This window comes from [Erwinia] mediterraneensis (assembly GCF_900604315.1).
In the GTDB taxonomy this organism is placed as follows: domain Bacteria; phylum Pseudomonadota; class Gammaproteobacteria; order Enterobacterales; family Enterobacteriaceae; genus Pantoea; species Pantoea mediterraneensis_A.
Genome location: NZ_LR026978.1, coordinates 2,427,020 through 2,482,672, shown reverse-complemented (window position 1 = coordinate 2,482,672; position 55,653 = coordinate 2,427,020). Strand labels below are relative to the sequence as shown.

General features: G+C 55.0%; 59 protein-coding genes and 1 tRNA gene (2 of these 60 only partly in view). 21 read left to right on the top strand and 39 right to left on the bottom strand.

Features of this window, described 5'->3' with window-relative positions:
• The 4 genes from E0E17_RS11480 to phoB form a co-directional block, all read right to left on the bottom strand.
• A protein-coding gene (locus E0E17_RS11480; RefSeq protein ID WP_130834199.1) for a cobalamin-independent methionine synthase II family protein crosses the window boundary here: on the bottom strand, positions 1 to 320 show its 5' portion. The gene continues 793 nt to the left of window position 1, outside the view; the window shows 320 of its 1,113 coding nt (coding positions 1-320); its start codon is at positions 318 to 320; its stop codon lies off the left edge, out of view.
• 176 nt (positions 321 to 496) lie between these two features.
• Positions 497 to 1,420: a PstS family phosphate ABC transporter substrate-binding protein gene (locus tag E0E17_RS11475; RefSeq protein WP_130834198.1), complete on the bottom strand. Its 924-nt coding sequence runs from the start codon at positions 1,418 to 1,420 to the stop codon at positions 497 to 499.
• 1 nt (position 1,421) lies between these two features.
• Positions 1,422 to 2,753 (bottom strand): phosphate regulon sensor histidine kinase PhoR, encoded by a 1,332-nt coding sequence (phoR, locus tag E0E17_RS11470; RefSeq protein ID WP_130834197.1) that lies wholly within the window; start codon positions 2,751 to 2,753, stop codon positions 1,422 to 1,424.
• Between the two features lie 14 nt (positions 2,754 to 2,767).
• Positions 2,768 to 3,457, bottom strand: coding sequence for a phosphate response regulator transcription factor PhoB (gene phoB, locus E0E17_RS11465; RefSeq protein WP_130834196.1), 690 nt, complete (start codon positions 3,455 to 3,457; stop codon positions 2,768 to 2,770).
• 192 nt (positions 3,458 to 3,649) lie between these two features.
• On the opposite strand from phoB, the gene sbcD reads away from it, so the two are divergent.
• Genes sbcD through E0E17_RS11450 form a run of 3 tightly spaced genes read left to right on the top strand, consistent with a single transcriptional unit; the run spans position 3,650 to position 8,929 of the window.
• Positions 3,650 to 4,870 (top strand): exonuclease subunit SbcD, encoded by a 1,221-nt coding sequence (sbcD, locus tag E0E17_RS11460; protein WP_130834195.1) that lies wholly within the window; start codon positions 3,650 to 3,652, stop codon positions 4,868 to 4,870.
• A complete protein-coding gene (locus tag E0E17_RS11455; RefSeq protein WP_130834194.1) occupies positions 4,867 to 8,541 on the top strand; it encodes an SbcC/MukB-like Walker B domain-containing protein in 3,675 nt (1,224 codons plus the stop codon). Before sbcD ends, E0E17_RS11455 begins: the two co-directional genes overlap by 4 nt.
• Positions 8,542 to 8,554: 13 nt before the next feature.
• A complete protein-coding gene (locus E0E17_RS11450; RefSeq protein WP_237680776.1) occupies positions 8,555 to 8,929 on the top strand; it encodes a cell envelope integrity TolA family protein in 375 nt (124 codons plus the stop codon).
• Between the two features lie 93 nt (positions 8,930 to 9,022).
• Here E0E17_RS11450 and mak read toward each other — a convergent pair whose 3' ends face one another.
• Positions 9,023 to 9,937, bottom strand: coding sequence for a fructokinase (gene mak / locus E0E17_RS11445; protein WP_130834193.1), 915 nt, complete (start codon positions 9,935 to 9,937; stop codon positions 9,023 to 9,025).
• Between the two features lie 144 nt (positions 9,938 to 10,081).
• Here mak and rdgC point away from each other — a divergent pair, with 144 nt between their 5' ends.
• Positions 10,082 to 10,993, top strand: a complete 912-nt coding sequence (gene rdgC / locus E0E17_RS11440) for a recombination-associated protein RdgC (protein ID WP_130834192.1) — start codon at positions 10,082 to 10,084, stop codon at positions 10,991 to 10,993.
• Between the two features lie 33 nt (positions 10,994 to 11,026).
• Here the strand turns inward: rdgC and ppnP are convergent, their stop codons facing one another.
• The 4 genes from ppnP to aroL all read right to left on the bottom strand — a co-directional run bounded on the left by ppnP (position 11,027) and on the right by aroL (position 13,105).
• The gene (gene ppnP, locus E0E17_RS11435) at positions 11,027 to 11,311 is read right to left on the bottom strand and encodes a pyrimidine/purine nucleoside phosphorylase (RefSeq protein WP_130834191.1); all 285 of its coding nucleotides are present in this window, start codon (positions 11,309 to 11,311) and stop codon (positions 11,027 to 11,029) included.
• 106 nt (positions 11,312 to 11,417) lie between these two features.
• Positions 11,418 to 12,092 carry an AroM family protein gene (locus E0E17_RS11430; RefSeq protein ID WP_130834190.1) on the bottom strand — a complete coding sequence of 225 codons (675 nt, stop codon included), beginning with the start codon at positions 12,090 to 12,092 and terminating at the stop codon, positions 11,418 to 11,420.
• A 171-nt stretch (positions 12,093 to 12,263) separates the two neighbouring features.
• On the bottom strand, positions 12,264 to 12,455 hold the full coding sequence (locus E0E17_RS11425; protein ID WP_130834189.1) for a YaiA family protein: 192 nt from the start codon (positions 12,453 to 12,455) through the stop codon (positions 12,264 to 12,266).
• Positions 12,456 to 12,580: 125 nt separating this feature from the next.
• Positions 12,581 to 13,105, bottom strand: a complete 525-nt coding sequence (aroL, locus tag E0E17_RS11420; protein ID WP_130834188.1) for a shikimate kinase AroL — start codon at positions 13,103 to 13,105, stop codon at positions 12,581 to 12,583.
• A gap of 286 nt (positions 13,106 to 13,391) precedes the next feature.
• Between aroL and E0E17_RS11415 the strand changes: the two genes are divergently transcribed.
• The gene (locus E0E17_RS11415; RefSeq protein WP_130834187.1) at positions 13,392 to 14,066 is read left to right on the top strand and encodes a DUF2076 domain-containing protein; all 675 of its coding nucleotides are present in this window, start codon (positions 13,392 to 13,394) and stop codon (positions 14,064 to 14,066) included.
• A 39-nt stretch (positions 14,067 to 14,105) separates the two neighbouring features.
• Here E0E17_RS11415 and E0E17_RS11410 read toward each other — a convergent pair whose 3' ends face one another.
• From E0E17_RS11410 to E0E17_RS11400, 3 genes are read right to left on the bottom strand one after another with little or no spacing between them, the layout of a single operon-like run.
• Positions 14,106 to 14,549, bottom strand: coding sequence for a YaiI/YqxD family protein (locus E0E17_RS11410; RefSeq protein WP_130834186.1), 444 nt, complete (start codon positions 14,547 to 14,549; stop codon positions 14,106 to 14,108).
• A 9-nt stretch (positions 14,550 to 14,558) separates the two neighbouring features.
• The gene (locus E0E17_RS11405) at positions 14,559 to 15,002 is read right to left on the bottom strand and encodes a DUF421 domain-containing protein (protein ID WP_130834185.1); all 444 of its coding nucleotides are present in this window, start codon (positions 15,000 to 15,002) and stop codon (positions 14,559 to 14,561) included.
• Between the two features lie 10 nt (positions 15,003 to 15,012).
• Positions 15,013 to 15,474 (bottom strand): hypothetical protein, encoded by a 462-nt coding sequence (locus tag E0E17_RS11400; protein ID WP_130834184.1) that lies wholly within the window; start codon positions 15,472 to 15,474, stop codon positions 15,013 to 15,015.
• Between the two features lie 139 nt (positions 15,475 to 15,613).
• On the opposite strand from E0E17_RS11400, the gene proC reads away from it, so the two are divergent.
• Positions 15,614 to 16,426, top strand: a complete 813-nt coding sequence (gene proC, locus E0E17_RS11395; protein ID WP_130834183.1) for a pyrroline-5-carboxylate reductase — start codon at positions 15,614 to 15,616, stop codon at positions 16,424 to 16,426.
• Between the two features lie 133 nt (positions 16,427 to 16,559).
• Here proC and iraP read toward each other — a convergent pair whose 3' ends face one another.
• The gene (gene iraP, locus E0E17_RS11390) at positions 16,560 to 16,817 is read right to left on the bottom strand and encodes an anti-adapter protein IraP (RefSeq protein ID WP_130834182.1); all 258 of its coding nucleotides are present in this window, start codon (positions 16,815 to 16,817) and stop codon (positions 16,560 to 16,562) included.
• Between the two features lie 283 nt (positions 16,818 to 17,100).
• Here iraP and E0E17_RS11385 point away from each other — a divergent pair, with 283 nt between their 5' ends.
• Both E0E17_RS11385 and E0E17_RS11380 read left to right on the top strand, forming a co-directional pair.
• On the top strand, positions 17,101 to 20,181 hold the full coding sequence (locus E0E17_RS11385) for a beta-galactosidase (RefSeq protein WP_130834181.1): 3,081 nt from the start codon (positions 17,101 to 17,103) through the stop codon (positions 20,179 to 20,181).
• A gap of 260 nt (positions 20,182 to 20,441) precedes the next feature.
• Positions 20,442 to 20,699 (top strand): biofilm development regulator YmgB/AriR family protein, encoded by a 258-nt coding sequence (locus E0E17_RS11380; RefSeq protein ID WP_130834180.1) that lies wholly within the window; start codon positions 20,442 to 20,444, stop codon positions 20,697 to 20,699.
• A gap of 159 nt (positions 20,700 to 20,858) precedes the next feature.
• Here E0E17_RS11380 and E0E17_RS11375 read toward each other — a convergent pair whose 3' ends face one another.
• On the bottom strand, positions 20,859 to 21,155 hold the full coding sequence (locus E0E17_RS11375) for an I78 family peptidase inhibitor (RefSeq protein ID WP_130834179.1): 297 nt from the start codon (positions 21,153 to 21,155) through the stop codon (positions 20,859 to 20,861).
• 269 nt (positions 21,156 to 21,424) lie between these two features.
• Positions 21,425 to 24,019: a bifunctional diguanylate cyclase/phosphodiesterase gene (locus E0E17_RS11370; RefSeq protein WP_130834178.1), complete on the bottom strand. Its 2,595-nt coding sequence runs from the start codon at positions 24,017 to 24,019 to the stop codon at positions 21,425 to 21,427.
• Positions 24,020 to 24,236: 217 nt separating this feature from the next.
• Between E0E17_RS11370 and E0E17_RS11365 the strand changes: the two genes are divergently transcribed.
• Positions 24,237 to 24,887 (top strand): CPBP family intramembrane glutamic endopeptidase, encoded by a 651-nt coding sequence (locus E0E17_RS11365; RefSeq protein WP_130834177.1) that lies wholly within the window; start codon positions 24,237 to 24,239, stop codon positions 24,885 to 24,887.
• 60 nt (positions 24,888 to 24,947) lie between these two features.
• Here the strand turns inward: E0E17_RS11365 and E0E17_RS11360 are convergent, their stop codons facing one another.
• Positions 24,948 to 25,142 (bottom strand): hypothetical protein, encoded by a 195-nt coding sequence (locus E0E17_RS11360; RefSeq protein WP_130834176.1) that lies wholly within the window; start codon positions 25,140 to 25,142, stop codon positions 24,948 to 24,950.
• 238 nt (positions 25,143 to 25,380) lie between these two features.
• Between E0E17_RS11360 and E0E17_RS20205 the strand changes: the two genes are divergently transcribed.
• The gene (locus E0E17_RS20205) at positions 25,381 to 25,551 is read left to right on the top strand and encodes a hypothetical protein (RefSeq protein ID WP_165446222.1); all 171 of its coding nucleotides are present in this window, start codon (positions 25,381 to 25,383) and stop codon (positions 25,549 to 25,551) included.
• Positions 25,552 to 25,659: 108 nt separating this feature from the next.
• Positions 25,660 to 25,890 carry a hypothetical protein gene (locus E0E17_RS11355; RefSeq protein ID WP_130834175.1) on the top strand — a complete coding sequence of 77 codons (231 nt, stop codon included), beginning with the start codon at positions 25,660 to 25,662 and terminating at the stop codon, positions 25,888 to 25,890.
• 104 nt (positions 25,891 to 25,994) lie between these two features.
• Here E0E17_RS11355 and E0E17_RS11350 read toward each other — a convergent pair whose 3' ends face one another.
• The 5 genes from E0E17_RS11350 to E0E17_RS11330 form a co-directional block, all read right to left on the bottom strand.
• Positions 25,995 to 26,423, bottom strand: a complete 429-nt coding sequence (locus tag E0E17_RS11350) for an OsmC family protein (protein ID WP_130834174.1) — start codon at positions 26,421 to 26,423, stop codon at positions 25,995 to 25,997.
• 59 nt (positions 26,424 to 26,482) lie between these two features.
• A complete protein-coding gene (lldD, locus tag E0E17_RS11345) occupies positions 26,483 to 27,667 on the bottom strand; it encodes an FMN-dependent L-lactate dehydrogenase LldD (protein WP_130835525.1) in 1,185 nt (394 codons plus the stop codon).
• On the bottom strand, positions 27,667 to 28,452 hold the full coding sequence (gene lldR / locus E0E17_RS11340; protein WP_130834173.1) for a transcriptional regulator LldR: 786 nt from the start codon (positions 28,450 to 28,452) through the stop codon (positions 27,667 to 27,669). The genes lldD and lldR overlap by 1 nt, the downstream gene beginning before the upstream one ends.
• Entirely contained in the window at positions 28,449 to 30,104 is a 1,656-nt protein-coding gene (gene lldP, locus E0E17_RS11335; RefSeq protein WP_130834172.1) for an L-lactate permease, read from the bottom strand. The genes lldR and lldP overlap by 4 nt, the downstream gene beginning before the upstream one ends.
• Positions 30,105 to 30,467: 363 nt before the next feature.
• Positions 30,468 to 30,689, bottom strand: a complete 222-nt coding sequence (locus E0E17_RS11330) for a hypothetical protein (protein WP_130834171.1) — start codon at positions 30,687 to 30,689, stop codon at positions 30,468 to 30,470.
• Between the two features lie 411 nt (positions 30,690 to 31,100).
• Here E0E17_RS11330 and E0E17_RS11325 point away from each other — a divergent pair, with 411 nt between their 5' ends.
• Positions 31,101 to 31,958, top strand: coding sequence for a glucose 1-dehydrogenase (locus tag E0E17_RS11325; protein ID WP_130834170.1), 858 nt, complete (start codon positions 31,101 to 31,103; stop codon positions 31,956 to 31,958).
• Positions 31,959 to 31,994: 36 nt separating this feature from the next.
• Here E0E17_RS11325 and E0E17_RS11320 read toward each other — a convergent pair whose 3' ends face one another.
• Both E0E17_RS11320 and E0E17_RS20200 read right to left on the bottom strand, forming a co-directional pair.
• Entirely contained in the window at positions 31,995 to 32,342 is a 348-nt protein-coding gene (locus E0E17_RS11320) for a hypothetical protein (RefSeq protein ID WP_130834169.1), read from the bottom strand.
• Between the two features lie 52 nt (positions 32,343 to 32,394).
• Positions 32,395 to 32,562 carry a hypothetical protein gene (locus tag E0E17_RS20200; protein ID WP_165446221.1) on the bottom strand — a complete coding sequence of 56 codons (168 nt, stop codon included), beginning with the start codon at positions 32,560 to 32,562 and terminating at the stop codon, positions 32,395 to 32,397.
• A gap of 197 nt (positions 32,563 to 32,759) precedes the next feature.
• Between E0E17_RS20200 and dbpA the strand changes: the two genes are divergently transcribed.
• Entirely contained in the window at positions 32,760 to 34,139 is a 1,380-nt protein-coding gene (gene dbpA / locus E0E17_RS11315) for an ATP-dependent RNA helicase DbpA (protein WP_130834168.1), read from the top strand.
• A 44-nt stretch (positions 34,140 to 34,183) separates the two neighbouring features.
• On the opposite strand, the gene E0E17_RS11310 is transcribed toward dbpA, so the two are convergent.
• Positions 34,184 to 34,576, bottom strand: coding sequence for a YgiW/YdeI family stress tolerance OB fold protein (locus E0E17_RS11310; protein ID WP_130834167.1), 393 nt, complete (start codon positions 34,574 to 34,576; stop codon positions 34,184 to 34,186).
• 189 nt (positions 34,577 to 34,765) lie between these two features.
• Between E0E17_RS11310 and E0E17_RS11305 the strand changes: the two genes are divergently transcribed.
• Together E0E17_RS11305 and E0E17_RS11300 are read left to right on the top strand one after the other, a co-directional pair.
• Positions 34,766 to 34,966, top strand: a complete 201-nt coding sequence (locus tag E0E17_RS11305; RefSeq protein WP_130834166.1) for a hypothetical protein — start codon at positions 34,766 to 34,768, stop codon at positions 34,964 to 34,966.
• Between the two features lie 263 nt (positions 34,967 to 35,229).
• Positions 35,230 to 36,195, top strand: a complete 966-nt coding sequence (locus E0E17_RS11300) for a chemotaxis protein (protein ID WP_130834165.1) — start codon at positions 35,230 to 35,232, stop codon at positions 36,193 to 36,195.
• A gap of 137 nt (positions 36,196 to 36,332) precedes the next feature.
• Here E0E17_RS11300 and E0E17_RS20195 read toward each other — a convergent pair whose 3' ends face one another.
• The 3 genes from E0E17_RS20195 to E0E17_RS11290 form a co-directional block, all read right to left on the bottom strand.
• Entirely contained in the window at positions 36,333 to 36,488 is a 156-nt protein-coding gene (locus tag E0E17_RS20195; protein WP_165446220.1) for a hypothetical protein, read from the bottom strand.
• Between the two features lie 160 nt (positions 36,489 to 36,648).
• A complete protein-coding gene (locus E0E17_RS11295; protein ID WP_130834164.1) occupies positions 36,649 to 37,116 on the bottom strand; it encodes an Hsp20 family protein in 468 nt (155 codons plus the stop codon).
• A 185-nt stretch (positions 37,117 to 37,301) separates the two neighbouring features.
• Positions 37,302 to 37,559, bottom strand: a complete 258-nt coding sequence (locus E0E17_RS11290; RefSeq protein ID WP_130834163.1) for a hypothetical protein — start codon at positions 37,557 to 37,559, stop codon at positions 37,302 to 37,304.
• Positions 37,560 to 38,119: 560 nt separating this feature from the next.
• On the opposite strand from E0E17_RS11290, the gene E0E17_RS11285 reads away from it, so the two are divergent.
• Entirely contained in the window at positions 38,120 to 38,359 is a 240-nt protein-coding gene (locus E0E17_RS11285; protein WP_130834162.1) for a hypothetical protein, read from the top strand.
• Positions 38,360 to 38,502: 143 nt separating this feature from the next.
• Here the strand turns inward: E0E17_RS11285 and E0E17_RS11280 are convergent, their stop codons facing one another.
• A complete protein-coding gene (locus E0E17_RS11280) occupies positions 38,503 to 38,688 on the bottom strand; it encodes a hypothetical protein (protein ID WP_130834161.1) in 186 nt (61 codons plus the stop codon).
• A gap of 84 nt (positions 38,689 to 38,772) precedes the next feature.
• The gene (locus tag E0E17_RS11275; RefSeq protein ID WP_130834160.1) at positions 38,773 to 39,699 is read right to left on the bottom strand and encodes a FitA-like ribbon-helix-helix domain-containing protein; all 927 of its coding nucleotides are present in this window, start codon (positions 39,697 to 39,699) and stop codon (positions 38,773 to 38,775) included.
• Between the two features lie 242 nt (positions 39,700 to 39,941).
• On the opposite strand from E0E17_RS11275, the gene E0E17_RS11270 reads away from it, so the two are divergent.
• From E0E17_RS11270 to E0E17_RS11255, 4 genes are all read left to right on the top strand, one after another.
• Positions 39,942 to 41,165 (top strand): diguanylate phosphodiesterase, encoded by a 1,224-nt coding sequence (locus tag E0E17_RS11270; RefSeq protein ID WP_130834159.1) that lies wholly within the window; start codon positions 39,942 to 39,944, stop codon positions 41,163 to 41,165.
• A gap of 340 nt (positions 41,166 to 41,505) precedes the next feature.
• Entirely contained in the window at positions 41,506 to 43,089 is a 1,584-nt protein-coding gene (locus E0E17_RS11265) for a methyl-accepting chemotaxis protein (RefSeq protein WP_130834158.1), read from the top strand.
• Between the two features lie 514 nt (positions 43,090 to 43,603).
• Positions 43,604 to 43,861: a biofilm/acid-resistance regulator YmgB/AriR gene (locus tag E0E17_RS20510; RefSeq protein WP_130834157.1), complete on the top strand. Its 258-nt coding sequence runs from the start codon at positions 43,604 to 43,606 to the stop codon at positions 43,859 to 43,861.
• Positions 43,862 to 44,088: 227 nt separating this feature from the next.
• Complete coding sequence (locus E0E17_RS11255; protein ID WP_130834156.1) at positions 44,089 to 45,201, top strand: AI-2E family transporter; 1,113 nt, start codon at positions 44,089 to 44,091, stop codon at positions 45,199 to 45,201.
• Between the two features lie 601 nt (positions 45,202 to 45,802).
• Here E0E17_RS11255 and E0E17_RS11250 read toward each other — a convergent pair.
• The 10 genes from E0E17_RS11250 to proB form a co-directional block, all read right to left on the bottom strand.
• Positions 45,803 to 46,051: a hypothetical protein gene (locus E0E17_RS11250; protein WP_130834155.1), complete on the bottom strand. Its 249-nt coding sequence runs from the start codon at positions 46,049 to 46,051 to the stop codon at positions 45,803 to 45,805.
• Positions 46,052 to 46,928: 877 nt separating this feature from the next.
• A tRNA-Thr gene (locus E0E17_RS11245) sits at positions 46,929 to 47,004 on the bottom strand.
• A gap of 168 nt (positions 47,005 to 47,172) precedes the next feature.
• Positions 47,173 to 48,921, bottom strand: a complete 1,749-nt coding sequence (locus E0E17_RS11240) for a putative phage tail protein (protein ID WP_130834154.1) — start codon at positions 48,919 to 48,921, stop codon at positions 47,173 to 47,175.
• A gap of 224 nt (positions 48,922 to 49,145) precedes the next feature.
• A complete protein-coding gene (locus E0E17_RS11235) occupies positions 49,146 to 49,439 on the bottom strand; it encodes a hypothetical protein (protein WP_130834153.1) in 294 nt (97 codons plus the stop codon).
• Positions 49,436 to 49,783, bottom strand: coding sequence for a DUF7940 domain-containing protein (locus tag E0E17_RS11230; RefSeq protein WP_130834152.1), 348 nt, complete (start codon positions 49,781 to 49,783; stop codon positions 49,436 to 49,438). The genes E0E17_RS11235 and E0E17_RS11230 overlap by 4 nt, the downstream gene beginning before the upstream one ends.
• Complete coding sequence (locus E0E17_RS11225) at positions 49,780 to 50,247, bottom strand: glycoside hydrolase family protein (protein WP_130834151.1); 468 nt, start codon at positions 50,245 to 50,247, stop codon at positions 49,780 to 49,782. Before E0E17_RS11225 ends, E0E17_RS11230 begins: the two co-directional genes overlap by 4 nt.
• A gap of 225 nt (positions 50,248 to 50,472) precedes the next feature.
• A complete protein-coding gene (locus E0E17_RS11220; RefSeq protein WP_130834150.1) occupies positions 50,473 to 50,751 on the bottom strand; it encodes a transcriptional antitermination N peptide in 279 nt (92 codons plus the stop codon).
• Positions 50,752 to 51,169: 418 nt separating this feature from the next.
• Entirely contained in the window at positions 51,170 to 51,901 is a 732-nt protein-coding gene (locus E0E17_RS11215) for a S24 family peptidase (protein ID WP_130834149.1), read from the bottom strand.
• A 350-nt stretch (positions 51,902 to 52,251) separates the two neighbouring features.
• Complete coding sequence (gene proA / locus E0E17_RS11210) at positions 52,252 to 53,505, bottom strand: glutamate-5-semialdehyde dehydrogenase (protein ID WP_130834148.1); 1,254 nt, start codon at positions 53,503 to 53,505, stop codon at positions 52,252 to 52,254.
• A 10-nt stretch (positions 53,506 to 53,515) separates the two neighbouring features.
• Positions 53,516 to 54,619, bottom strand: a complete 1,104-nt coding sequence (gene proB, locus E0E17_RS11205) for a glutamate 5-kinase (RefSeq protein WP_130834147.1) — start codon at positions 54,617 to 54,619, stop codon at positions 53,516 to 53,518.
• Between the two features lie 242 nt (positions 54,620 to 54,861).
• Here proB and E0E17_RS11200 point away from each other — a divergent pair, with 242 nt between their 5' ends.
• On the top strand, positions 54,862 to 55,653 hold the 5' portion of the coding sequence (locus E0E17_RS11200) for a porin (protein WP_130834146.1). 318 nt of this gene lie beyond the right edge of the window; 792 of the gene's 1,110 nt are visible here — the first part of the coding sequence; its start codon is at positions 54,862 to 54,864; its stop codon lies off the right edge, out of view.

The following is a 55,653-nucleotide window of genomic DNA, read 5'->3' as shown; positions in this document are numbered from 1 at the left end:
GTGACGCGCACGCCACGCGCTTTGGTCTCGATACCGTTGAACTGGATCCCCCGATCGGCTTCATAGCGTTCTACGCCCTCCAGCCCGTCAAAGAAATCAAAATGCCACCAGGCGCGACGAAACTCGCCGTCGGTGACCACCTGCAGACCGCAGGCGCGCTGTTGACTGACCAGCTCACGAATCGCTTTATCTTCCACAAGGCGCAGCGCGGCCGCATCGATCTCGCCGGCGGCAAACTGTTGCCGGGCCTGTTTAATTGCGTCGGGACGCAGAAAGCTGCCGACGATATCGGCGCGGAACGGGGCGCTATCTCTTTGCATGATCACTCCTGGCTGAGGCTGTTAATGCATGGTTGCATAAGAACATCGTTTCGCTATGTGCAAAACAGCCATCTGGATGGCTAAAAAACAGCATGCAGAGTGACATGTCCGCTGTGTTTCTGCAAACGAAGAAAATTCAGCAGTGATGAAGAAAATTCAGGTTGCCCGGGCAAATCTTAGTCGGCACTCAGGGCGGCGCGCGTCTGAGACATCTGGGTATCCGATAAAGGCAGATAGCCCGCTTCAATGACGCGCTGCTGCCCCTGTGGGGAAAGGGCCAGGCGCAAAAAGGCGGCCACCAGCGGCGGCAAGGGCTGGCCCGGGGCTTTGTTCACATAGAGCCAGAGCGGACGTGCCCAGGGATAGCGACCGGTACGGATGGTTTCGGCACTGGGCGGCACGGCTTCGCCGCTGGCATTCTCCAGCGCCAGCATTTTTACCCCGCTAAAATGGAAGCCAAAACTGGCGTAGCCTATGCTGCCCGGGGCACTGGCGACGGCCTGGACTACCGCAGCAGAGCCCGGAAATTCCGCCACGTCAGCACGAAAGTCGCCTTTGCACAGCGCCTGCTGACGAAAGTACCCCCAGGTGCCGGAAGCGGAGTTGCGGCCGTAGCGCTGAATGGTGCGCGCAGACCAGCGCGGCTGCGTCAGACCGAGATCGCCCCAGCGCTGCGGCACCGCGCTGGCACCACAAAGACGGGTCACGGAAAAAAGCGCATCCAGCTGCTGAGGCGCGATGCGCTCAAGCGGATTTGCCTGATTCACTACCACCACCAGCGCATCCATCGCCACCGGCACCGCCAGCGGCGGATAACCATATTTACGCTCGAACAGCTGGCGCTCCTCCGCCTGCATGGGACGGCTCATCGCGCCGATCTGGGCGGCGCCGGCAGCCAGCGCCGTGGGTGCCGTTGAGGAGCCAGCGGCCTGCACCTGCACGTTGACGCCCGGTGCCTGACGGCTGAAATCCTCACCCCAGAGCGTCATCAGGTGCCCCAGCGTATCTGATCCCACGCTACTGAGGTTGCCGGTCAGTACCGGCTGTTGCGCGTAAGCGAGAGGCGCAACCAGGGCAGCGAATAGCAGCAGACATTTCATCTCATAAGTCCATTGACGAGGGATGCGGAGCATTCTGCGGCACTTCTGCGCTGACAATCAATGCCGGAGCCAGAGTAAAGGCAAAACGGGTGGCTTTATGGGGTTCGCTGCTAATTTTCAGCCGCGCATGATGATGGCCGAGCGCATGCTTCACAATCGCCAGCCCGAGGCCACTGCCGCCCGTGGCGCGTGAGCGCGCCTTATCGACGCGGTAAAAACGCTCCGTCAGATGCGGCAGGTGCTCCGGCGCAATCCCCGGCCCGTTATCGCAGACGGCAAAATGCGCGCCCTGCTTATCGCGCTGCCAGCAGACATCAATTCGCGTGCCTTCCGGCGTATGGTTGATCGCGTTATAGACCAGGTTGGAGAGCGCGCTGCGCAGCTGCTCTTCGTTGCCCAGCACTTTCAGAGAATTATCGATATGAAAATGGATGGTGTGACGCCCCTTGCTCAGCGCTTCTGCCTCACGCTGCAGCAGATGCAGCAGCACCGGGACATCCACCGTCTCACGCAGATCGAGAACCGGCGCGGCCTCGATGCGCGACAACGTCAGCAGCTGTTTCACCAGGCTGTCCATCCGTCGCGTCTGCTCCTGCATGGTGTGCAGCGCCTTGTCGCGCGCGCGTTCATTCATCTCTGCATCCGTCATCATCTCCAGATAGCCCTGCAACACCGTCAGCGGCGTACGCAATTCATGGCTGACATTGGCGAAGAAGTTACGGCGCGCGCCCTCCAGCTGATGCATCTGGGTGACATCACGCGCCACCATCAGCCACTGCCCTTCGCTGTAGGGCATCACGCGAAATTCCATATGCAGATGATTGTTGAGCACCAGGGTGAGCGGCCGCTGGAAATCACGGCGGCGAATGTAGCGGGAAAACTCCGGATAGCGTAGCAGGTTCAGGATATTCTGGCCGTTATCTTCCGGCCAGCGCAGACCGAGATGCTGCTGTGCCAGACCATTACACCAGAAGATGATGCCCTCTTCGGTGGTCAGCACCACCGCATCCGGCAGCGATTCGGCACCGCTGCGAAAGCGCTTAATCAGGTTGCCCAGCTCGCGTCGCCGACGGCGATTGCGCAGCTGCATCTGATAGAGCCCGTAAAACAGCGGCTCCCAGCTGCCACGCCCGGTAGGAGGCGTCATGGTGCGGTCAACCCAGAGCCAGTGTGACAACCGCATCAGGTGATAAAAATGCCAGCACAGCAGCCCCAGCACCGCCGCCAGCAACAGCCAGGGCAATCCCCCCACCAGCATCCCTGTAATCAGTGCCGGTACGCAGGCCAGACAAAGTTCTGCCAGTAATCTCTTCCAGGAGAGTCGTTCCAGCACAGTTAAGGCTCCGTTCAGTAGCGGGCAGAGAAACGATATCCTGTACCGCGGACAGTTTGCACCATGCGATCGTGGCCGCTGATTTCCAGCGCTTTACGTAAGCGGCGGATATGGACATCAACGGTGCGATCCTCAACATAAACATTGGTGCCCCAGACGTGGTTCAGCAGCTGTTCACGGCTGTAGACGCGTTCCGGATGGGTCATAAAGAAGTGCAGCAGCTTATATTCTGTTGGCCCCATCTCCAGCGCATTTCTCTCTGAAGTGACACGATGTGAAGAGGGATCGAGGCTCAGCCCCTGAATCTCAATCACCTCTTCCACTGCCATTGGCGAGATACGGCGCAGTACCGCCTTGATACGCGCCATCAGCTCCTTTGGCGAAAAAGGTTTGGTAATATAGTCATCCGCGCCAACGTCCAGCCCGCGCACCCGGTCCTCCTCCTCGCCGCGCGCGGTGAGCATCATCACCGGAATCTCGCGCGTCAGCGTTTCACGCTTCAGGTGTTTGATAAACTGTATACCGCTGCCGCCGGGCAGCATCCAGTCGAGCAGGATGAGATCGGGCCAGGGTTCAATCAGCTTGCCGATGGCGCTGTCATAATCTTCCGCTTCTATCGCCTGATAGTCGTTCTGTTCCAGAACAAAACACAACATTTCACGGATCGGGGCTTCATCTTCCACTACCAGAATGCGCTTAGCCATGAGGACTCCTGCAGATGTGTCCCGTGTCGCCGGGGTTTGCGCGCCATTATGCGTCAGATTTATGACACTTTTATGAAAAAGCTACCACCCCGGCGTCGCGAAAAAAAAGCATAATGCCGCATAACGGCGTTTTTTTCTTTCAGCACGGAGCCGGTATAATCCCCTCGCGATTTGCCCCGGCCAGGAAACTTTATGCGTATTATTCACACTTCGGACTGGCACCTTGGCCAGTTCTTCTATAACAAAAGCCGTGCAGCGGAACATCAGGCATTTCTCGACTGGTTATTGCAGCAGGTACACACGCATGAAGTGGATGCGGTCATTGTGGCCGGTGACATTTTTGATACCGGCACACCGCCCAGCTATGCGCGTGAGTTGTATAACCGTTTTGTGGTGGCGCTACAGCCCAGCGGCTGCCAGCTGGTGGTGCTGGCGGGCAACCACGATTCGGTGGCGACCCTCAATGAGTCGCGCGAGCTGCTGGCCTGCCTGAATACCCGGGTGATCGCCGCCGCCAGCAGCGACATTGACGATCAGGTGCTGCTGCTCAACCGCCGCAACGGCGAGCCAGGCGCCCTGCTTTGCGCCATCCCCTATCTGCGTCCACGCGACATTTTACGCAGCAAAGCGGGCCAGTCGGGCCGGGAAAAGCAGCTGAGCCTGCTGGAGGCGATCAGCCACCATTATCAGCGCTGCTTCAGCGAGGCGCAGGCCCGGCGCAGTACGCTGGGTCTGACGCTGCCGATTATCGCCACCGGCCATCTCACCACGGTCGGCGTCAGCAAAAGCGACTCGGTACGGGATATCTATATCGGTACCCTCGACGCCTTTCCCGCGCAGGCGTTTCCGCCCGCAGACTATATTGCGCTGGGCCATATTCATCGCCCGCAGCGCATTGCCGACCAGGATCATATTCGCTATAGCGGCTCGCCCATTCCCCTCAGCTTCGATGAAGTGGGACGGGAAAAAAGCGTCTGTCTGCTTGAATTCAGCGCTGGTGCGCTGCAGAGCATAACACCACTGACTATCCCGCAGTTTCAGCCGATGCAGATGCTGAAAGGCTCCCTGGCGGAGATTGAACAGCAGCTCACCCGCTTTGCACACCAGACGGAAGATAAGCCGGTCTGGCTCGATATTGAGGTCACCACCCAGGAGTATCTCAGCGATCTGCAACGCCGCATCGAACTGCTGACCGGGGAGCTGCCGGTTGAGGTGTTACTGGTACGCCGCAGCCGCGAGCAGCGCAATCGGGCGATTGAACGCATGAGTAACGAGACGCTGGACGAGTTAAAAGTGGAAGAAGTCTTTGAGCGGCGGCTGCTGCAGGAGAGCGATCTCGATGCCCCGACGCAACAGCAGCTGACCCAACTCTTTCGCGTCACGCTGGCGACGATGCAGGAGGAGCAGGCATGAAAATACTGACCCTGCGCTTTAAAAACCTGAACGCCCTGAAAGGGGAATGGTTTATCGATTTCCGCAGCGAGCCCTTTGCCAGCAACGGACTGTTTGCCATTACCGGGGCCACCGGCGCCGGTAAAACCACCCTGCTGGATGCCATCTGCCTGGCGCTATATCACCAGACGCCGCGTCTCGGCGTGATCTCCCAGACGCAGAACGCCCTGATTACCCGTGATACGGCGGAATGTCTGGCGGAAGTGGAATTTGAGATTAAGGGGGAAGCCTGGCGCGCCTTCTGGAGCCAGAACCGGGCCCGCGGCCTGCCCGATGGCAAGCTGCAGGCGCCGCGCGTTGAGCTGGCGCGCTGCCGCGATAATCAGATTGTGGCGGACAAAGTGGCCGACAAACTGAAGGCGATTGAGACCCTTTCCGGACTGGATTTTGCGCGTTTTACCCGCTCCATGATGCTGTCGCAGGGTCAGTTTGCCGCCTTTCTGAATGCCAGACCGGGCGAGCGCGCCGAACTGCTGGAGGAGCTTACCGGTACCGAGATCTACGGCGCCATTTCCATACTGATTTACGAGAAATATAAGCAGGCGAAAAGCGCGCTGGACGCCTTACAGGCACGCGCAGCCGGGCTGACATTGCTGGATCCGGCACGGCGTGAGGCGCTGCAGCAGCAGTTACAGGCGCTGACGGAAGAGGAGCAGGCACTCAACCAGCAGCTGGAGCGTCGCCAGCAGCAGCAGCAGTGGCTGACGCGCGCGCAGAATCTACAGCGTGAATTGCAGCAGGCTGCAGCCGCCTGCGACGAGGCGGAACAGACCTGGCAGGCGGCGGAGCCCGCCCGTCAACGACTGGCGCGGGGAGAACCGGCGGAAAAGCTGCGCCCCCAGTGGCAGCAGCGCGACCGGCTGCAGACGGAGCAGCAGCAGCTGACGCAGCAACGGCAGCAGCTGGAGGCCCGCCAACAGCAGGCGCAGCAGACGCAGGAAAGTGAACAGCAGCGTTATGACGCCCTGCAGGCGCAGCGTCAGCAGCTGTTACAGGCACAACAGCAGCAGGAAACTCTGCTGAGCGAAACCATCATTCCTCTCGACCAGCAAATCGCCAGCCTGCAACAGCAGCAGGCGCAGCTGCAGCAGAACAGCTACCAACAACAACAGAAACTCAGTCAGAGCGAACAGGCGCTGGCGCAGCTGGCGCAGACGCGTAGTCAGTTGCAGACGCAAATCGCGCAACAGCAGGCGTGGCGTCAGGCGCACGCTGACGTGGCGCACTGGGGAGAATCGCTGCGTTTGTGGCAGGATCGCTTCACCCAGATAACGCAACGTGAGCAGGCACTTACTGCGCTGACGCAGCAGCTGATGTCCGGGCAGCAGCGCAGCACGCAGCTGGCGCAGCAGCAGGCGGATCTGGAGCAGCAAACGCAGCCGCTGCAACAGACGGAGCAGCAGGCCGGACAGACGCTGCGTCAGGCGGAACAGCAGCTGGCCGCGCTGGAGTCGCAACATCCGGGTTCGCAGCTACGTCAGCAATTGGCCGCCCTGAACGCTGCCCGTCCGGCCCGGCAGCAGCTGGCCCAACTCGCTTCCCGCTGGCAGCCGCTGCAGCAACAGCTGACCCGACAACAGCAACGTCATGCCGCCGGGGAACAGGCCTGCCAGCAGACAGAAGCGCAACTGGTCGCGCTGCGTCAACACTATAAAGCCCGGCAGCAGCAGTTGATAGATGTGGAGAAGATCTGCACCCTGGAGCAGCAGATTGCCAGCCTGGCGGATTACCGTACCCGGCTGGAGCCGCAGCAGCCCTGCCCGCTCTGCGGTTCCTGCAGCCATCCGGCCATTGAGCAATACAGTCAGCTGGAGCTGAGTGAAAATCAGTTGCGCCTGGCGACCCTGAAGCAGCAGGTGACTGAACTGCATGAACAGGGAACGGCGAAACGCGAGCAACTGCGCCAGGCTACGCTGATGCAGCAGACGCTGGCGCAGGAGATGGCGGAGCTCAGTCAGCAGCTGGAGATGCTGGCGCAGCAGTGGCAGGGAGTGTGCAGTGAGCTGGCACTCACTTTCACTCCTGACGATCAGCCGGCGCTGGCGGCATGGCTACAGCAGCAGGAGCAGCAGGAGACACAAATCCAGCAGCAGCTGCAGCAGCATGAGGAGCACACCGCTGCGTTGCAGCAGGCGAAAGATCGCTGGCAGCAGCATCAGCAAATATTACAGCAGCATCAGCAGAAAGTGGCGCTGGTTCAGCAGCAGTTACAGAATCAGCAGCAGGCCTTTACGGATCTGCAGCAGCGTCAGCAGGCGGAACAGAACCAACTGGCAAGCCTGACCCGCTCGTTGCAGCAGGAGCTGGAACAGCAACACCTGACGCTGCCAGAGGTTGCAGAACGGGAGAGCTGGCTGGCGGCTCGTCAGGCCAGCTGGCAACGCTGGCAGGAGAGCGAGGCGTTACTGGCGACTCTGCAGCCGGAGCTGGCGCGCAGCGAAAGCCAGTGGCAGAACCTGCAGCAGAGCCTGACGCAGCAGCAACAGCAGCTGAGCGAGTTACAACAGACCGAGGCGCAGCTTGAGCAGCAAATCGCGCAGTTACTGCAGCAGCGTCATGCGCTGTTTGGCGAGCAGAAGGTCGCGGCGGCGCGTCAGCAGATGCAGCAGCAGCTGACGCAACAGGAAGCGCAGCTGAGCGAGCAGCTGGCACGCTGGCAGCAGGCGCAAAACAGCGCCACGCTGCTGCATGGTCAGCATGATGCGCTGCTGGCGCAGCAGCACGCCCTCACCCACGCGCTGACGGCGGCGCAGCACGCCTTTGCCCAGGCCCTGACACAAAGCGATTTTGCCGACGAAGCCGCCTTCCGCGCAGCGCTGCTGGCGGAACAGGAGGCAGAGCAGTTGCGCACGCTCATCCAACAGCGTGAACAGCAGCGGCAGCAGCAACAGGCGTTCTGCCAGCAAGTTCAGCAGCGCCTGGCTGAGCATCAGCAGAGCAAACCGCAGGAGACGCCGGATGAGCTCAGCGGGCTGACGCAACAGCTGGAGCAGCTACGCCTGCAACTGCGCGATAATGCCCGCCAGCAGGGGGAAGCGCAGCAGCAGCTGCACAGCGATGCCGGGCAGCGTCAGCAGCAGCAGGCATTGCTGCAACAGATCGCCGATGAGACGCAGGCGCTGCAGCAGTGGAGTCAGCTGAACGATCTGGTGGGCTCCGCCAGCGGCGATAAGTTCCGTCGCTTCGCGCAGGGGCTGACGCTCGATCATCTGGTCTGGCTGGCGAACAAACAGCTCGATCGGCTGCATGGTCGCTATCTGCTGCAGCGTAAAAACGTCGATACGCTGGAACTGGATGTGATGGATACCTGGCAGGGAGATGCCACGCGCGATACGCGCACGCTGTCCGGTGGCGAAAGCTTCCTGGTCAGCCTGGCGCTGGCGCTGGCGCTTTCCGATCTGGTCAGCCACAAAACGCGTATCGAATCCTTGTTCCTTGATGAAGGTTTTGGCACGCTGGATGCCGAAACTCTCGACGCCGCGCTGGATGCGCTGGATGCGCTGAACGCCAGCGGCAAAACCATCGGCGTGATCAGTCACGTTGAGGCAATGAAAGAGCGAATTCCGGTACAGATCAAGGTACGCAAAATGAACGGGCTGGGTTACAGCAAGCTGGAGCTGCCCCAGGCATAAACAGGAGAAGTGAATGACCGGAATAATCAAACGTATGGCGGGTATGCTACTGACCATGGCATGGCTGGCAGGCTGCAGCCACGCAACGCCGGAAACGGCACCGCGCGCCGCCGCGCAGGATGCCGCGGCGACAGAGCATTATTTTGCGCAGGTGATGCAGAGAATTCAGGCTAACTTTACGGATTACCAGCCTTATATCGGCCAGCAGTGTGAAGTGACCATCGAACGACGCGCCGATGGCGGCTATAACGTCATTCGCACCGAGGGCGATGAGCCGCTCTGCCTGAAGGCCTGGCAGAGTGTCAGCAGCACGCGCAATTTTCCCCTGCCCCCTAAAGACGCAGCGAAAACCCTGGTGATGAAATTTTTCCCTGATAAGCCCGCCTGACGTCGCTGCGGCAGACTGACATCAGCGGCACGGCGCAACGCCGGGTAACGGGGCGATGACCGGCAGCGCACGGTCGCCGCCCCTGCTGTGCCGTTACTCGCGATTCAGCGGCCAGAGCCAGGCGGCGCCGCGCACCCCGCTGGAGTCGCCATGTTGCGCCTTCAGCACTGGCGTTTCGCACTCGCCGCCGAACACCCACTGTTTCATTAAGATCGGCACCGTCTGATAGAGACGATCCACATTGCTCATGCCGCCGCCCAGCACAATCACATCGGGGTCGAGCAGATTCACCACCTGCGCCAGCGACTTCGCCAGCCGGGTTTCGTAGCGGCTCATCGCCAGCTCGGCCACGGCATCCTGCTGCTCCAGCAGGTTAACAATCTCCGCCCCTTTGCGCATCACGCCGCTCAGGCGCTGATAATCGGTGGCAAAGCCGGTGCCAGAGACAAAAGTCTCAATGCATCCCTGCTGTCCGCAGTAACAGGGCACCTCTTCACGATAGCGCAGCTCATCGGCATCCATCCAGGGCAGCGGATTATGCCCCCACTCACCGGCGTTACCGTTGCCGCCGATACGCGACTCGCCGTTAATGGCAATGCCCGCGCCGGAGCCGGTGCCGATAATCACCGCAAACACCAGCGACTTGCCCGCCCCTGCGCCGTCCACCGCTTCGGAAACTGCCAGACAATTCGCATCGTTGGCGATACGGACGTCACGATTCAGCGCCCGGGCGAGATCCTTATCCAGCGGCTGGCCGTTCAGCCAGGTGGAGTTGGCGTTTTTTACCCGCTGCGTATAGGGCGACAGGGTACCAGGGATCCCCAGCCCCACCGTGCCGCGCTGACCGGTTTTCTCTTCCGCCAGCTGCACCAGTTGCGCGATGGTTGCCACCGTCGCCTGATAATCATTACGTGGGGTATTGACGCGATGACGAAACAGCTCGCTTCCCTCGTCCGACAGCGCAATTACCTCGGTTTTTGTACCACCTAAATCGATGCCAATTCGCACGGTGTATTCCTTATTATTCCTGACAGTGATCGATACAGTAGAAGCGCCGCGCCGGAAAGGCAATGAAACCGTCGCGATGTTTCGCTATCATGCGCACGGACATGTAGACTTGTGCGCCCGATCGCGCCCCGCATAGGAATTCTGATGTTGTGGTTTAAAAATATGATGGTATATCGTCTGAATCGTGACATCCCTTTGTCCGCAGACGAGATGGAAAAACAACTGGCCGCTTTTACCTTCTCCCCGTGCGGCAGCCAGGACATGGCGAAAACCGGCTGGGTTGCGCCAATGGGCAACCGCAGCGATGCGCTCACCCATCTCAATAATGGACAGATCCTGATTTGCGCCCGCAAAGAGGAAAAAATTCTGCCAACGCCGGTGGTGAAGCAGGCGCTGGAAGCCAAAATCGAGAAGCTGGAGGCGGAACAGAGCCGCAAGCTGAAAAAAACGGAAAAAGATGCGCTGAAAGATGAAATATTGCACAGTTTGCTGCCGCGCGCCTTTAGCCGTTTCAGCCAGACTAACCTCTGGATCGACAGTAACAACGGCCTGATTATGGTGGACTGCGCCAGCGCGAAAAAAGCGGAAGATACGCTGGCATTGCTGCGCAAAAGCCTGGGCTCGCTGCCGGTGGTGCCGCTGACGCTGGAAAAACCGATTGAGCTGACGCTCACCGAATGGGTGCGCTCTGGCGATCTACCGGCTGGCTTTGCCCTGATGGATGAAGCGGAGCTGAAGGCAATTCTGGAAGATGGCGGCGTGGTCCGCTGTAAAAAGCAGGATCTGGTCTGTGACGAAATCGCCACGCATATCGAAGCGGGTAAACAGGTGACTAAACTGGCGCTCGACTGGCAGGAACGCATTCAGTTTATCCTCAGTGATGACGGCTCGGTTAAACGGCTGAAATTCAGTGATACGTTGCGTGAACAGAATGATGATATCGATCGGGAAGATTTTGCCCAGCGTTTCGACGCCGATTTCATTTTAATGACCAGCGAACTCGCTGCGCTCACCAGTGAGCTGGTGGAAGCCCTGGGCGGCGAGGCGCAGCGTTAAGCTTTTCCCTCCCGGCAACAGGAGGGAAAGCGCTTACAGATAGCGGCAAAGATAAGCGCTGGGCTCAGCCACCTGCAGATGAAATTCGCTGTGGCCCGGCACATTAAATACCGCACCCGCTTCAAAAAGTTGCCACTCGGTTTCGCCTGGCAGCAGCACGTTCAGCGCACCACTCACTACCGTCATCTCTTCCGGCTGGCCGGTGCCAAAGGTGTATTCCCCTTCCGCCATGACGCCGACGCTGGCACGACCGGTGCTCGCGCTGTCAAATCCGATGGATTTTACTTTCCCGTCAAAGTACTCACTTACATTGAGCATAGCTTTTCCTCACTGCACATTAAGGTGTGCTGGCAGTGTAGAAGGGAAATCTCTGATTTGTCACCTGAAATTATCAGCCACTCAGCCACGCCGGATCGGCTGGCAATCAGAGCATCAGCTCGGCTGCCAGCTGCGCAACCAGTCCACTGGAGAGTAACACCGGAATGCCCAGCAGCTTTTGCAGAAAATCCTGCTGACGCGGATGGTAGCCAACGCAGTCCAGCACGACCACATCAGCCCCCTGCTCCTGCAAGGCGAGCGCCGCATCCACCAGTTTTTCATCGTCAGGCAGCCAGGGGCTGACAACGGCAAAACAGGGGGGCTTACTCAGCCGTTCCCATTTGTATCTCTGCTGGCGCAACGGCTCTTCCGCTGCCACTACAATACCAACCTGATGATCATCGGCAATCGCGGCGATCAACGGCGGCACCAGACGATCCGCCTCCAGCACCATCGCCTGACGGGTTTGCAGACGTCCTATACCCGCGCTACAGAGCAGCAGAATGCACTCATAACCCTCATCCTCCAGCGCCAGCAGCTTCTGTTGCAGAGCCATCTCAACCCGGGCGGCCGAAAGTTGCACCTGCGCTCCGTCCCGCAGCCCTGCCGTCAGCATCTTTTCGCCTGCGACGGGTGCATACAGCTGATGGATCTCGTCCGCATTCAGGGCGTCCAGGAGTCCCATGTGCACCACCTGCTCTTCCGGCAGATACTCCAGCAGCGGCAGAGTGGCGCCGGGGTGAGACTGACCTGGCGTTAAGGTAATAAGCATTTTTTTCATGGATGGTTCCGGAGCGGCAAATGCATAAGCTACCCCACAAAGATAGCAGAGGACCAGACGCCGCTTGTCCCAAAAATGGCCGTTGACAGGCTCGGATTTTTCTGTTTAATCAAACCTGAAGAGGGGGGAATGCGCGTAAAAGCGTCAGGCTGGCTTCCCTGCCAGGTCGCCTTACTCTTTTGATTCGTTCTCGTAGCGCTCTTTGGCATCAAGCGCTTCCTGCTCGCTCTCGTGTTCGCTGATCAGCGCATTTTCATGCGGGTGGTCAGCGCGCAGCTCATACCGGGTAATCGGATTTTCCGCTGTGCCTTTTTGTACAGCAACAACGCGGGCTTCACGTGGATAGGGTGGTCTGGTTGGCATACTAATCCCTCTTGTCTGAAATCATTTTCCACTACGGCAGGAAAATGTCCTGTCAAAAGGTAAGTATAGCCAGGCCGCCTGCTTCGGTGGTCCTGGCGGAAAAATTGAGAAAAAGCCGGGCGTTATCAGCTGGCGCGAGCCAGCGACAGCGACTGCAGAATCTGCTCGACCACGCGCTCGGGGGGCTGCATGGCATCCACATCATGGTGCGCCGCCTGACGATAAAGATGAGCGCGCTCACGCAGCACATCATGCATCTCTTCGACAATCGGACGCCCGGTTAAGGTGGGGCGCTGCTCCGCCTCCGGCTGGATTGCCAGGCGGGCGGCCAGCACATCAGGCGCGGCGTTAAGCCAGATAACCTGGCCATTTTCACGCATAAAGCGACGATTCGCTTCCGCCAGCACAATGCCGCCCCCGGTAGCAATAACGCTGGCGGGCGCAGTGACCGCCTGCAGGGATTGACTTTCACGGGCGCGGAAACCGTCCCACCCCTCATCCGCCACGATACGGGCTACGCTGCGCTGCGCTTCCAGTTGCAGATGATGATCGGTATCGACAAAGGTATAACCCAACGCCCGGGCCAGAGCCTGGCCGACGGTCGTTTTACCGCAGCCGCGTGCGCCGATCAGATAGATGGGTAAAGACATAGTGGCACATCCTCCGCCGTCTCTGCCGTTTGGGCAAAGCTTTGAATCAAGAATGTCACGCATAATACCGATAATTTTTTTCATCAGCCACCGGGGAAGCTCGCTTTACGCACCGATCAGGCACTTTCCCCGATATTTCATTGAATTTATTGTGTAAAGTGATGCACATTTCGTGCATGGTTCCGCCCGGGGCGATCTCTGCAACATTTGCTTACCGTGCCACAGTCAGCTTGTCCTCGCCGCACCCCGTATAATTTGCCTGTACAGAAGTAAAAGGAGGCTCAGCATGCAGAGCGAAGAAAGAGAATTGATTGATGGTCTGTTCAGCCGTCTGAAACAGGCTGAAAGCCAGACCGGTCCACGCGATACCGCCGCAGAGCAGCTGATTAAGCTGCGTCTGCAGGAGCAGCCGGGGGCACCCTATTACATGGCGCAGGCGATCCTGATTCAGGAAGCGGCCATGAAAAAACTCAATGAGCGCGTCAGCCAGCTGGAGAGCCAGCTGACTCAGCTGCAGCGTCAGCCGCAGCAGAGCAGCGGCGGTTTTCTCTCCAGCCTGTTCGGCGGCGGCTCACGGCAGCAGGCACCGCAGCAGCCCGCCTGGAATAATACCCCCGCACAACCTCAGCAGCCTGCCTATAACCCGGCCGCGGCACCTGCGCGCGGCGGCAGCGGCTTCCTCGGCGGTGCCTTACAAACCGCAGTGGGTGTTGCCGGCGGTGTAATGATGGCGAATATGCTCACCAGCATGTTCAACCATTCTCAGCCGGAAGAGATTGTTAACATCATCAATGACACGCCATTACCTGAGGTGGATAACAGCCTCGACACCTTTAATCAGGGTGATAATCAGTCGTTCCTGAACCATGATGCTGGCTGGGATAACAACAGCTTTGCCAGTAACAACGATCTGAACGACTTTGGCAGTGACGACGACTTTGATGACAATAATTTTGTCTGACGGGCGGGCGGCACGTGGCGTTTGCCACGGTAACTAACGTTAGCGCTGCTGTAACCACTTATCGAGTTCGTTAGCAAATTGCTGGCGGTCGCGGGGGCTGAGTGCCGCCGGGCCGCCGCTCTGGATACCGCTGGCACGCAACGTATCCATAAAATCACGCATCGTCAGCCGCTCACGGATAGTGGCGGGCGAATAGCGTTCGCCTCGCGGATTCAGCGCCGCCGCCCCTTTCTCCAGCACTTCTGCCGCCAGCGGAATGTCGGCGGTAATCACCAGATCCCCTGCCTCTGCCCGCTTCACAATCTCATTGTCCGCAACATCAAACCCCGCAGCAACGCGCAAGGTACGTAAAAATGGCGATGGCGGCACGCGCAACGGCTGGTTGGCGACAAAGGTGATAAGGGTTTGGGTTCTGTCCGCCGCGCGGTACAGTACTTCTTTGATCACAACCGGACAGGCGTCGGCATCGACCCAGATAGACATGAGGGCTCCTTATTTTTGCGGAATGATGGAGATCTTGCCGTTCTTCTCCAGAATGGCAAACTTAATTTGCTCCATGCGCTCCAGCCCCTGCGTGCTGCGCGCCGATACCAGAATATCATCTTCATTAACCCCGGCTTTTTTTGCTCGCATTTTCAGTAGCTTACCATTTTCCACCAGAATCAGCGGCGCTCCGTCGATCCACTGCTCAATACGCGGCGACCAGCTTTTCAGCGTGCCAAAAAGGATATCCAGCACAATCAGCGTCACTATGGTAAGTGCCGCCCCGGTAACGGAGAAATCATCCCCCAGCAGCGCCTGCTGCGTCGCTTCACTGATAATTAACAGCAGAATCAGATCGAATGAGGTCATCTCCAGCAGGGTTCGCCGTCCGGCAATTTTGATAACCACCATCAGCAGCAAATACATACTGGCGGCACGTAATACGGTTTCCATGGTCTCTCTCCTAGGGATAAATAAAAGAAGTAAAAGTAACCTGCGATCGCGCATCCAGCGTGACCCGGAGCGGAAGACGGCCAAAGGTTTTCGGCTGTACCGCAAGCCATACCGTGGCGCTCTCCTGCTGCGGTCGTCGCTGCCAGCGTAAAATCAATTGATCCCCACGGCTCCAGCTTTCGTCAGGTTGAGGCTGCAGGGTTTGAACCTGGAAGTCATTCATCTTTTCGCTACTGATGACGACCTGATATTCAGCGCCGTTCAGCTGTTGCAGATGCAACGTCATATTCATCGTGCTCTGGCGCCGGCCAAAACCTTCGTACTCTACCGTCAGACGTTGATCGGCGGCGCTGATCTGCCGGTTACTGACCCAGCCTTTGGAAAAAAGTCCGCACGCACCGGCAATTACCACCAGAAACAGCAGTCCATAGCCTGCCCGCTGAATGCGCCATTCCGTTTGCTGCCATCGCATATCTTCCCGGACAGGAAATTTCCGGTTTTGCTCGTCGTTTTTTATCATCTCAGGTTATCTCCGGTGCTGACTTGTTATTAATCCTGGCTGACGTAAGCTAGGTCCGTTAACTAAATCGGAAATTTCAAAGGAAACGAGGATGCTGGAGAAAAAAATCGGTTTTATTGGCTGCGGCAATATGGCGCAGGCGATTATCAGCGGCCTGATCAAAAGCGGACAAATCGCTCCAGCCAATATCTGGATTTTTGATCATAAAGCGCCAACAAACCAGGCGATGGCGCAGCAATGGGGCGTGACACCCGCAGACAGCGCAGAAGCGCTGGCGCGTGAGGTCGATATTCTGTTTGGCGCGGTAAAACCCAATGTGATTCTCAAAGCACTGAAAGATATCGCCAGTCAGCTGAAAAAAGAGGCGCTGGTGGTGTCCATTGCTGCAGGCGTCACCCTTGATTCGCTGGCCACGGTGCTGGGGCACGACCGCAAGATTATTCGCGCCATGCCAAATACGCCGTCGCTGGTGAATGAAGGGATGACCTCGCTTACGCCCAACGTGCTGGTGGAGCCCGCAGAAATTGAGGAAGTTGTGGCGATTTTTGCCAGCTTTGGCAAAGCGGCGGTGGTGAATGAATATCTGATTCATTCGGTGGTTGGCGTCAGCGGCTCTGCCCCCGCTTATGTCTTTATGTTTATTGAAGCGATGGCGGATGCGGCTGTGCTCGGCGGCATGCCGCGCGCCCAGGCGTATCAGTTCGCCGCGCAGGCGGTAAAAGGTTCAGCCCAGATGGTGCTGGAAACCGGTAAACATCCCGGCGAACTCAAAGATATGGTCTGCTCACCTGGCGGCACCACTATTGAAGCGGTAAAAGTGCTGGAAGAGAAAGGTTTCCGTGCCGCAGTAATCGAAGCGATGCAGCGCTGCATGGAGAAATCGGAAGCGTTAAGTAAAAAATAAGCGGATTGCCACGGCGGGAAGGCGCAGACAACGCAGCAGATCCCGCCCGGTGTCTGATAAAGCTGGTTAGTGCGCGGTAAGCAGTAAAAGGAAGCGTTTTAACGGGGGCCGGTCAACGGTCAGCCCCCTGCGGTTAACTGCGGGGATGTTTCAGCAGCTTATCAATGTAGTTGCGCAGCAGCAGGGAATCATTGCTGTTAATAGCATCCTCCGGCACTGTTTGCAGTGCGTTTTCAATGCTATTCGCCACCGATTGTTGATAATCTGGATCCAGCTTACGCAGCATCGCCGTCACAACAATCTCCAGCGCCTCAACCTGAGCAACTAATTCCTTTGACTCTTCTTCTTTTTCAGCCAGCTTTAGCAGTAATTCAGCGATCAGATTTTTCATGCCGATGTCTCAGCGGGAAGTAAAAGCAGACGTTATCACTGGTTTAAGTAAAAAAACAGTGCTTTTTGAAGTTACTTTTTACTCAGGTAGCAGAAAGCCGGCAAAGCGCAAGGCGTAAGACGTAAGACGTAAGACGTAAGCAGAGTTTTACAAAAGGTCAGCTGCTGACGGAAAAAGCTGGCGGCGGAAAAAGAGGCAATTTGTTGATTTTGCGTTCACCCCCTCTTTACAGCTGACCGGATTTACCGCATTGTGAGCGCAAAACATTTTACAGGTTGCCAGCATGCATCATTCTCAGCATACGTTAAGTGAAATTGTGGCGCGTCGGGACTGGGAAAATCCGGTTATCACTTCGCTTTACCGCCTGGATGCGCATCCCCCTTTTGCCAGCTGGCGCGATGAAGCGGCGGCATATGCCGATCAGCCCTCGCCACAGCAGCTAAGTCTGAATGGGCAGTGGGCCTTCAGCGGCTTCAGTCAGCCAGAGGCGGTACCGCAAAGCTGGCTGCTTCAGGATCTGCCGGATGCGGTCTCGCTGCCGGTGCCTGCCAACTGGCAGCTGCATGGCTTTGACACCCCGATCTACACCAATGTGCAATACCCGATACCGGTTAATCCTCCCCTGGTGCCCGCAGAAAACCCCACCGGATGTTACTCGCTCACATTCAATCTGCCCGCCGGCTGGCACGGTGAGGGACAGACGCGAATCATTTTTGATGGCGTCAACTCCGCCTTTCATCTCTGGTGCAATGGCAAATGGATCGGCTACTCGCAGGACAGCCGCTTGCCTGCCGAATTTGACCTTAGCGCCAGCCTGCGCCCCGGTCAGAACCGGCTGGCGGTAATGGTGCTGCGCTGGAGCGACGGCAGCTATCTGGAAGATCAGGATATGTGGCGTATGAGCGGCATTTTCCGCGACGTAACGCTGCTGCATAAACCGCAGGTGCATCTGGCCGATTTTCACATCGAAACCCATCTCAGCCCGGAATACCGCAGCGCCGAACTGCAGGTGAAGGTGCGCGTGGCCCCTGGTGCCGCACAGCCAGAACATTACCGGCTACGTCTGACGCTCTGGCAGGCAGACCAGCAGATTGGCAGCTGCGAGCAGCCGCCTGGTACCGCCATCATCGATGAGCGTGGCCACTATAGGGATCGTGCCCTGCTACGGCTCACGGTGGAGGCACCGCAGCTGTGGAGCGCCGAAACGCCGCATCTTTATCGCGCTGTGGTGACGCTGCTGGACAGCCAGCAGCAGGTTATCGAGGCGGAAGCCACCGATGTCGGCTTTCGTCGCGTGGAGATCCTGCAGGGGCAACTCTGTCTCAACGGCAAGCCGCTGCTGATCCGGGGCGTAAACCGCCATGAACACCATCCGGAGCGGGGTCAGGTAATGGATGAAGCGACCATGCGTCGTGACATCGAACTAATGAAACAGCATAACTTTAACGCTGTGCGCTGCTCCCACTATCCTGCGCATCCGCTCTGGTATCGGTTATGTGATCGCTACGGCCTGTACGTGGTTGATGAAGCTAATATCGAAACCCACGGCATGCAGCCGATGAACCGTCTCTCTGACGATCCGCGCTGGTTTGCCGCTTACAGTGAGCGCGTCACGCGTATGGTGCAGCGCGACCGCAACCATCCCTGCATTATTATCTGGTCGCTGGGCAATGAGTCGGGGCACGGCAGCCTGCACGATGCCCTTTATCGCTGGGTAAAAAGCGCCGATCCCACCCGCCCGGTGCAGTATGAAGGTGGCGGCGGCGACACCACGGCGACCGATATTATTTGCCCGATGTACGCGCGTGTCGATCAGGATCAGCCCTTCCCCGCCGTGCCGAAATGGTCGATTAAAAAGTGGATTGGGATGCCGGGAGAGACGCGCCCGCTGATTCTGTGTGAATATGCGCATGCCATGGGCAACAGCCTCGGCGGCTTCAACAAATACTGGCAGGCGTTTCGCCAGTTCCCGCGTCTGCAGGGCGGTTTTGTCTGGGACTGGGTCGATCAAAGCCTGACGCGCTATGATGAGCAGGACCAGCCCTGGCAGGCTTATGGCGGCGATTATGGTGATAAGCCGAACGATCGCCAGTTTTGTATGAACGGGCTGCTCTTTGCCGACCGTACCCCCCATCCCGCGCTGTATGAAGCACAGCGCGCGCAGCAGTTTTTCCAGTTCGTGGCCGATGCGGATAATCCTTTTGCCTTTACCCTGCACAGCGAATATCTGTTTCGCCCCAGCGATAATGAAGTGCTGCGCTGGTGTATTGAGCAGGATGGAGAACCGGTCGCCTCAGGCGAAATGCCTCTGACGCTCGCCCCGCAGGGGACGCAATACATCACCCTCGAGGCGCCGGAAAATTTAACCGGCCACTGCTGGCTTAATCTGGCCATATATCAGCCGCGCGCCACCGCCTGGTCTCCGGCAGACTGGCGTGTGGCCTGGGATCAGTGGCCGCTGCCGTCAGCGCTGCGGCTGCCCGCGTCCATTGCGGGCGGCGTTGCTCCCCGGGTCAGCGAACAGCAGGAGCGGATTCTGGTTGAACATCAGCATCAGTGCTGGCATTTTTCACGCCACAGCGGTGAGCTGACGCACTGGCGGGTGAATCAGCAGGAAACGCTGCTGACGCCGCTGCAGGATTGCTTTATTCGCGCGCCGATCGATAACGATATCGGCACCAGCGAGGCGGAGCGTGTGGATCCCAATGCCTGGGTGGAACGCTGGAAACGGGCGGGATATAACCAGCTGGAAGCGCAGATGCTGGCGCTACAGGTGGATGAGCGACCACATGAGGTGCAGATCGAAACGCTGCATGCCTGGCAAGCGGGCGGAATTACCGCCTTTCTCAGCCGCAAGCGTTACTGCTTTACGCAGCAGGGCGAGTTGCACATCACGGTGGATATTGAACAGGCGCCCGGCCTGCCGCCGCCGGCGCGCATCGGCCTGCGCTGTCAGCTGGCACCGCAAAGCGGGGATGTCAGCTGGCTTGGGCTGGGACCGCATGAGAACTATCCTGATCGCCAGCTGGCCGCGCAGTTTTCGCGCTGGCGCAGCCCGCCTGAGGCTCTCTGGACCCCTTATGTTTTTCCGGGAGAAAACGGGCTGCGCGGCGGAACGCGCCAGCTGACCTATGGCAACTGGCAGATTCGCGGCGATTTCCATTTTTCGCTGAGCCGTTTCGGCCTTGAACAGCTGAGGGAGACTTCCCATCGCCATCTGCTGCGCGAAGAGGCGGGCTACTGGCTGCATCTCGACGCCTGTCATATGGGCGTAGGCGGCGATGACTCCTGGAGTCCGAGCGTGAGCCCGGAGTTTTTACTGACCCGGCAACGCTGGCATTACGCGCTGACGCTGCGTCAGTAGCTGGTTAGCGGGACGCGCTGACGTCCCGCTGTTTCCGCCCTCTTCTCTTCCCGCGAAGGACGTTAAAATCCGTCAGCGATCACAAAAAAAGATTTCATTCTGTTACTGACTTTTTTTCATCACGGTTCTATGTTTAAAAAATCAGCATCGTGACTGGTGATTTTATGACCACTACGGTCACATTCCTTGTTGTCTGACCCGGATTATCATGCTGCACAGCGTTCGTGATACGAGCGCAGACGTCTTTGCGGAGAGAGATTATGAGAGCGCAAACTAACAGTGCCAGCCGTGCCATTACCGAATATTTCAACAGTCCGGCCTGGAATGCACCGCAGGAATCCGATCTGCTTGTGGCGATCATGCGTGAACTGATGGCATCCGGCCAGCCTGCCACCAATAAAGCGATCGTCGCCCGCGTGATCGAGCAGCTTGAACTTGAAGGCGATGAGAAACGTTTACAGAGCTATCGCAACCTGCTGGCGCAGCTGATTGAAACGCGCCCGCACGGCGAGAGTTAAGCTATCCGCAGCCAGGCCGCAGAAAACAGTTCCCGCCGTAGCGGGAACAAACGAGACGCATAACGCTATCTGAACGTGACAAGGAGATCACCGCACTGCAGGCTGATTCTCCCGCTGTGCGATGACAGCGGTATGACAGCCAGATGCGATTTTTGTGATCTACCCGCAGTAAACTTTGCTGATGTTGCCACTTTTATCGGCGAGGAAATTCAACCGGTGCAGATTAAAATCCATGGTCACGGCAGCATTCCACGGAATCGCACGCACCGGTGTCGCAAAGCGCTGGCTGCTCACGACAGAGAGCGGCTTGCCGACATAGCTCTGGTATTGCGATGCCCCGCAATTGTCGTTCTCAACCTCCCCGGCAGTGTTATCACGTTCAGATTTACCCGCAGATTGACAGGCAGCTAATGCCATAACGCCTGCAATCAGCAATAATTTTCCATAAGGTTTCACCTTTATCTCCTTTCCGACGTGTGAACAGACTGGAGTCCGAGCGTAACAAAAAGCGCGCGCAGTCGGGATCTTTTCTGGCCTTTTATTGATCTGTTTCCGGCTAATGGTGTGAAATTCATCACAAGTTTTGCGGGAAACCACACGAATTGCACAATATTCAGCCAGTCGCCGGTTAAAATTATTTAAGATTAATCTTAGGAGGTAATCATGGAACTGCTGATTTTTATCGCGCTGGCGGCGCTGATGACCTGCGTGGCGGTTAAAGTCCGTTAAGGCTGCTCTTCAGGCGTGGCTATCACGTTATGCAGCGTGGCACTGAACTCTGCTGGGGTAAGCGGGCGGCCAAGAAAGTATCCCTGACCTTCATCGCACGCCAAACGCCTCAGCTGGTTCAGCTGTGCCTTTGTTTCTACTCCTTCAGCCGTCACCGTCAGCGAAAAGGCGCGCGCCAGGCCGATAATTCCTGCCACCACCGAGCGCGCCTGCTGAGATTGCGGAAAATCTTTCATCCACGAGCGATCGATTTTCAGCCCATGAAAGGGGAAGCTTTTCAGGTAGCCCAGCGCGGCATAGCCGGTGCCAAAATCATCCACCGTCAGGCGCACGCCCAGTGCGCACAGTCCCTGCATTATCACTAACGCCTGCTGCGGATGTTCAAAGGACACGTTTTCAGTGATCTCCAGTTCAAGCCGAGTGGCGGGTAATCCGGTTTGTTCCAGCGCTGAAGAAACCCGCTGCACCAGATCCAGCGAGCGAAACTCAGCGGGCGAAATGTTGACGGAAACGTAGCGATCATCCCCCCAGGCCAGAGCATCGCGGCAGGCCCGCAGCAGCACCCAGTCGCTGATCGCGCTGATCATGCCGTTCTCTTCCGCCTGCGGGATAAATCGATCGGGCGTGATCCAGCGATCTGCGGCGGGCTGCCAGCGGATCAGCGCTTCCGCGCCCGCCAGCTTGCCGGTTTGCAGCGCATAGCGCGGCTGGTAACAGAGACGAAACTCCTCATTTTCCAGTGCCTGCGCAATGCGCTGCGCCATAGCGCGCTTGTTGCCCGGCAGGGATGACATCTCATCGGAGTAACACATCCACTGGTTACCGCCGGCCTGCTTTGCTCTGTAAAGCGCGATATCCGCCAGACAGAGCAGTTCGTCCGGCTGAGTGCCATCCTGTGGCGCGCAGGCGACGCCCATGCTGGCGGCGGCCAACAAAGCGTGTTCGCCAACCACAATCGGCTGTTGCACTTCACGCAGCAGTTGCGCGCAGCGGCGCTCAATGCCCGGACGATCCGGTTCGCTGAGAATCAGGATAAATTCATCGCCGCCCACGCGCGCCACCAGCTCATGCTGCTGCATGCCGTGCTGCAGGCGCTGTGAAACCAGGTTCAGTACCGCATCGCCCGCCGCATGTCCCCAGGTATCATTGATCGTTTTGAAACGATCAAGATCGAGACTGATCATCACCAGCGGATCCTCAGGACAAATTTGTTCCAGTCGACCAGCCAGAAACTCCTGCAGACGCATACGATTCGGCAAACCGGTCAGGACATCATGTTGCGAAAGAAACTGAATACGCGCCTGGGCTTCCACTTCCTGAGTAATATCTGAGACGGTGCCGCGAAACCCTTCCAGCTGACCGTTTCGCCATACCGCTTTGGCCGCCAGCCGACAGGTACGACGTTCGCCCTGGGCGGAGGTGAACTGACAGCGCAACGGCGCGCGTGCCTCCTTCTCATGATGGATCAGCCACTCCACTACCGAATGGGTCGTATGGCTCAACAGATGATCGAGATGGCGTCCCAGCCAGGCTTTCACTGCATGGCCCGTGACATCGGTAAAGCGTAACGACAGATAGCTGATACGTCCCTGCGCATCGGTTTCCCAAATCCAGTCCGATGCCGCCTCGGCAACGTCGCGAAATCGGTTTTCGCTGTTGTTCAGTTCATTCTGGCTATGCATCAGTAAATCGAAGCGGCGCTCAGAGAGTTGTGCATTATGCATGGCGTGACGCACCACGCGTCGCGTGACCAGCGCAATAATAATCGCCGCGAAAATCAGTAACGGCAGCAGAAAAAAGAGCAGATACTGACCGGGCTGTTTCGCCTGCCAGCGAATCACCAGCGCCTCGCCTGCGTTATTTTCCAGTGTTAAACGCGGTAATGCCTGCGCATCATCCCGGTTCTCCGGCACGCGCGGTGAGCGTACATCCAGTTCTTCTCCCAACTGATTGAGTTTGCCGGGCGTAAACAGGTTAATAAATACCAGCCGGGAAACGGGGCCCGCCTGCTGCAGCGGACGGGGGACGCTATCGGGCATAATCGGCGCCACAACCATAATGGCGGGCACGTTATTTATCTGAATGTTATACGCTGTCGCCTGTTGCGGCAGCGTTCGCGCCGCTGCTATCAGCGACGCGCCCGCTTTGCCAATCCACCCTTCCAGCGTGCGGTCAGTGAGCTTGCCGTTGATCACCGCGTAGCGCGTCTGGTTTTTTCCATCAACCACAAAAATCCCTTCATATTGATATTCACTATAAAGTCCGGGTCCCAGATTCTGCTCTACATACGCCCACTGGAGGTCGACCATCAGGTGCATATGGTTCCACGCCTCTCCCCAGAAGGCATAATCGCGGACATCTGTCAGCATCGCCTGCTGACGTGACTGCCAGGCGTGACGCATCAGCATTTCATCATGGTTCACTGAAGCCTGATTCTGCTGCCGGGCAATAGTGATCACCATGACCATAGAGAGCAGCAGCACCCCAAACAGCAGCATCGAGAGAATACGCAAGCTGCGTCGCGTACTATGCACCGTGTGCGTCGCCGCAGGGAGCGAAAAACGCACGCGTGGGTCAGGGAGAGAATTCATTGGCTTAGCTCCGGCAAATAACACTGTTGCATCGGGTGATTGTCCTCGCTTTTTATGACGGAACTTTAGCCAGATATCGTTTATCAGGTTATCGGCCATTTACCGGGTGGATTTAGCCTGAGAGAGAAAATGAACGTAAAGAAATGTCGTTGCGGCTGACTCGACAGCGTTCATGGCCGTTGCTACTATGCGCTAACCTTTGCTGGCTGGGCCAACTATGAACACCAATTCCGACAGAGTGACGTTGACGCTGTTTTATGTTGGCAGCTTTGTGGTCTATTACCTTGTTACTATGCTGATTACGCTGTTTCCCAACTATAGCGTGCTGCGTAACGACGGTCTGTTGGTCCCGGTACTCTGCCTGTTTGAATTTGCGGTGATCTACCCGCTTTACCGCTTCTACTGCCAGCGCCGCAACGATATACCTCTCAGCGTACTGCGTCCCGGTCAGACTTTGCTGTTTATTGGCGCTCTGTTCATTCTGCTGCTTGCCCAGACGCAGTTTCTGCAGCCAGAAGGCTGGCTGGTAGAACAGGCGCAGCAGGGACGGGCATCAATGTTAATCCTGTTGCTGACGGCAGTGCTGCTGGCACCGGTATTTGAAGAAGTGCTGTTTCGCGGATTTTTGCTGCAGGCGTTTCTGCTGTGGGCGCCTAACAGCCGCTTCGCCTGCATGCTGCTGACGTCGCTGCTCTTTGCGGTGATGCACACGCAATATGTGCACTGGCAAACCCTGGTCGCCCTGACGCTTTTCTCGCTGCTGCTCTGTTACGCGCGGCTGAAAAGCCAGGGTCTGGCACTGCCGGTCTTCCTGCATACGTTGAATAACCTTATCGCCCTGCTTCCCGCCTGGTATTACGCCCGTTGACGGTCTGACCAGGCCGCTGTGGCATGCAGCGGCCCGGCCATCACCTCCCACGTCAAGCCGTCAGGAGATGGCGGAGTCGGTAGATTTTTTCTGCTTTTCCGCTTCGAAGTGATTTTTGAACTGCTCGTAGATGGAGATCATGTTAGCCGCATCACCCTGCAGGGGGCTCAGCTTACCCGCACGTACCAGTTCGATCACCAGCTGAAGCGCTGCCTGTTTAGGGCTGCTGGAAGGATGGGCGATTTCGTTAGACATAGTTTTTTCACTCGGCAAAGAAAATTGAGGTTAACAAGTTTAGCCTGGCGGATGCGAGAAGTTTACTTTTCCCGTCGCGTTATCCGCAGCGGCACATAAAAACGCCAGAATGCGGGTGCAAAACGGTCCGGCGATAGCCAGAAAACAGTTTCCGTTTCGTTTGACTATAATTGGTCTTAAACAGGAGAGCGAAAGCAGGAATTCCCGCCGGCCAGAGCGCGTGGACAGGAGCCAGACAATGCTGATTGGTTTTGTATTATTAGTGAGTGCGTGCGGCTATGACGCCTGCGAGGCTCTGCCAGTATCGGAACGCATTTACCCTGACAAGGCGGCCTGCGAGACCATGGCCGACCGTATTTATAAAGTACGCCCTAACGTGGTGTTGATCTGCGGCGAAGTGCACCGCTGAGCGCGCCTTTTGTTACCGATTCGCCAGGAAAGCATGCGCAAAAGTTGCAACCTGGCACCATAGCGTTCAAAATATAAGCTGTTTTTCACCTTCACTGTTGTGATTCCTATGAAAACATCCAAACCCCGTCGCCCTCACGGTCGCTGGGTCTATTACATTTTGTATGATGGTATTCTCTGGCCTTGTCCGGTGCGCTGGGAGTGGGAGAGCGGCTACGGCGGCTGGTTACCCTTTTACTATTCCCCTACCTTCGAATTTGTCGTGGGCGATCCCCGCAAAGCGTATCGCGTCGCCAAAAGCGATGTGCGCGTACGCCGTCAGGAAAACGCTTACGCCTGAGTGTGCATTGCAGAAGCCATGAAAAGATGCGCCGGACGGCGCATCGTAGCATGAGGTGTGGCCTTGCAGGCTGGCGCGCGGATCAAACCGTACGCGCCGATGAGTCAACTTTCCAGCTTGTAATTCAGGGTAATTTCCGCGTTGAGCACCTGAGAGACCGGACAGCCCGCTTTCGCCTTATTAATAATCTCGTCAAAGGTCATGCTGTCAATACCCGGGACGTTGACCTGACTGGTCAGCGCTATTTTGGTAATAGCAAAACCTTCGTCTTGTTTATCCAGCGAAACATCGGCGGTGGTGTCTATACTGTTGGCTTTAAATCCTTCCTGCCCCAGCATCAGCGACAGCGCCATAGAGAAGCAGGCCGCATGCGCCGCCCCAATCAGCTCCTCCGGGTTAGTGCCCTTTTCCCCTTCGAAACGGGTGTTAAAACCGTACGCCTGCTGATTCAGGACGCCGCTTTCTGTTGATACGGTACCTTTACCCTTGATGTCGCCTTCCCAGTGTGCCGAGCCTTTCTTATGAATGGTCATCTTATCCCTCCAGTCAGTAAAGAGAGCCTAAGTATAGACAACCCTGACGCAGCCAGTGATCAGCCTACTGCACGCGGACGCAGCGGCATCTCTCCCTGCAGCACCGTATTGGCCTGCACCAGCAAATCGGGGGTAATTTCGCTGATGGATTTGGCACCAGTCAGGGTCATCGCCACACGCATCTCTTTTTCAATCAGGTTCAGCAGATTCTCTACCCCATGCTGACCGTGTGTTGCCAGCGCATAGAGGAAAGCGCGTCCCAGCAACACGCAATCGGCACCCAGTGCGATCATGCGCACCACGTCAAGGCCATTACGAATGCCGCTGTCGGCGAGAATGGCGATATCGCCTTTCACCGCATCGGCAATGGCGGGCAGCGCACGCGCCGACGAAAGCACGCCGTCAAGCTGGCGGCCGCCATGGTTAGAGACCACAATGCCGTCAGCGCCAAAGCGCACCGCGTCACGTGCATCTTCGGGATCCAGAATGCCTTTGATCACCATCGGGCCATCCCAGAATTCGCGGATCCACTCCAGGTCTTTCCACGAGATGGACGGGTCGAAGTTATTCGCCAGCCAGCCAATGTAATCTTCCAGCCCGGTCGGTTTGCCAAGATAGGCGGAGATATTGCCGAGATCATGGGGACGACCATTCAGGCCAACATCCCAGGCCCACTGCGGATGGGTAACCGCCTGCAGGTAGCGGCGCATCGCGGCATTGACCCCGCTCATGCCTGAGTGCGCATCGCGATAGCGCGCGCCGGGGGTGGGCATATCCACGGTAAACACCAGCGTAGAGCAGCCCGCCGCTTTGGCGCGCTCCAGCGCATTGCGCATAAAGCCGCGATCGCGCAGCACATAGAGCTGAAACCACATGGGGCGGTTAATGGCGGGCGCCACTTCTTCAATCGGGCAGACCGACACGGTGGAGAGCGTAAAGGGGATCCCCTTCAGCGCGGCTGCACGGGCCGCCTGCACTTCGCCACGGCGGGCATACATGCCGCACAGGCCAACCGGTGCCAGCGCTACCGGCATCGACAGAGTTTCATCAAACAGTTTGGTTTCCAGACTCAGATCGGACATGTTCTTCAGCACACGCTGGCGCAGCGCCACCTGAGAGAGATCCTCAACGTTACGCTTCAGCGTATATTCTGCGTAGGCCCCGCCGTCGATGTAGTGAAACAGAAATGGCGGCAGAATACGTTGTGCCGCGGCGCGGTAATCACTTGCAGCTGAAATAATCATCACTCATTTTCCTTGCTGTTATCCAAATCATTTCCTGGCAGACGGCTGATACGCGCCTGTCGGGCTTCATCTTCATGCTGGCTTTTCATGGTGGCGTGCACAAACCCCAGATGGTTCATGACCGCTTTACGTGCCTGCACGGCATCGCCTGCCAGAATCGCCTGCAGCAGCGCATGATGCTGCTCTGTCAGGAGAACAAAAATGGCGGGCTGGCTGTACATACGCTGACGACTCTGCATCACGGAAGATTGCAGCAGATCGAAAAAGCCGCGCATGGTTTGCAGCAGCACCAGGTTGTGGGAGGCTTCGGCGATGGCGAGGTGAAAACGCACATCGGCCTGCGCCGCGAGGTTGGGGTCATCGCTCTCTTTCAGCTTCAGCGTGGCGTCAAACGCGTACTGCAGCTTCTCTTTGTCCGCCTCAGTCGCCCGCAGCGCCGCATACCAGGCGGTACTCGCCTCAATGGCGTGGCGCGCTTCCAGAATGTCATAGCGATAATCAGGATCTTCCGCCAGCAGCAACCGCATCGGTTGTACGATGCGCTGCTCCGACCAGGGCTCTATCTGCTGACGTACCCAGGTACCGCCACCACGGCGACTGATCAGCACGCCGGCGCTGATCAGCTGCTGGATGGCTTCACGCAGCGAGGAGCGGGAGACGCCCAGCTCTACCGCCAGTTGCCGCTCAGCGGGTAAACGCATACCCGCCTCCAGTTTGCGTTCTGTAATCAGGCTTTTCAGCCGTACTACCAGCTGATCGGCCAGACGGTAACTCGGTTGTGTCATGGGATCATCCAGGTAAGAACATAAGCCTGCAGGGTGGTGATAATACCTACCATACAGGTAAAGATCAGACTATGTTTCACGGTAAAACGGAACAGATCGGACTCTTTACCCACCAGTCCAACCGCCGCACAGGCAATGGCGATCGACTGTGGCGAGATCATTTTGCCGGTAACGCCGCCAGTGGTATTCGCCGCTACCAGCAGGACATCGGAAACCCCAATCTGCTGCGCGGTGGTGGCCTGCAGCGCGGCAAAAAGCGCGTTCGATGAGGTATCGGATCCGGTCAGGAAAACCCCCAACCAGCCAAGGAACGGCGAGAAGAAGGTAAACGCGCTCCCTGTATGCGCCAGCGCCAGCGCCAGGGTGGCAGAGAGCCCGGAGTAGTTAGAGATAAAGGCGAAGGCGAGCACCATACCGATGGAATAGATCGGCATCGCCAGTTCTTTCAGGGTTTCGCTGAAGGTTTCTGCTGCGGCTTTAGGCTTCATGCGCAGGAAGATCACGGACATCACGGCAGCCACGATAATTGCTGTACCGGTCGCCGAGACCAGATCCAGTTTAAACAGCGCCGGATACGACGTAGCCTCGCCAACGACTGGCGGCATACGCGCCACCAGATCGTTCAGCCAGGGCACAGGTACGCTGAATACCCAGTCGCTCAGCGCGCCACCTTTGGCGAACAAAGCTTTAAACGGCGGAATACTCCAGATTGTCACGGTCGCCGTCAGAAACAGGAACGGCATCCAGGCGCGCACAATCTGCCAGAGGCTGTATTGCTTGCGCTCCAGCGTCTGGTCTACCACAGAGGCGGAGAGATCGTTGAAGCGGAAAATACGTACCGGCTTCCAGCGACGCAGGAACAGTGTCAGACAGACTAACGAGGCCAGTGAGGAGATAATGTCCGGCAGTTCCGGGCCGAGGAAGTTAGAACTGAGGTATTGCGCAATAGCAAAAGAGCTACCGGCAACCAGCACTGCGGGCCAGGTCTCTTTAATGCCGCGCCAGCCATCCATGATGGCCATGATCCAGAACAGAACAATCAGCGTCAGGAACGGCAGCTGACGACCCGCCATCTGACCAATCAGGAAACTGTCGATGCCAGTGACTTGCCCGGCAACAATAATTGGAATCCCCATCGCGCCAAAGGCGACCGGCGCGGTATTGACGATCAGACACAATCCGGCGGCATAGAGCGGTTTAAAGCCCAGTCCGACCAGCAGTGCAGCGGTAATCGCCACCGGCGCGCCAAATCCGGCAGCCCCTTCCAGAAAGGCACCAAACGAGAAGCCGACAATCAGCATCTGTAAACGTTGGTCAGGGGTGATGGAAAGAATAGAGGCGCGGATAATTTCAAACTGCCCGGTTTTTACGGAAATTTTATAGACGAAGACGGCCGCAATGATGATCCACGCAATCGGCCACAGCCCGTAAAGAAAGCCGTAGACCACCGAGGCAAGGGCCTGTCCGACAGGCATGCCATACAGCAGCAGCGCCACCAGCAGCGCCAGCACCACGGTGATGGTGCCTGCCTGATACCCTTTCAGCTTGAGCTTAATCAGGGCGAAAAAGAAAAATACAATCGGGATCACCGCTATCAGGCTGGACAGCCAGATGTTGTTCAGCGGATCGTAATTTTGTTGCCAGACCTGCATGGCATGCTCTCCAGAGTATCGATATTTGTGGCAGCAACGACGCAGCAGGCTGAGCGATAAGCTTCTGCAACATCGCGCGTTGCACCCCGCCCTCCGCTAATTGGTCCTACCAAAAAGGGGCTGGCGGGTTTGCTGGTCTGAGATAGTTAACCTCATGTTATGAGCATGCAACATAATTGTCAGGAATTATCACCATTATGTGAGTCAGTGGTAAAATCTGGTCTTAATTGGTAGGACCACATTACAGATCCAGACAGAAGCGGAGTGCAAACGTGATATTCCAGCACGATCAAAAAAGCCTCCGCAGGGAGGCTTTCGTCACGTATCAGAGCAGGCGCACAGGGCGCCGTGACTGCGGGGGCATTACATAATATCGGAAGTGATGAGCTCAGAGGACATCATTTCTATCGCCAATGCGTACAGCCGTTGGGTTTCGATATTCACGGGCTCCTTTTCCGCATAGCATTCAATCATCGACACCACTTTATCCGCAGATAAAGCTTCACCGTGGACGTGTAAGGTCAACACGGCGCGGCCAACGATTTTCAGCACATCTTCATTTGATCCCTGGTTGATCGTATTCAAAGAATTTACCTCTAAACGGGTAGTTTTAATATGTGACTTGCGCACAATATGTCGCAAATTTAACTCAAATTTTACTTTGTTGTGGCAAACTCTTCCCCGGTATTTCCGGGATACCAGCACGGAATTTATCAGATAAACCTTATAATAAAACATGTTTAAATATTAAACAGCGACAGTTTTAAAAATAATCCTGCTTTTATTCTGCTTTGACTGCCGATCGGGGTTAAGCGCAGCATATTCTCCTGCCATTCATCGGGCGTCTTCGGCCCGATCAGCAATCCTCAACTATACTCAATGCTCACGTTTTTAAGGGAAACAGCGCAACGGACCGCGATGTCCGGCTTATGACCTGTTTTTCCCCGGTTATTATTCTGCTGGTGTTGATGCCAGCCCTCTGTCAGGAGAATCGCTATGACTTCACGCCCCACTCCACCACAACCTGAACAGCAACAGACGCCGCCCGGTTCCTTTTTTGATATGGAACCCAGACCCGATCACGGCGAAAACAGCTATAAAGGATCCGGTCGCCTGCAGGGTAAAAAAGCCATTATTACTGGCGGCGACTCCGGTATTGGCCGTGCGGTGGCTATCGCCTATGCGCGTGAAGGCGCGGATGTGCTGATTTCCTATCTGAACGAGCATGAAGATGCCCAGGATACCGCGCGCCTGGTGGAAAAGGCGGGCCAGAAAGCGGTACTGGTTGCAGGTGATATCTCGGATGCGGCCCATTGTCGGCATATCGTGCAGCAGGCCGTCGATGCTTTTGGTCAAATCGATATTCTGGTGAATAACGCCGCGTATCAGATGGTCCGTGAGTCGCTGGATGAGATCAGCGATGAAGAGTTTGACCGCACAATGAAAACCAATCTCTATGGCATGTTTTATCTCTGCAAAGCGGCAGTACCACACATGCCAGCGGGCAGCGCCATTATCAGTACGGCCTCAATCAATGCGGATCAGCCCAAGCCGAAACTGCTTGCTTATTCCGCCACCAAAGCGGCGATCGTCAATTTTTCTGGCAGTCTGGCCGCCCTGCTGGCAGAAAAAGGCATTCGCTCCAATGTCGTTGCGCCAGGCCCCATCTGGACGCCACTGATCCCGGCCACCATGCCTGCTGAACAGGTTAAAAACCTCGGCAGCGAAGTGCCGTTGCAGCGCGTGGGCCAACCGGCAGAGCTGGCGCCGGCTTATGTGCTGCTGGCCAGCGATGAGGGCAGCTACATGTCCGGTTCGACCCTGGCGGTCACCGGTGGCGTTGCCTTTATCTGAGTTAATGCGGCGTCGCGCAGCGACGCCGTCCTGCCTTTAGCGTATCTCCTGTTCATCATCATCGCTCAACTCATGCAGCCTGATTTCACGTGAAGGCACATCCTCCAGTCGATCGGCAAACTGCTCGCTGAGATCGGGTAAGCTGGTGAACTGGCCATCCAGAAACAGAAAGCTCAGGTGTTGTTCCACCTCCTGCAGCATTGCCTGCACCGAGGCGCTCTGCTCGCCCTGTTCATCGTTGCCGTCCAGCTGCCAGTGGTACCTCCCCTGCTGCTGCGTCGCGCCACCGATATCAATCAGATGACCATCAATGTTCTGTACCAACAGCCTGTCATCACAATAAAACAGCCGGTAAGGCATCAGGTCCCGATTATTTTCTGCCATGCTTCCTCCGTATTATCCGCCTGGCGCGGCCAGTGCCGCCCCCAGAAACCCATTAAAGATAGTGGCGCACGCCATAAATCGCCCAGAAGATCGCGTTTGCCGCCAGATAGCTCCAGCATCCCCAGTAAGCTACCGGCTCCCGCTGGGTTCTGAGCTTGGGTAAAAAGGCCAGCAAATAACCTGCCGATGCGATCAGCGAAACGAAATAAAAGAACTTCATTTTTTCCTCCTGAATAAAAAAGTTTTTTTGCTCTCTTCAGAATAGACAGCCTTTTCTTTTCTCGCTTAGCCCGCAGCCTCAGGGGCAGTGTGTCTGTGCGTATTTTACCCTTTTGCGCCCGGCACGCCGGACATTGCCGTGACGCCAACATTCTGCCAGACTGTGCCGGCAACCCTGCCTGATTAGAGAATTTTCCTGTGACCGCTTTTTCTACCCTGACGCAACTCCCCGCCAGCCAGCTCGATAACCTGCGCGAAATGGGCTTCGATGCCATGACGCCCATTCAGGCTGCGGCATTACCCGCGATTCTCGCAGGCCGTGACGTACGCGCCCAGGCGAAAACCGGCAGTGGAAAGACCGCCGCCTTCGGTCTTGGCGTGCTGCAACAGATTGACAGCAGCCAGTTCCAGACTCAGGCACTGGTGCTCTGCCCCACCCGCGAACTGGCCGACCAGGTCAGCAATGAATTGCGACGTCTGGCGCGCTTTACGCGCAATATTAAGATCCTCACCCTGTGTGGCGGACAGCCGATCTCTGCCCAGCGCGATTCGCTGGTGCACGCTCCGCATATCGTGGTGGGCACGCCGGGCCGTATCCTTGACCATCTGAAGCGCAGCTCGCTGGATCTGAACCGTCTGCGTACTCTGGTGCTGGATGAGGCCGATCGCATGCTGGAAATGGGCTTCCGGGATGATATGGACGCTATTATCGGCTACACCCCGGAACGCCGTCAGACGCTGCTTTTTTCCGCGACCTGGCCGCAGGGCATTATTGCTATCAGCGAACGTTTCCAGCGTGATGCTTTAGCCATCACCACCGAAGCCGTGACCGAACTGCCGGCGATTGCGCAAACTTTTTATGAAGTTGCCAGCCGTGACAAACTCTCCCTGCTGACTGCGCTGCTCAGCCAGCAGCAGCCCGCCTCCTGCGTAGTGTTCTGCAACACGCGTCGTGAATGCGATGAGATTGCGGCCGCGCTGGAGCAGAGCGGGATCAGCGCCCTGCCGCTGCATGGCGATCTGGAGCAGCGTGATCGTGACCGTGTGTTAATCCGCTTCGCCAACGGCAGCTGCCGCGTACTGGTGGCCACTGACGTGGCGGCGCGTGGTCTTGATATCAAATCACTGGCGATGGTGGTTAACTTTCAGCTTGCTTACGATCCGGAAGTGCATGTGCACCGTATCGGACGTACCGCACGCGCCGGTGAGCAAGGCGCAGCAGTGAGTTTTGTTGCGCCGGATGAGATGGCGCGCGCCCATGCGCTGGAAGATTATCTGCAACAACCGCTGGCCTGGCGCGACAGCACAGCCCTGAAAAAACAGAGTGTCAGGGCGCTGCCTGCAGCAATGATGACGTTGTGTATTGATGGCGGGCGCAAAGCGAAAATTCGCCCCGGTGATATTCTCGGCGCCCTGACAGGCGAAGCGGGATTCAGTGCCGATCAGATTGGCAAAATCGATCTGACCCCAACGCATGCGTATGTCGCTATTGCGGCGAATCAGGCGAAATCGGCGCTAATTAAGCTGAAACAAGGGAAAATCAAAGGCAAAAGTTGCCGGGCGATCCTGCTGAAATAAGCGGGAAGCGCTGACGAGGCATCAGCAGATGCCTCGTCGGGATGTTATGGCGAACCCAGTTCTTTTACATGAACCGTCACATTGTCGCCTTTGCCGGTAACGCTGCCGCTGATACGCACCAGGTCCTGTGAGTCATACTCTTTACCGTCAAAGACTTTTTTCGGCGCGATGATGCTGATGGTACCGGTTTTATCGCGGAACTGATAACGGTCGCCACCCTCTTTTTTGAGAATATTCCCCTCCAGCGTAACCCAGGCGTTTTCACGCACATCGCGAATGCCCGCAATGGTGGCCTGTCCGGTATCCTCAGAGCCTTTGTAACCGGCGTCCTGTTTTGCCGGTGGCGGTGGCTCTTCGCCTCCCTTAAAGCCGCCCTGCTGAGCCACAGCGCTGAAACTTAACAGCGCAGAGAGCGCGAGTAGTGTCATTTTCTTCATGAATAGAACTCCTTATAGCTGAAGAGGCTGTCCAGTGGGATGTCCACACTTTTAATCCTGGCACACCGGAGAAAAAATGCGGCAAGATTCCCGACGAGGCTTTGCATCACATATAAAAGATTCCTGCTCGCTGATATCGCTGCCTCTTCTACACTTAAGGCATCAACATGAGAACAAAGGGAGAAATTTATGTCTGACCGCCCCGATCACAACAAGCCTTACCCGGACGACAATGAAAAACACGGATTACCGGAAGACGCTCCTGACGCCCCCAACCCTTATGAAGAAGATGATCCTGGCGCTGGCGATGCAGTCAACGGCGAGGGAGAAATCCCGAGAAAACGCGATGACAGCGAAGATGATGAAAAAGATCCCTGGGAGGCCACATAACCGTTACAGCCCACTGATGTAATGCTTATCAGCACAGCAGGCTCTTATCGCCGGGCCTGCCTGTTCGCCCCCTCTTCCCTCCCTGCCAGCAACTATTTCTCCCTTACAGGAGAGAAAGCCTCTACTTTTCCTGATTTCTGCCGATAAGAATCAGAGCAGCGCTCATGCGCACGATCACGATAAACCAGCAGGACGGGAAATTTGTCCCTTTATGCCCTTACCGATCGATACCCTACAACCCGGCGTGACATTCAGAGGTAAACATGGATAACTTTCAAAAAGAGATTGATGAGAGAGCCAATCTCGCTTTATCGAATAAGTTTGAACTTCTACTGTTCCGGCTGGGATCAGATCAGGAAAAAGGCAAATCGGAGCTGTATGGCATCAACGTTTTCAAGCTGCGCGAAATTGTGCCGATGCCTTCCATTACCCGTGCTGCGGGTATGCGCTCGCCGCTGCTGGGCATGGCCAGCATTCGCGATCAATTTATTCCGGTAATCGATCTGCCGGCGGTCGCAGGCTGCACGCCGACCACCGGTCTGAACCTGCTGCTGGTAACTGAATATGCGCGCAGCACCCAGGCTTTCGCTGTGGAATCGGTGGAAAATATTGTGCGTCTTGACTGGAGTCAGGTGCATACCGCAGAAGCGGGCGTCAGCAGCAAGAATATTACCAGCATCGCCTGCCTGGACAGCGATAACCAGAACCCGGAACTGGCGCTGGTGCTGGATGTTGAACAGATTTTATATGACATTATTCCTTCTGTGCGCGGGGTCGCCCCTGAGACGTGCCAGACCAAAGATTTCAACCTGAAACCTGGCTCCGTGGCGATTGTGGCCGAAGATTCGCGTGTTGCCCGCGCCCTGCTGGAGCAGGGACTAAGGAGCATGGGCATTCCGGCACTGATGTTTAACACCGGGCTGGAAGCCTGGGAAAAAATCAAACAGATGGCGCAGGAAGCCCAAAATGAAGGTTACCCTATTACCGACAAGATCGCGCTGGTCCTGACCGATCTGGAGATGCCGGAGATGGATGGTTTTACCCTGACGCGTAACATCAAGCGCGACGATAAGCTGAAAAAAATCCCGGTGGTTATCCACTCTTCACTTTCCGGCAGCGCCAATGAAGATCATGTGCGTAAAGTGGGTGCCAATGGTTACGTGGCCAAGTTTGAAATCAATGAACTGGCCTCGGTGATTCACGGCGTTCTGGACCAGGACGGAGAGTAAGGAAAGCAGGCGCTGAAAAGGCGTATAACAGTATGACAGGTCAGGTTATATGGCCTGAGTCCGGTTGAGAAGCCGGCTCAGGCTGAATCAGCCACCCGATAAAGTGCCTGCTACTGCGGGCACTTCACGACAGCGCTTTAAGGCTCTTTAGTGGGATCTGGCACCAGCTCATCATCATCTTCGATGTATTCTTCATCCTCGTCGTCAATGTACTCTTCATCATCCTCTTCCGGCATCGCTTCGCCTTCAGCATCATCCGGTAAGGGTTCATCGTAATCAGGACGTTCAGACATAGGGACCTCCGGAAACCCGACATGGGCTTGTAGAGTGTAGCCAAACGCGCCAGTTTTCAGGCGCGCAACGACGCAAAAAAGCCCTGAAGTCAGCTGACATCAGGGCAAGCAGAGTACTAACAACAAGCAGAATCAGACAAAGACGCAGCCGGGTTACCGGTTACGCCTGATGCTCAATAACGCGGGTGCCGTTTTCAATGGCAATTTTTTTCGGTTTTTCATGTTCAGGGATTTCCTGATAGAGATCGACCTTGAGCAAGCCGAGCTCCATACGCGCCCCTCTCACCTTCATCTGCTCCGGCAGAGCATAACTCATCCGGAAGTCAGCACGACGGATACCGCGATGAATCCATCCCTGCTCTTCATCCTGATTTTTCTCTTCGCGCTTACCGGACACGGTGAGCTGGCCGCCAACCGTCTCGATCTCCAGCTCATCTTCCTGCCAGCCCGGCACGCTGATAATCAGCTGATAGTTTTGTTCGTCAAGACGGCGGATATCATAAGCCGGTGAAGCCTGAACCGGGATATTACCGGTCAACTGGCTGAAGAGCTGATCGATACGATTAAAACGATCAGTAAAAACCGAATCATCAAAAGTCGGAAAACGTGACAATGTTCTGAATGCCATGATTAACCTCCTGAACAAAATAAACTCAGCCAAAAGTTCAACCTTACTGGCAAGCAAAGCTTGTCCGTTACTGAAAATAGGGGTGCCCGGCGCGTTTTCAAGCTTGCGCAGAAAAAATTTTTTCCTTTAAAAAATAATGAATTATTCAGTCGACCGTTGCCGCCCTCACGCGTGGCGACAGGCGATTACCAGCATTGCCCGGTGATGCCATCCTGCCCCTGAGGACAGACATCGGTGTCTTTAGGGAGTACAGAAAAGATTTGTGATACACACCCGGTCAGGTACAAACAAGTCAGCAAAATAAAAATAAATCTCATCGTCTTTCTCATCATCGGCTTCATATCTGCTCCCGAACGGGAGCGGCTGAGCAGAAAATTATAAACCAGCGCCGCCAGATTGGCGGGGCTTTCACCGGGTTTTATGGGAAAAGAGACCTTGATCAATTCTCCAGGCTAGCGGCACCGCCAGGAAGCGATACGCTAAAACAGGGTATTTAAGACCAGGGAGGATAAAAATAATCCGGACTGTGACACTTCGCTGTCTGTAACGGGAAAATAAATACTGACGCCATTTTCAATGGCATCAGGAAATCCTTCAGGCAGGATTTAACTTTTCATTGTGAACTGCGGTCTGATTTAAAACGGTTAGTTTTCCTGCGGATAAAATATCCTTCTTGCTATTTTTTTTGCGCAGCGCATCAGAGCAACCTTCGGCAAAAGTCTGGAGATTAAATGCCCATGACCGCCTGAGCGCATCTCTGTCTCTCACTTAATTAAAATATGTTTAATTAACCCCCAGACTGCTCTCTGGTTATTTTATCAGCAAAAAATCACCCTTTCGTTCCAGGCTTTCTTTTAGTATCTGTACAAATAAGTTCCATTGGCTTAGCCAATGTCTGAAAAAGGAAAATTACGTTCGGATTATTCTGTTTTATTACTACACTTAAAAAGTGCAGCAAAAACTGCCCTGTATTTCCATTCACCTCCTGCGGAGGAGTAATCAGATGACAGACAACATAAACATTAATGCGAATATCGTAATCGGCGAGAGCGTACTGAAACTTCTGCGGGAAGAACAGGTGCCTGATAAAAACGCCTTGCTGGCCCAGTTAATGTGGCAAGCCGAACAGGAAAACAACGATACCCGTTTGCTGGCTCTCTGGCAGGCCCGGCGCCTGTTGCAGAACATTGTACAACCGAATGGCATTGTTCAGTTGTTTGCCTCGGCAGCTTCTGATCGCTAATCAGACAGCTTATCCGCCTGCGCTATTCCCCCGGACATAACCGGACTTAGCCGGACTCTCCTGCTTTTTTACTACCTGACGCTTGCTCCCGACGCATCGACCGCCGGCAGATATTCAGGCATCAGAGAACGGCCCTGCCGTGATTATTGTGCGCTTTTGCTGGCCGACTGGCTCATATCAGGCCCTGGCCTGCTGGCCAGTATCCGGGTGAGCCACGCGCCGATCCGCCTGCCTTTGCCGTCCTGCGCAAACGGCAGGCGATTAAACCTTTTTTTCTGCGCTTCCAGCCGGGCCTGAGTTTCATCCGCCAGCAACTGCTGGCGTGACATTCTTCTCCCGCTCTCCACTCTCAGGAATAACGTTATCAGGCGCCTCAATCCCGGCGATAATACCGCACGGGCAGCAGAGAGGGTTTAATCGATAGCCGTCCAGCTGGCATTGCTAAATTCATCATTCCCTCCTTCAGCAAAGGGAACCTCCCGCAGAGTAGCTAAGGCGGAGGGAAAGACGCTGAACCAGTCTGCCGGATCTTCACCTGCGAACAGCTTTTGCAGCCAGTTCGCCGGGGTGCTTACTGACTGGCGCATAAAGTAGCGCGGATGATGATCGTTCACCCCGGACAGGGTTTCGCTCACCTGCACGTCATAAGCCTCAATCTGGCGCGCACCGCGCAGCGTTTTCAGTAAGCTTATCAGGCGGCATAGCTGCTCTGCTGCCTCTGCGCTGAAGGTGGAACGCAACGGGAAAGCCGCAGGGAGATAACCACTGGTAAAATGCTGTTGCTGGTTGTCGTAACGGATACAGAGCAGCGTGCCGTCGAGCTGACCGCCACACAGGCGAATCAGGCGCAGCCGGCGGCGGCTGTTTTCCGCCTCCTCAGAGAAAAACGGCGCATAGTCTTCTGCAAGGTTTTCCCAGAGAAACAGGGGGCCAGCGCCGCTGAGCAGCCAGCTTTCCGAACAGTGAAAGCAGCAGGAAATACGACGCAGCAGGTCAAAGGATGGCGCCTCCAGACCATCAATCACATCCAGCAGGGTCGCCGGTGACGCTTCGCCAATCATGCGTGCCAGATGCGGGACATCGTGTCGTCCCCGTCCGGCAAACACCTCATCCTGGCGCAGCCGGACAAAGAGCTGGGCGATACGCTGTCCGGTTTGCCTTTGCCAGCGCTGGCGCGTCGATTCTGGCCCGGTGGTTGGGCGCAACAGCTGCAGTTCAGCAACATACTGTTGCAAGGCGAAACGTATCTCCGCCTCCGTTGATCGCTGGTGCTGTTCGGCAGCTGCGGTCAGCTGCTGATGTATGGATTCCGGCAGATTGCGAATGGTCATTCTGGCCATAAAAAATCGTTCCCCCTGATAACGGGTGCAGAGCGGTGACAGAGATTTCGGTGTCGCGAACAGAATAAGGCGTTATCACCACGGCATAGCGTCAGAATTAACGCCCTTTACGCTGGCTGTTGGCTAATCGCTATGATGATTATAGTGACGCAAACAAAAGAAGCAGGCATTTCACATCCTCACTATCCCCGGTTCTCGTATAATATGCAGTTCCAACCTTTTGTCGGAACGAGCGCCGCCGTATGCTGTCAACCCTGATATACCGCAGTCGTCTTAACCAGCAGGTTAATGCCGCACAGCTGGAGCAACTTGTTTCTACAGCTCAGCGCAACAATAAAAAGATTCAGGTTACCGGCATTTTGTTGTTTGACGGCACCTGGTTTTTTCAGATCCTGGAAGGCCCTTTTCATGCAGTTAACGCTCTGTATGAAAATATCTGCCAGGACCAGCGACATGACAATATTGTGGAAATGATGCGTGATTATGCGCCAAAGCGTCGTTTCGGTAATCTGGGTATGGAATTATTTGACTTACGACATCACCCGCAGGATTCGTTATTAGCGGCAATACTGGCGAAGGGCACCGCAAAATATCATCTGACTTATGATGACAGAGTTTTGAAGTATATTCGTACCTTTGTCGAAGGCCACTGGAAAGAACAACTCTGGACTTCCGCCAGCGCTCATGAATGGCAGTTTATACCCGAAACCGCGCCTTTTTTAGCGCCGGACCCCGCCTTATTCAACAGTCAGCCTTGCCAGTTTGCATTACAACCAATTGTCGATCCTTTACGGCGGCGCATCAGTTCGCTGGAGGCGCTGATACGCAGTGCGGATGGTGGCGCGCCTGCCGACTATTTCTCATCCATTGCAAAAGAAAAGATTTACGAAGCCGATCTGTATGCAAAATCCTGGGCACTTGCGCTGGCTAATAAAATAGGCCGGGGCAACCATGTCATCTCGATTAATTTGCTGCCCATGTCGCTGGTCATGGTGCCGAATGCGGTTGATATTCTGCTGGAGCAGATCGCCCGCCATCATCTGGTGCCGGAGCAGGTGATTGTCGAGGTAACAGAAGATGAGGTGATTTCCCGCTTCGATGAATTTGATTCGGCAACCCGGCAGTTAAGATCCGCCGGAATCAACCTCGCCATAGATGATTTTGGCTCTGGTTTTGCCGGACTCTCGCTACTGGCAAAATTTCAGCCTGATAAAATTAAAATCGATCGCAGTATTATTACCGATGTGCATAAAAACGCCGCTAAACAGGCGATCGTCCAGGCAATGGTAAAATGTTGCTCCTCGCTGGAGATAGCGGTGGTCGCCGAAGGGATAGAAAAAGCGGAAGAGTGGTGCTGGCTGCAAGCGGCCGGAATCAGATTATTTCAGGGATTTCTGTTTGCCAGACCGAAACTGAATGGTGTTTCTTCTATTGCCTGGCCACAAAAAATCGCCTCTCAGCCCTGAGCCGCGCCGCCTGGCGCACCCACCTAAAATAAGCCTTTGAAATTCATACAATATAAGACAAGGCTGTTCCGGGTATCATTGAAAAAATCTAATCTGCGTCACAGATTGATATCAAGTTTTCCACCTGAGTGCCGATTTACTGTGCCTTGACGAGCGTAAACATAGCCTTTTCACTCTTATGAACAGCAAACTCCTTTTATGCCGCCTGTTTCTTTTCTGAATAGCGCTAAACGCTCTGACATCTGGTTAAAAATGTACGTTTGGAACAGCAAATTATCGCGGAATAAACACAATTTCCAGATATCCGCGTTGCTGCATTACTGCCTGAGAGATAAAGTTGATGACATCTGTGAGAAATATGAAAGTCGGCGCCCGCCTTGGCGCAGCGTTCAGCTTAGTGATATTGCTCTTAATTATCGTGAGCGCGACGGCGGTCATGAAATCAAATAACGTTAATACAGCAATTGATAGCATTATCAACGACCGTTATATCAAAGTCAGACTGGCTTTTGACGTACGCGATGGCGTAAATGACCAAATCAAATATCTGCGTGGCATGGTCATTGATACTATCCGGCCTGAGCTTAACGAACAGCGTTTTACCGATCTCGAAGAAGTGACCAAAAAAACCAATGCGGCCATCGATCATATCGCCAGATTGCAGGTTACTCCGGTAGGGCAGAAGAAAATCAAAGTGGTAAAAGAGGCAAGTCTGGCGTTCGAACATGACAAACAGGAACTGCTGGCTCTCATTACCGCTGGCGAACTGGATGCCGCAGGTGAATATGTCCTGAGAAAAATTACGGCGTCGCAAAATGCTTATCTGGATACTGTCATTAAGTTTGCCGATTCCCAGTCTCAGCAGTTACAGCAGGAAGGGGCCGCTGCCATCAGCGATGGTTCTACCGCCATAGAAATCACCTTAATTTTCTCCTCACTGGCGGTCATTGCTGCCATTTTCCTCGGCTACTTCCTGACGCGCTCCATCGTGCGTCCGCTACGTGAAGCGGTCAACATTGCGGAAAACGTTGCAGCAGGCGATCTGCGTACGGTCATTCATGTGAAGTCAACGGATGAAACCGGGCAGCTGATGCAGGCGCTGAAAAATATGAATGATAATCTGCAGCGCATCGTCAGCGAAGTGCGTGCGGGTACCGATTTGATTGCCACTGCCTCCAGTGAAATTTCGGCAGGTAATATGGATCTCTCTTCGCGTACCGAGCAGCAGGCCAGTTCACTGGAAGAAACCGCCTCCGCCATGGAGCAGATGACCTCTACGGTGAAACAGAATGCGGATAACGCCCGCCAGGCAAACCAGCTGGCAGCCCAGGCCTCCAGCGTGGCTGTACAAAGCGGCAACGCAGTGAAACAGGTTGTCAGCACCATGGAGATGATTAACGACTCGTCGAAGAAGATTGTCGATATTATCAGCGTGATCGATGGCATCGCCTTCCAGACTAATATCCTGGCGTTGAATGCTGCGGTAGAGGCCGCACGTGCGGGTGAGCAGGGCCGTGGCTTTGCCGTCGTGGCATCTGAAGTGCGTAATCTGGCGCAGCGCTCTGCATCTGCGGCAAAAGAGATCGCCCAGCTGATTCAGGATTCCGTCGCCAGGGTAGATGAAGGCGGCAAACAGGTTGCCAATGCGGGTTCAACCATGGAAGAAGTGCTGGCCAGTGTGAAAAGCGTCACCGAAATTATGGGTGAAATTTCTATCGCCAGTACTGAGCAAAGTACCGGCATTGATGAAATCAACTCTGCGATTACTCAGATGGATCAGGTCACGCAACAGAACGCAGCGCTGGTTAACCAGTCAGCGTCAGCGGCGCAATCATTGCAGGAACAGGCAGCACAGCTGGCTGAAACCCTGCGCATTTTTAAAGTGAGCGACGAATCCGTCTCTCAGGATCCGGCTACCGTCTGATCCTTACCCCCCGGCCTGCTGGCCGGGGGGTAATAACTCACTGTAGCGGCTTATGCCCGTTGCTGACCCCCTTCAGAAAGGTCCTGCCTTTTTCCCCTGCGTCATGCCTGCCCCAGACCATCACTATTTACTGGCGCTAAAGTTTACGAATAACTCACCCCTACCCGATCCAGAATAAAATGCAATTGGTTATCTGCCGATAAAAGCCCGCCGCGTTATACTGATTATTGCTTTCGATATGCCAGTATAAAATTGCATTTTAAATACTCCTAAGACCACACTAAAAGTTCAAAATAAAATTTGCAACTTCCGGATTGCCATATAGATTTTTTGGGTGATTATTCTGTCGCATCGTAACGAATGATGCTTTGCATCACCTCTGAAGGTGGTTTGGATTTCCACCTTCAGAGGTTAAATATTAATAAACAAGATTATGGGCACACAGATAATCCGGTGCCCCCTCAGATTTGAGTGGGTGTGCCCTCTGGTGCCTGAAGACAAATGAGGCTTTATTATGCAACTCCCTTTCCCCGAAGAGTCTCAGTTTGCTGATTACATTAACAGCGCGAGTGCTCAGTTTGCCGATGAGAAAGCGGTTATCTGTTCCTTAATAGAGGAGCTTTCAATGACCAAACCCTTTGTGAATAACAAAGATATTATTCTGGGCCTGTTGAGGAAGCTCGAAACCGAAACGGATCCGGTACAACTCGACATTTACCGTAAGGCGCTCGAACTGGTAGTACAACGCACGCCTGACGATATGGTTTTATAAAATTCATACTGGCTGAGCATTAACTGCCTCCTCCCTGTCTGTCTTCGGTGCACGGTGAAACCTCTGTTCTGCTGTGCATTTTCATAACAGCCCCGTCAGTAAGCGTCTGCGTGCCTCGGCTTTTTATCCCGGCACCATTAATGTCAGGAAGGCAACTGCTATCCTGCTTACAGGAGCGAAAAAATACTCCGCTGTCTTTTTTAGCATGCTGTAGCAGAGGAAGTGATATGAGATTGAAAGGCCTCACAAAAGGATTTTTTATCCTGATCCTTATTATTGTCACGCTGGCATTCTTCAATATTCTGGGGCCCTACTTTTCTGCCCTGCTGTGGGCAGCCATCCTTGCCGTTATCTTCCATCCCGTGAAAAACCGACTCCGGCAGGCGCTGGGAGAGAGAAATAACCTTGCCTCTTTGCTGACGGTACTGATGATCTGCCTGATGGTATTTATACCGCTGGCGGTTGTCGCCTCATCACTGATGGTTGAATTTAATCTGGTTTATAACAACCTGCAAAACGCCAATACACCACTGCCCGTAATACTGGCCGATTTATTACAGTATCTGCCTGACTGGGCGCGCGCTTTTCTTGCTGACCATCATTTTGCTACGGCAGCAGATATTCAACAGACACTCTCTGATGCTGCGTTACGGGGAGGGCGTATTCTGGCTGGCAGCGCTTTTGTGATCGGCAGAAGCACCTTCAGCTTTGCCATCGGCTTTGGCGTGATGTTGTATCTGCTGTTCTTTTTTCTTAAGGATGGCGCGCATTTAGTAAATCTGATCCTCGAAGCTCTGCCCCTGTCGCGCTATGTAAAACATCATCTTTTTATGAAGTTTGTTGCGGTGGCGCGCGCGACGGTAAAAGGCACGATAGTGGTGGCGGTCATTCAGGGTGTGCTGGGTGGCCTTGCCTTCTGGTTTATGGATATTAACGGCAGTCTGTTATGGGGAGCCCTGATGGCTTTCCTGTCGCTCATTCCAGCGGTAGGTTCAGCGATTGTCTGGGTGCCTGCAGCGATCTATTTTTTCGCTTCCGGCATGTTCTGGCAGGGTATTTTTCTGGTGGGCTTTTTCGTGCTGGTGGTGGGACTGGTGGATAATTTTCTGCGCCCGGTGCTGGTGGGAAAAGATACCAAAATGCCGGATTATCTTATTCTGATTACCACCCTCGGCGGCATGGAAATTTATGGTATTAACGGTTTTGTCATTGGCCCGTTAATTGCCGCGCTCTTTATTGCCTGCTGGAATCTGCTTTCCGGACGCGATCATCAGGGAAATATAGAAGAAATTGATAAAGCATTTATGGAAGAAGGAAAGGATCCTTCCGGGCTGGAGTAAATGCGTATAATCGAGCCTTTCCTGAACCTGTGCTGTAAGCTGCGCCTGGCTTTCAGCACCGGTAACTGTGACTGACCCGCACAGACTGAACCGCTCAGCGAGTACAGTTATGAGCAAAAATTTTTATGTTACTTTTATTTTTTTGCTGGTGCGGTCACGGTATTTTCCAGGAACAGCACAACAGGAGCAAACATCCGGCAAAGGTGAGACAGACGGAAAGTCCACGGCAACGCTATCTGACCGCCCCGCTGGCGGCTGACGCAGCCCTGGGGTGGCAGCACTCCCCGCTGGCGGCCAGGCGGAACTGGAGGGTGATAAAACCCTCCGCCCCGTTCTCCGCAGAGCGCCGAAAGTAAAAATCCGCCTTCATAGAAGGCGGCTTTGATTGCGCCCCATAGGGGTGTACCAAAAACCTTAAAAAGCAGTCTCTGCCTGTTCCGTAAGATTCAAATCCAGAGACGATAAGGCAGAGCCAAAAACTTATTGATGACCACGCCCGCAGGACGTGGTTTTAAGCTGGCAATAAAAAACCCGCCTGAAAGCGGGTCAAAAACAGCAAATTAACTACGGCATTAATGGTAAAGCATAACGCAAAAAATAATCAAAGTGTGTCAGTCAGATGATCAACAATCACTTTTCCATTCAGATCTTTCTGAGTGATCCGGTAATTCACGCAGTAAGAACGACGGGTGTTCAGCTTATCAAACAGCGATACGAAACCTTTTTTCTTTCCGTTCTTATCTACAATTGCCCATTCGGTAATATCTTCCTGTCCCCGGGTTTTCAGATGTGTAACTTTTTCCTGAAGCAGCTGGTCTTCCGCTTCAAGCTTTAAATAATCGCGTAACATAAATTCGGTCTCCTGTGACGTTCATAACTATAGACCTTTAATTAATCGTTTCAATCGAATTTTTTTATCGTAACCAGGATCGATATGCAGATGGTTTTGCTGCCCCGCCAGGGAGTGTAGAGGAGTGCTGCCAGGCAGCTTTACCATAGCGGTTGGGATGGCAGACGCAGAGATTCGCCCGCTGGCATTGGCTGCGCTCTGCACGTCAGAGACGCGCAGATAAAATTTTCCTGTCCTGAACCATTCTGCCAGGAGAGCGTTGAAATCAGGGTAATGATTTTCCCGGGAGACGACAGGACGGATGCGTCGAAGACTCTGTCAGATTCGCTCAGATGAAATATACGCAGCGATCTACAAAAATTATCAGCGGGGGTGTCCGAATATTATTATAAATGAAATGCCGCCGCGACATTAAATTTCATAGTGGCCTGTTTAATATAGCAGGCGCTACGTTGTAAATAGATGGGCGAATAACTGCTACAGGAGCATTACTTAAAATGGTTATTTTCAATTTTAGCTGAGGATGACTGTGATTTATACACCTGTTGACTGGTCTAAATTTTCTGATGCAGATTTTACCTCGCTATTTCCTTTCTCGTTAATAGCTGCGAGTTGGCTATTCTTCGTCTCAGGAAAAGGCAGCCATTGTTGTTGCAGAGTAAGCAGAAATGAGAATGGCTGTTTATTTTTTTAAACAACCCAGCTCTTAAAGGTTCTACTCACGATCCAGAGGCGCCACGCGTCAGAAGCAGGTAACTACACGTCGTCACGTAAAGAGGTAGCCTGGCAGCCAAAGGTCAGAAATCTTCTTAATCACCAGTTATGATACTTGTGATGAAAACGGGCATAATGCTTGTGCTTTGGGAATTTTGTAAGCTGGTGCCGGAAACAGGAGTCGAACCTGCGACCTTCGCATTACGAATGCGCTGCTCTACCAACTGAGCTATACCGGCATATCGGCGGGAACTACGGGGCAATAAACTAGAAAAAAGCAGCGAGGGAGTCAAGAGGCAACCGTGCGTTTGCTGTTTTTGCCAGCAGTTGTGGCAGGTAAGGCCCGCCCTGTCCGGCGTCAAAAACAAAAAAGGCGAGGCCGTAGCCTCGCCAGAAAGTGCCGATAATCAATCGTAATATGGGATCTTACGATCCACACCATTGATATTGACCAGCACAAAGCCTGTCGGTGCGGTTTTGTTGCTCGGCGTCCCTGCCGCTGTTGCCAGAGTCAGGACACCTTTTTCATTCGCGCCAATACCGGCGCTGCCGTTATGCAGACCAAAACGCGCCTGCGGTTTCAGCGTGCCCATCGCCGTGGTATCGGCTACCTGCGACAAATCGGGCTGGAACAGCGAGCAGGAACCCACATCAAAGCGCGTCGGGCCGGTGGTTTTCAGGTTGAACATGGTATCGCCGCTTTTGGCCTTCAGTTTCACCCAAATCACCACATAGGTGGTACCCACGCGGCTGTAACGCATATCGAGCACGGCAGGCGTGCCCTCATGATGTGCGTCAACCCATACGGTGTCGCCACGCTGCATATTGATAAAGGTCTTACCGCTGGCGGCGGAGCTCACCGGGCTGCCTGCCGTACCGGAAGGTGCCGTCAGATCTGCTTTACCGATCATCTCCATCACCCACTGCTGATTCGCATTCGGGAAGTAAAACTGCCCCACGCGATACCAGTTATCCGTATCGGTATTATTGGTGATCTTAAAGCCGCTGTAGTAGCCCGCCGTCAGAGAGCCGGTAATAATGGTGCCGTGGTTCTCCTCACGGCGATAACCATACTCAAAGGTGGAGAGCCATTTTCCCGCAACGCTGTTTGTGGAGAGTTTGGAGCCTGACTGTAAATTAATCTGACGCATAATGACGCGCGCATTGTTCAGGTTAAAAGGCGTGCCGCAATCCTCAATATTCAGCGTATCGATGGTCCAGCCGCCATCGGAAAGATCCCCAGGATTACGGGTATGTTCAATCCAGACGTTACGCATAATCCCCTGGGTTACGCGCGGCATATAGAGCGTGGCATCGCCATAACCGGTCTGGAAGTTACAGTTAGAGATCTCAATCGCCGTTGAGTGATCCCAGACGCCATTCGGTGAATTTGACCAGCCTACATCCAGCACCCGCGAATAGGTGTCCAGGGTATAAATCTGGTCAAATTTACTGTCGAGGGTATCGAGCAGCTTAAACACCGTACCGCCCGTTCTCTGCGCACGGAAACAGCTGATATTCACTGTCTCACCTTCAATACAGGTGTTCTCAAAGAAGGGCTGCGTATTGCTGCACATCGCGGCAGTAATAGTACCAGCATTTTCTGTGGTATTAGCTGATGCCTGACCATTCCAGGCAATACCGCGAATCGCCGTACGCCGTGCTTTGACTTTAAATACCGGTTTGCTGCTTTTGTCCGAAACGATAGTGGTACGCGGCAACGAGCCGAGCTCGATATCATCGCCCAGCAGCCCAAAAAAAGGGATTTCCGCGCCACTGAGATCGATGGGTTTAATCAGGAATTTTCCGCCCGGGAAGCGCACCGGCAGATCTTTTACGTTGGTGTTGTAAGTCTGGGTCCAGTTCAGCATACGTTGAAACGCTTCGGTGTCATCGGTCGTACCGTCGCCTTTCGCCCCGAAGTGCAGCACGTTGATCTCGGTAGGATCGTTGATGATGCGCTTCCAGTAAAAGCCGCTGCCGATCACTACCGTGCCCCCATCCTCTTTCAGCACCGTGGTGCTCAGGAAGCCGACAAACTCACCGCCCCCACGGAAGCTGGAGTCTTTATCATAATAACGTTTCAGTACAGCGACTTCGCCTGATACGCTTGGCTTAGTGGTGCTCAGTTCGGCAAAAGAATTAACTTCGATCATAGATTCCTCCTCAGGAATATCAGGATTAACAGGCTCGGAAAAGAGCCCGGAATGACTCAGGGTTGAAAATTCAGGGGTGAGCCGGTGGGCTACAAAGTTGATCCCACATGTCGTTGTGGGTGTTAATGGCGCGCACGGTGCGGATATCCATCACCTGCACGTCACTGGCATGGGTATAAATCGGGGAAAAAAGTACGCAAGCTGAATCGGTGATGGCCACCGGTTCAGGGTTGGTGGTATCGGGACTGCCGCAGCTTGTTACGAGCGGCAGCATCATCAAGATTACTGTTCTCCGCCTCAACACGTTTTGCCTCCTCACGATGTTGCTGTTGTTGATGTGCAACGGCAGCTACCTGCGCCGCCTCCTTCTGTGCGCTCTCGATATCGGCCTTTGCCTGCTGCTGCGTTTTGCCTGTCTTTTTGCCGCTCAGATAGCTGGCAAAGATAGCGACAATCACAGCAACGCCCGCTGCCAGCCAGTGCCAGCTGCCAGCCAGTAATGCGCTGAAAAGCATCATGGTTTTGCCCTCTGCTGTTTACCCTTCTCTTCAAGTAATTTTCGCTGGCGTACAAACTGCGCCAGCACGCCCATCGCCACCATAAAAGCGCCGATCATGCCGAGGTAGTTATGGGGAATAATAGACTTCACATCTTCCGGCAGGCTGTTCCAGGCGTTCAGGGCATCCCCCGGAAATGACTGTGCCCAGGCACTGAGCATAGAGCCCAGCGTCGCCAGCCACACCGACCAGGTTTTAAACAGCAATCTGGCATGGGTAACAAATTCCAGCGTGGTAAAACGGTGCAGCAGTAACAGCAGAATGATGGCCAGCAACACCGCGATCAGGTAGTAAATCCAGCTCATAGCAACCCCCGATAGATGTCATAAGTCCCGCTACGCATCACCTCGGCATGACGTCGCGCCCGCCCGGGCGTCTGTCGCGCCCAGAGGCTGTTCAGCATCGCATTGGCCGCCGCGTCAAAATCTTCCTGGGCGATCATGTTCAACATATCTTTGAACTGTGCGAGTCCTTCGACACCCAGCTGGTAAGCCATGCTGTAGAGCACATCAGCACGCGCGTCATTGCACTTCGCCAGCGCCCGGCTAATTATCGGCCGCACCTGCATCTCCTGCGCTTTGCCCTGCAGGATGCACTGCTTCCAGGTATCGCCGACGATGCGCGGTACGCGAAAATTGTAATTACTCAAAGATGCGCCTTTGGGGCCGATGCGGATGCCGCCGGCGACCGTTGGGAAGCCTTGCGTATCCAGATAGGGCGACTCCACATAGCCCTCCTCAAAATTCAAGATGGCAATAATCTGGCTCATAATGATTCCTCTTTTCAGGGCACAGTAAGTAGCCACGCGGCATCACGCGGCAAAATAAAGGGGATATATAAATCTCTCTGGTCAGTGGCGGCGACAAGGCGAATGCCGGACCTCCCTGACAATAAAGAGTGACTGAACAGTGAACAGAACGAACGCGTCCCAGCCTGAGCTGGAGCCGGTCAGAAAAAAGCAGAAGCTACGAATGCTGCAGAATGAAACCCGCGTTTAGCGCACGGCATACAGATGCACATGCGGCAGACAGCAGTTATCCAGACTGGGCTGATCGCTGATACGTTGCGGGGGAGCCTTAACGGCCCGCTCGACGCGCGAGATAACCGGTCGCTGACAGATACGTTCCGCACTGCGCAGGGTGATGTTCTCCGGCTCGACGCCGAAGGCGTGATCGATACTGAGCTTGAGACGGCTGAGTGATTGTCGCCGACGATGGCGACGGGTGCGTGCATTACCAACAAACACTGTTTTGCCATAGTGAATGATCGCCATAACTCCTCCTGTGAATGAGTCTTTGGCGATGGGGTGGTATGCACGCATTTTCGATTAATCGAAAAGCCCGGAGTTGCCCGCTGTAATCGCAGTCAACCCGCCCGGCTGTAATAACAGCCGGGTGAGCGAGAGTGATCAGGTACAGGCAGGCATCTGACGACGCTGCATTTGCGCATCCACCCCATCCCAAAGTCTACTGACTTTTGAGTGGTTCGTGTCGCGCTTGTGCAGCGCCTCAATTGTTTAAGAGCGGTTCATCCATGAAGCGTGGTGATGTCTCATCCATGCTCAAATTATTAACAGGAACTTATGCTTTATCAAACACCACTGGTTAATTTTTTATTTACTATCGGTTAACTTTTTGAATTGCAGAGGATTTATTTTTTGCTGTGCAGGCAAAAAAATAGCGCTGAGGGCGTTAACCTAAAATCTGGTAGTCACGCGTCTGGCTCAGAATTACCCTGGCGTGCACCTGCAAGCTGGCCGCCTCTTCCAGGGTGAGATACCAGGTCTCATAGCGTTTGTTATCGGAGATAACCGCGATTTTTTTATGCTGCTGCTGGAGTCGTTTCAGGTAGAGCTGGTTATCCAGCGTAAAGATGTAGATGCCGTCACCATCAAACATACGGACGCTGATGTCGACGAAAATCTGGTCGCGTGGGGCAAAGGTTCCGGCCATCGAGTCGTTATTGATAGCGATCAGACGAATGTTTTCCGCAGGCCGGCCATTAAACAGCACCCGTGCCTCGTCAATGCCATATTCAATCGCCTGGATGGTTTCGACAAACTCTTCGCGCGCAGAAATGCCATTCACGCTTTTCTGGCCAATATCAAGGCTTTCAATACGATACACCGCCCGTTTTCCCGGTAACGGCGTCAGTGCAACCGGTTCGGCGGATTTTTCCATGCCGTACTGCAGCCATTCAACCCGCACCCCCAGCAGCTGACTCAGTGCCAACAGGTTGGCATTATCCGGAATCGACTGCGCGTTAAACCACTTCCAGACGCCGGGAGCAGAAATTTTGCATCCCAGCTGCTGTAACGCTTTTGCGACCTGTTTGTTGCGTCCGTGTCCGACAATTCCCGCGCTGTTACACGCGGCAATCAGCCTGGCAGTAAAAGCTTGTTTCGTACTCTCTTTTTTAACCATCAGTTAATAATCTGCCATAGGAAAGGTGCTGAATGTTATTTTCATTATTGCTACCAGTTCATTTTATATTACCGTCTGTTGAGCACCCAACAGCTTTTATGAAGCGTTATTGAGGTTAATTATTACCGGCGGGCCAGGCGCAGCCAGCAAAATTGTTCAGAAAGCCCGCACGGGCAGCACTTTCCCACTTGGTTCTGTAAGGCAGCGCACAAATTTCACCCATTACCCGGATACCGCGAGAGGGCAAAAAATCGGATGACAGGAAACTTTAAAAATAAACGGATCTAAAAAAGGGCCTGATAAAAAAAAGGGTGCCCTTGCGGACACCCGTTTATTAAGCAGAGAGAAAATTATTTCCGCAGCGTATCGTTACCCCAGGCTACCCACTTATAGGTGGTCAGCGCCTCCAGCCCCATGGGACCACGGGCATGCAGCTTCTGGGTGCTGACTGCCACTTCAGCCCCCAGACCAAACTGTCCGCCGTCGGTAAAGCGGGTACTGGCGTTAACGTAAACCGCCGCTGAGTCCACCTGATTGACGAAACGGTTGGCGTTACCGATGCTGCGTGTCAGAATCGCGTCGGAATGCTGCGTACCGTGCTGACGAATATGCGCGATAGCCTCGTCAATATTGGCCACCAGTCTGACGTTGAGATCGAGCGACAGCCACTCATCATCATAGTCGCCCTCCTGCAGCGCCACGACGCTGGCAGGCCCCTGCTGCAACAGCGGCAGCACATTCTCTGCTGCATGCAGAGGGATCCCTTCCTGCGCCATGCGCGCGCTGAAGGCTGGCAGGAAACGATCGGCGACAGCCTGATGCACCAGCAGCGTTTCCAGCGAGTTGCAGGCGCTGGGACGCTGTTTCTTGGCATTCACGATCACTTCCAGCGCCGCTTCGGTTTCCATGGTTTCATCCACAAAAATGTGGCACACGCCAATCCCGCCGGTGATCACCGGAATGGTGGAATTTTCCCGGCACAGCTTGTGCAGTCCGGCACCGCCACGCGGGATCAGCATATCAACATAGCGATCCAGCTTCAGCAGCTGATTGACCAGTTCGCGGTCAGGATTCTCAATCGCCTGGATGGCAGCTGCAGGCAGGCCATGCTGCTGCAGCGCATTCTGGATTACCCGCACCGTCGCGCCGTTGGTGCGCCAGGTCTCTTTACCGCCGCGCAGAATGGCCGCGTTGCCAGTTTTCAGGCACAGCGAGGCCACATCCACGGTCACATTCGGACGCGCTTCGTAAATAACCCCTACGACGCCCAGCGGCACCCGCCGCCGTTCAATGCGTAAACCACTGTCGAGCTGACCGCCATCGATCAGCTGCCCCACCGGATCCGTCAGACGACACACCTGGCGCACGTCGTCAGCGATCGCTTTCAGGCGCTGTGGATTGAGCAACAGGCGATCCAGCAGCGCCGCGCTGAGTCCCTGCTGGCGCGCCTCCGCCAGATCCTGTTCATTCGCCTGCAAAATAGCGGCGCTTTCCGCTTCCAGCCGATCGGCGATGGTCAGCAGCACCCGGTTTTTTTCAGCGGTAGTGAGTTCAGCCAGTTGATACGAAGCGGCACGCGCCGCCTTACCCATTTCTTCAAGCATTGCGTGCTCCTTAACTGACAATCATATCGTCACGATGTACAGCCACCGGGCCATATTCATAACCCAGAATCTCGCTGATCTGCTGGCTGTGATGACCGGCGATCATGCGTATCGCGTCACTGTTGTAACGTGAGACGCCGTGCGCGATATCGCGGCCGCTCAGGCTGCGAATGCGGATCACTTCGCCACGGGAGAAGTTGCCCTGAATATCGCGAATCCCTTTTGGCAGCAGTGAACTGCCGCGCTCCAGAATCGCCGCCAGCGCGCCATCGTCAACGGTGACTTCACCGGCTGGCGGTGCGCCAAAAATCCAGCGCTTACGGTTTTCCAGCGGGGTTTCCAGCGCATGAAAACGCGTACCGACCGGTTTGCCGCTGATCACGTCGGCAATCACGCCGATACGGCTGCCGGCGGCAATGATCACATCGATGCCCGCGCGGCAGGCGACATCCGCAGCCTGCAATTTGGTTGCCATGCCGCCCGTTCCCAGACCGGAGACGCTGCCGCCCGCCAGAGTACGCAACGCATCGTCAATCTCATGCACGTCGCTGATCAACTCGGCCTGGGGATTATTACGCGGATCCGCCGTAAACAGCCCCTGCTGATCGGTCAGCAGCAGCAGTTTATCCGCGCCCGCCAGCATCGCCGCCAGCGCGGAGAGATTATCGTTGTCGCCGACTTTGATCTCTGCGGTGGCTACAGCATCATTCTCGTTAATCACCGGGACAATATGATTGTCCAGCAGGGCACGCAGTGTGTCGCGGGCGTTAAGAAAACGCTCACGATCTTCCAGATCGGCACGGGTAAGCAACATCTGCCCGGTATGGATGCCATAAATTGAGAACAACTGTTCCCACAGCTGAATCAGACGACTCTGGCCTACCGCAGCCAGCAGCTGCTTCGAGGCGATGGTCGGTGGCAGTTCCGGGTAACCCAGGTGCTCGCGCCCGGCGGCCATCGCCCCCGAAGTCACGATAACGATACGATGGCCCGCCGCGTGCTGCTGAGCACACTGACGCACCAGTTCCACCATATGCGCCCGGTTCAGCCGACGCGATCCGCCGGTAAGGACACTGGTTCCCAATTTGACCACCAGGGTCTGACTGCCACTCATGCTTTCCTGCCGTAATAAAAATTTCTGCGAAGGGACGTTTTATCAGGAGTCAGCGCGGAAGCCAACTGCCAGCGGGGGAAAAGCAACAAAATTCGCCGCTAAAGCGTTAGACCATAAATAAAGCATTAACAAGAAAACGGGAAAACCGTCATAAAAATGTCATGCGCAACGGGTAAAAAGTCCCTGCTTTTACAACAGTTTTCACAAGCAGACAAAAATTTACTCATTGGGAATGTTTACAAATGAAGAAGAGCACACTGGCACTGTTGATATCAACCCTGGCGCTGACAGGCACCGCGCAGGCGGCAGAGATTTATAACAAAGACGGTAATAAACTGGACTTCTACGGTAAGCTTAAGGCCATGCGTTACATCAGTGATGCTGAAACCAACGCCAGTAACAACGCCGATAAATCATACGTACGTATTGGTTTCAAAGGGCAGACACAAATTAATGACTTGCTATCCGGTTTTGGTCAGTGGGAATATCAGTACAACCTGAACAACCCGGAGAGCGATTCTAACGCAGGTAATAAAACGCGCCTGGGCTTTGCTGGTCTGAAATTCGGTAAGTATGGCTCCATCGATTATGGCCGTAACTATGGTCTGATTTACGACGTCGAAGCGATTACCGACATGATGCCGGAATTCGGCGCTACCGCTTATACCGTCGCGGATGTCTATATGCTGACACGCACCAACGGTGTCGCAACTTACCGCAATGCTAACTTCTTCGATCTGGTCGACGGCCTTGATTTTGCCCTGCAGTATCAGGGTAAAAACGAAAGCAGCTCGCGCTCCGATGCGACGTCAAACGGCGACGGCATGGCCGCCTCGTTATCATACAAAATTATTGATGGGCTCAGTATTAAAGGTGCGGTTTCCTCTTCTAACCGGACCTTCAATCAAAAAGCGAGCGCCTACGGCAGCGGCGATAAAGCAGAAGCCTGGGCAGCGGGGCTGAAATATGATAACGACGGCGTTTATCTGGCGGCGAACTATGCAGAAACGCGCAATATGAATCCCATCAGTGGT

Excerpts from the sequence above, each read along its gene's own strand:
- E0E17_RS11475 (WP_130834198.1), bottom strand. The coding sequence starts at position 1,420 with ATGAAATGTCTGCTGCTATTCGCTGCCCTGGTTGCGCCTCTCGCTTAC.
- phoB (WP_130834196.1), bottom strand. The coding sequence starts at position 3,457 with ATGGCTAAGCGCATTCTGGTAGTGGAAGATGAAGCCCCGATCCGTGAA.
- sbcD (WP_130834195.1), top strand. The coding sequence starts at position 3,650 with ATGCGTATTATTCACACTTCGGACTGGCACCTTGGCCAGTTCTTCTAT.
- E0E17_RS11455 (WP_130834194.1), top strand. The coding sequence starts at position 4,867 with ATGAAAATACTGACCCTGCGCTTTAAAAACCTGAACGCCCTGAAAGGG.
- E0E17_RS11450 (WP_237680776.1), top strand. The coding sequence starts at position 8,555 with ATGACCGGAATAATCAAACGTATGGCGGGTATGCTACTGACCATGGCA.
- rdgC (WP_130834192.1), top strand. The coding sequence starts at position 10,082 with ATGTTGTGGTTTAAAAATATGATGGTATATCGTCTGAATCGTGACATC.
- ppnP (WP_130834191.1), bottom strand. The coding sequence starts at position 11,311 with ATGCTCAATGTAAGTGAGTACTTTGACGGGAAAGTAAAATCCATCGGA.
- E0E17_RS11430 (WP_130834190.1), bottom strand. The coding sequence starts at position 12,092 with ATGAAAAAAATGCTTATTACCTTAACGCCAGGTCAGTCTCACCCCGGC.
- E0E17_RS11425 (WP_130834189.1), bottom strand. The coding sequence starts at position 12,455 with ATGCCAACCAGACCACCCTATCCACGTGAAGCCCGCGTTGTTGCTGTA.
- aroL (WP_130834188.1), bottom strand. The coding sequence starts at position 13,105 with ATGTCTTTACCCATCTATCTGATCGGCGCACGCGGCTGCGGTAAAACG.
- E0E17_RS11415 (WP_130834187.1), top strand. The coding sequence starts at position 13,392 with ATGCAGAGCGAAGAAAGAGAATTGATTGATGGTCTGTTCAGCCGTCTG.
- E0E17_RS11410 (WP_130834186.1), bottom strand. The coding sequence starts at position 14,549 with ATGTCTATCTGGGTCGATGCCGACGCCTGTCCGGTTGTGATCAAAGAA.
- E0E17_RS11405 (WP_130834185.1), bottom strand. The coding sequence starts at position 15,002 with ATGGAAACCGTATTACGTGCCGCCAGTATGTATTTGCTGCTGATGGTG.
- E0E17_RS11400 (WP_130834184.1), bottom strand. The coding sequence starts at position 15,474 with ATGCGATGGCAGCAAACGGAATGGCGCATTCAGCGGGCAGGCTATGGA.
- proC (WP_130834183.1), top strand. The coding sequence starts at position 15,614 with ATGCTGGAGAAAAAAATCGGTTTTATTGGCTGCGGCAATATGGCGCAG.
- iraP (WP_130834182.1), bottom strand. The coding sequence starts at position 16,817 with ATGAAAAATCTGATCGCTGAATTACTGCTAAAGCTGGCTGAAAAAGAA.
- E0E17_RS11385 (WP_130834181.1), top strand. The coding sequence starts at position 17,101 with ATGCATCATTCTCAGCATACGTTAAGTGAAATTGTGGCGCGTCGGGAC.
- E0E17_RS11380 (WP_130834180.1), top strand. The coding sequence starts at position 20,442 with ATGAGAGCGCAAACTAACAGTGCCAGCCGTGCCATTACCGAATATTTC.
- E0E17_RS11370 (WP_130834178.1), bottom strand. The coding sequence starts at position 24,019 with ATGAATTCTCTCCCTGACCCACGCGTGCGTTTTTCGCTCCCTGCGGCG.
- E0E17_RS11365 (WP_130834177.1), top strand. The coding sequence starts at position 24,237 with ATGAACACCAATTCCGACAGAGTGACGTTGACGCTGTTTTATGTTGGC.
- E0E17_RS11360 (WP_130834176.1), bottom strand. The coding sequence starts at position 25,142 with ATGTCTAACGAAATCGCCCATCCTTCCAGCAGCCCTAAACAGGCAGCG.
- E0E17_RS20205 (WP_165446222.1), top strand. The coding sequence starts at position 25,381 with ATGCTGATTGGTTTTGTATTATTAGTGAGTGCGTGCGGCTATGACGCC.
- E0E17_RS11355 (WP_130834175.1), top strand. The coding sequence starts at position 25,660 with ATGAAAACATCCAAACCCCGTCGCCCTCACGGTCGCTGGGTCTATTAC.
- E0E17_RS11350 (WP_130834174.1), bottom strand. The coding sequence starts at position 26,423 with ATGACCATTCATAAGAAAGGCTCGGCACACTGGGAAGGCGACATCAAG.
- lldD (WP_130835525.1), bottom strand. The coding sequence starts at position 27,667 with ATGATTATTTCAGCTGCAAGTGATTACCGCGCCGCGGCACAACGTATT.
- lldR (WP_130834173.1), bottom strand. The coding sequence starts at position 28,452 with ATGACACAACCGAGTTACCGTCTGGCCGATCAGCTGGTAGTACGGCTG.
- lldP (WP_130834172.1), bottom strand. The coding sequence starts at position 30,104 with ATGCAGGTCTGGCAACAAAATTACGATCCGCTGAACAACATCTGGCTG.
- E0E17_RS11325 (WP_130834170.1), top strand. The coding sequence starts at position 31,101 with ATGACTTCACGCCCCACTCCACCACAACCTGAACAGCAACAGACGCCG.
- E0E17_RS11320 (WP_130834169.1), bottom strand. The coding sequence starts at position 32,342 with ATGGCAGAAAATAATCGGGACCTGATGCCTTACCGGCTGTTTTATTGT.
- E0E17_RS20200 (WP_165446221.1), bottom strand. The coding sequence starts at position 32,562 with ATGAAGTTCTTTTATTTCGTTTCGCTGATCGCATCGGCAGGTTATTTG.
- E0E17_RS11310 (WP_130834167.1), bottom strand. The coding sequence starts at position 34,576 with ATGAAGAAAATGACACTACTCGCGCTCTCTGCGCTGTTAAGTTTCAGC.
- E0E17_RS11305 (WP_130834166.1), top strand. The coding sequence starts at position 34,766 with ATGTCTGACCGCCCCGATCACAACAAGCCTTACCCGGACGACAATGAA.
- E0E17_RS11300 (WP_130834165.1), top strand. The coding sequence starts at position 35,230 with ATGGATAACTTTCAAAAAGAGATTGATGAGAGAGCCAATCTCGCTTTA.
- E0E17_RS20195 (WP_165446220.1), bottom strand. The coding sequence starts at position 36,488 with ATGTCTGAACGTCCTGATTACGATGAACCCTTACCGGATGATGCTGAA.
- E0E17_RS11295 (WP_130834164.1), bottom strand. The coding sequence starts at position 37,116 with ATGGCATTCAGAACATTGTCACGTTTTCCGACTTTTGATGATTCGGTT.
- E0E17_RS11285 (WP_130834162.1), top strand. The coding sequence starts at position 38,120 with ATGACAGACAACATAAACATTAATGCGAATATCGTAATCGGCGAGAGC.
- E0E17_RS11280 (WP_130834161.1), bottom strand. The coding sequence starts at position 38,688 with ATGTCACGCCAGCAGTTGCTGGCGGATGAAACTCAGGCCCGGCTGGAA.
- E0E17_RS11275 (WP_130834160.1), bottom strand. The coding sequence starts at position 39,699 with ATGGCCAGAATGACCATTCGCAATCTGCCGGAATCCATACATCAGCAG.
- E0E17_RS11270 (WP_130834159.1), top strand. The coding sequence starts at position 39,942 with ATGCTGTCAACCCTGATATACCGCAGTCGTCTTAACCAGCAGGTTAAT.
- E0E17_RS11265 (WP_130834158.1), top strand. The coding sequence starts at position 41,506 with ATGACATCTGTGAGAAATATGAAAGTCGGCGCCCGCCTTGGCGCAGCG.
- E0E17_RS20510 (WP_130834157.1), top strand. The coding sequence starts at position 43,604 with ATGCAACTCCCTTTCCCCGAAGAGTCTCAGTTTGCTGATTACATTAAC.
- E0E17_RS11255 (WP_130834156.1), top strand. The coding sequence starts at position 44,089 with ATGAGATTGAAAGGCCTCACAAAAGGATTTTTTATCCTGATCCTTATT.
- E0E17_RS11250 (WP_130834155.1), bottom strand. The coding sequence starts at position 46,051 with ATGTTACGCGATTATTTAAAGCTTGAAGCGGAAGACCAGCTGCTTCAG.
- E0E17_RS11240 (WP_130834154.1), bottom strand. The coding sequence starts at position 48,921 with ATGATCGAAGTTAATTCTTTTGCCGAACTGAGCACCACTAAGCCAAGC.
- E0E17_RS11235 (WP_130834153.1), bottom strand. The coding sequence starts at position 49,439 with ATGATGCTTTTCAGCGCATTACTGGCTGGCAGCTGGCACTGGCTGGCA.
- E0E17_RS11230 (WP_130834152.1), bottom strand. The coding sequence starts at position 49,783 with ATGAGCTGGATTTACTACCTGATCGCGGTGTTGCTGGCCATCATTCTG.
- E0E17_RS11225 (WP_130834151.1), bottom strand. The coding sequence starts at position 50,247 with ATGAGCCAGATTATTGCCATCTTGAATTTTGAGGAGGGCTATGTGGAG.
- E0E17_RS11220 (WP_130834150.1), bottom strand. The coding sequence starts at position 50,751 with ATGGCGATCATTCACTATGGCAAAACAGTGTTTGTTGGTAATGCACGC.
- E0E17_RS11215 (WP_130834149.1), bottom strand. The coding sequence starts at position 51,901 with ATGGTTAAAAAAGAGAGTACGAAACAAGCTTTTACTGCCAGGCTGATT.
- proA (WP_130834148.1), bottom strand. The coding sequence starts at position 53,505 with ATGCTTGAAGAAATGGGTAAGGCGGCGCGTGCCGCTTCGTATCAACTG.
- proB (WP_130834147.1), bottom strand. The coding sequence starts at position 54,619 with ATGAGTGGCAGTCAGACCCTGGTGGTCAAATTGGGAACCAGTGTCCTT.